General features: G+C 70.2%; 51 protein-coding genes and 1 tRNA gene (2 of these 52 cut by a window edge). 37 read left to right on the top strand and 15 right to left on the bottom strand.

Annotated features, from left to right (window positions below):
* On the top strand, positions 1-1,303 hold the 3' portion of the coding sequence (locus CLV43_RS40395) for a hypothetical protein (RefSeq protein WP_245887360.1). Its footprint begins 704 nt before the window's first position; 1,303 of the gene's 2,007 nt are visible here — the last part of the coding sequence; the start codon falls outside the window, past its left edge; it ends in the stop codon at positions 1,301-1,303.
* A gap of 218 nt (positions 1,304-1,521) precedes the next feature.
* Here the strand turns inward: CLV43_RS40395 and CLV43_RS40400 are convergent.
* Positions 1,522-1,596, bottom strand: a tRNA-Arg gene (locus tag CLV43_RS40400).
* A 66-nt stretch (positions 1,597-1,662) separates the two neighbouring features.
* Here CLV43_RS40400 and CLV43_RS40405 point away from each other — a divergent pair.
* Positions 1,663-3,273, top strand: a complete 1,611-nt coding sequence (locus CLV43_RS40405; protein WP_106195048.1) for an SDR family oxidoreductase — start codon at positions 1,663-1,665, stop codon at positions 3,271-3,273.
* Positions 3,274-3,317: 44 nt separating this feature from the next.
* Positions 3,318-4,241, top strand: a complete 924-nt coding sequence (locus CLV43_RS40410; RefSeq protein ID WP_106195051.1) for a cation diffusion facilitator family transporter — start codon at positions 3,318-3,320, stop codon at positions 4,239-4,241.
* 52 nt (positions 4,242-4,293) lie between these two features.
* Here the strand turns inward: CLV43_RS40410 and CLV43_RS40415 are convergent, their stop codons facing one another.
* A complete protein-coding gene (locus tag CLV43_RS40415) occupies positions 4,294-8,577 on the bottom strand; it encodes a GH92 family glycosyl hydrolase (protein ID WP_106195055.1) in 4,284 nt (1,427 codons plus the stop codon).
* Positions 8,578-8,821: 244 nt separating this feature from the next.
* On the opposite strand from CLV43_RS40415, the gene CLV43_RS40420 reads away from it, so the two are divergent.
* A complete protein-coding gene (locus CLV43_RS40420) occupies positions 8,822-9,967 on the top strand; it encodes an ROK family transcriptional regulator (protein ID WP_106195058.1) in 1,146 nt (381 codons plus the stop codon).
* Between the two features lie 213 nt (positions 9,968-10,180).
* On the opposite strand, the gene CLV43_RS40425 is transcribed toward CLV43_RS40420, so the two are convergent.
* The 3 genes from CLV43_RS40425 to CLV43_RS40435 form a co-directional block, all read right to left on the bottom strand.
* Positions 10,181-12,094 carry an acyl-CoA dehydrogenase family protein gene (locus tag CLV43_RS40425; protein ID WP_106195061.1) on the bottom strand — a complete coding sequence of 638 codons (1,914 nt, stop codon included), beginning with the start codon at positions 12,092-12,094 and terminating at the stop codon, positions 10,181-10,183.
* 490 nt (positions 12,095-12,584) lie between these two features.
* The gene (locus CLV43_RS40430; protein WP_342749851.1) at positions 12,585-13,307 is read right to left on the bottom strand and encodes a DUF305 domain-containing protein; all 723 of its coding nucleotides are present in this window, start codon (positions 13,305-13,307) and stop codon (positions 12,585-12,587) included.
* A gap of 4 nt (positions 13,308-13,311) precedes the next feature.
* Positions 13,312-14,145 (bottom strand): thioredoxin-like domain-containing protein, encoded by an 834-nt coding sequence (locus CLV43_RS40435; protein ID WP_106195064.1) that lies wholly within the window; start codon positions 14,143-14,145, stop codon positions 13,312-13,314.
* A gap of 210 nt (positions 14,146-14,355) precedes the next feature.
* Here CLV43_RS40435 and argS point away from each other — a divergent pair, with 210 nt between their 5' ends.
* The 6 genes from argS to rho all read left to right on the top strand — a co-directional run bounded on the left by argS (position 14,356) and on the right by rho (position 23,148).
* The gene (argS, locus tag CLV43_RS40440; protein ID WP_106195068.1) at positions 14,356-16,005 is read left to right on the top strand and encodes an arginine--tRNA ligase; all 1,650 of its coding nucleotides are present in this window, start codon (positions 14,356-14,358) and stop codon (positions 16,003-16,005) included.
* Positions 16,005-17,444: a diaminopimelate decarboxylase gene (lysA, locus tag CLV43_RS40445; RefSeq protein WP_106195335.1), complete on the top strand. Its 1,440-nt coding sequence runs from the start codon at positions 16,005-16,007 to the stop codon at positions 17,442-17,444. The genes argS and lysA overlap by 1 nt, the downstream gene beginning before the upstream one ends.
* The gene (locus tag CLV43_RS40450) at positions 17,431-18,759 is read left to right on the top strand and encodes a homoserine dehydrogenase (RefSeq protein WP_170156234.1); all 1,329 of its coding nucleotides are present in this window, start codon (positions 17,431-17,433) and stop codon (positions 18,757-18,759) included. The genes lysA and CLV43_RS40450 overlap by 14 nt, the downstream gene beginning before the upstream one ends.
* The gene (gene thrC / locus CLV43_RS40455; RefSeq protein WP_106195074.1) at positions 18,756-19,832 is read left to right on the top strand and encodes a threonine synthase; all 1,077 of its coding nucleotides are present in this window, start codon (positions 18,756-18,758) and stop codon (positions 19,830-19,832) included. Before CLV43_RS40450 ends, thrC begins: the two co-directional genes overlap by 4 nt.
* Positions 19,829-20,707 carry a homoserine kinase gene (thrB, locus tag CLV43_RS40460; protein ID WP_106195077.1) on the top strand — a complete coding sequence of 293 codons (879 nt, stop codon included), beginning with the start codon at positions 19,829-19,831 and terminating at the stop codon, positions 20,705-20,707. The genes thrC and thrB overlap by 4 nt, the downstream gene beginning before the upstream one ends.
* Before the next feature lie 344 nt (positions 20,708-21,051).
* Positions 21,052-23,148 (top strand): transcription termination factor Rho, encoded by a 2,097-nt coding sequence (rho, locus tag CLV43_RS40465; RefSeq protein ID WP_106195080.1) that lies wholly within the window; start codon positions 21,052-21,054, stop codon positions 23,146-23,148.
* Positions 23,149-23,202: 54 nt separating this feature from the next.
* Here rho and CLV43_RS40470 read toward each other — a convergent pair whose 3' ends face one another.
* Positions 23,203-23,826, bottom strand: a complete 624-nt coding sequence (locus CLV43_RS40470) for a hypothetical protein (RefSeq protein WP_106195083.1) — start codon at positions 23,824-23,826, stop codon at positions 23,203-23,205.
* A gap of 288 nt (positions 23,827-24,114) precedes the next feature.
* A complete protein-coding gene (locus tag CLV43_RS40475; RefSeq protein WP_106195085.1) occupies positions 24,115-24,525 on the bottom strand; it encodes a hypothetical protein in 411 nt (136 codons plus the stop codon).
* 261 nt (positions 24,526-24,786) lie between these two features.
* Between CLV43_RS40475 and rpmE the strand changes: the two genes are divergently transcribed.
* The 18 genes from rpmE (at position 24,787) to atpD (ending at position 42,137) form a co-directional block, all read left to right on the top strand.
* Positions 24,787-24,999 (top strand): 50S ribosomal protein L31, encoded by a 213-nt coding sequence (gene rpmE / locus CLV43_RS40480; protein WP_106195088.1) that lies wholly within the window; start codon positions 24,787-24,789, stop codon positions 24,997-24,999.
* An 84-nt stretch (positions 25,000-25,083) separates the two neighbouring features.
* Positions 25,084-26,142: a peptide chain release factor 1 gene (prfA, locus tag CLV43_RS40485; protein WP_106195091.1), complete on the top strand. Its 1,059-nt coding sequence runs from the start codon at positions 25,084-25,086 to the stop codon at positions 26,140-26,142.
* 18 nt (positions 26,143-26,160) lie between these two features.
* Complete coding sequence (locus CLV43_RS40490) at positions 26,161-27,366, top strand: acyl-CoA thioesterase/bile acid-CoA:amino acid N-acyltransferase family protein (RefSeq protein WP_106195094.1); 1,206 nt, start codon at positions 26,161-26,163, stop codon at positions 27,364-27,366.
* Positions 27,367-27,376: 10 nt separating this feature from the next.
* A complete protein-coding gene (gene lpdA, locus CLV43_RS40495) occupies positions 27,377-28,762 on the top strand; it encodes a dihydrolipoyl dehydrogenase (protein ID WP_106195097.1) in 1,386 nt (461 codons plus the stop codon).
* A gap of 57 nt (positions 28,763-28,819) precedes the next feature.
* A complete protein-coding gene (gene prmC, locus CLV43_RS40500) occupies positions 28,820-29,683 on the top strand; it encodes a peptide chain release factor N(5)-glutamine methyltransferase (RefSeq protein WP_106195338.1) in 864 nt (287 codons plus the stop codon).
* Between the two features lie 195 nt (positions 29,684-29,878).
* Positions 29,879-30,415: a hypothetical protein gene (locus CLV43_RS40505; RefSeq protein ID WP_106195100.1), complete on the top strand. Its 537-nt coding sequence runs from the start codon at positions 29,879-29,881 to the stop codon at positions 30,413-30,415.
* A 186-nt stretch (positions 30,416-30,601) separates the two neighbouring features.
* Positions 30,602-32,257 (top strand): DUF6461 domain-containing protein, encoded by a 1,656-nt coding sequence (locus CLV43_RS40510; RefSeq protein WP_146175108.1) that lies wholly within the window; start codon positions 30,602-30,604, stop codon positions 32,255-32,257.
* Positions 32,258-32,294: 37 nt separating this feature from the next.
* Complete coding sequence (locus CLV43_RS40515) at positions 32,295-32,945, top strand: L-threonylcarbamoyladenylate synthase (RefSeq protein ID WP_106195105.1); 651 nt, start codon at positions 32,295-32,297, stop codon at positions 32,943-32,945.
* Positions 32,946-33,027: 82 nt separating this feature from the next.
* A complete protein-coding gene (locus tag CLV43_RS40520; protein ID WP_425445797.1) occupies positions 33,028-34,194 on the top strand; it encodes a glycosyltransferase family 4 protein in 1,167 nt (388 codons plus the stop codon).
* A 22-nt stretch (positions 34,195-34,216) separates the two neighbouring features.
* Positions 34,217-34,795 (top strand): Uma2 family endonuclease, encoded by a 579-nt coding sequence (locus tag CLV43_RS40525; protein WP_106195108.1) that lies wholly within the window; start codon positions 34,217-34,219, stop codon positions 34,793-34,795.
* Positions 34,796-34,912: 117 nt separating this feature from the next.
* Positions 34,913-35,365, top strand: a complete 453-nt coding sequence (locus CLV43_RS40530; RefSeq protein WP_106195111.1) for a Cg1360 family ATP-synthase-associated protein — start codon at positions 34,913-34,915, stop codon at positions 35,363-35,365.
* Between the two features lie 190 nt (positions 35,366-35,555).
* Positions 35,556-36,338, top strand: coding sequence for a F0F1 ATP synthase subunit A (gene atpB / locus CLV43_RS40535; RefSeq protein WP_170156235.1), 783 nt, complete (start codon positions 35,556-35,558; stop codon positions 36,336-36,338).
* A 67-nt stretch (positions 36,339-36,405) separates the two neighbouring features.
* A complete protein-coding gene (locus tag CLV43_RS40540; protein WP_106195114.1) occupies positions 36,406-36,660 on the top strand; it encodes an ATP synthase subunit c family protein in 255 nt (84 codons plus the stop codon).
* Between the two features lie 32 nt (positions 36,661-36,692).
* On the top strand, positions 36,693-37,235 hold the full coding sequence (locus CLV43_RS40545) for a F0F1 ATP synthase subunit B (RefSeq protein ID WP_425445798.1): 543 nt from the start codon (positions 36,693-36,695) through the stop codon (positions 37,233-37,235).
* Between the two features lie 10 nt (positions 37,236-37,245).
* Positions 37,246-38,073: a F0F1 ATP synthase subunit delta gene (locus CLV43_RS40550; protein WP_106195117.1), complete on the top strand. Its 828-nt coding sequence runs from the start codon at positions 37,246-37,248 to the stop codon at positions 38,071-38,073.
* A gap of 65 nt (positions 38,074-38,138) precedes the next feature.
* Positions 38,139-39,785 (top strand): F0F1 ATP synthase subunit alpha, encoded by a 1,647-nt coding sequence (atpA, locus tag CLV43_RS40555; protein WP_106195119.1) that lies wholly within the window; start codon positions 38,139-38,141, stop codon positions 39,783-39,785.
* Between the two features lie 8 nt (positions 39,786-39,793).
* Positions 39,794-40,705 (top strand): F0F1 ATP synthase subunit gamma, encoded by a 912-nt coding sequence (locus tag CLV43_RS40560; protein WP_106195122.1) that lies wholly within the window; start codon positions 39,794-39,796, stop codon positions 40,703-40,705.
* A complete protein-coding gene (gene atpD, locus CLV43_RS40565) occupies positions 40,698-42,137 on the top strand; it encodes a F0F1 ATP synthase subunit beta (RefSeq protein WP_211304796.1) in 1,440 nt (479 codons plus the stop codon). Before CLV43_RS40560 ends, atpD begins: the two co-directional genes overlap by 8 nt.
* Positions 42,138-42,193: 56 nt before the next feature.
* On the opposite strand, the gene CLV43_RS40570 is transcribed toward atpD, so the two are convergent.
* A complete protein-coding gene (locus CLV43_RS40570) occupies positions 42,194-43,027 on the bottom strand; it encodes an alpha/beta fold hydrolase (RefSeq protein WP_106195128.1) in 834 nt (277 codons plus the stop codon).
* 162 nt (positions 43,028-43,189) lie between these two features.
* Between CLV43_RS40570 and CLV43_RS40575 the strand changes: the two genes are divergently transcribed.
* Complete coding sequence (locus CLV43_RS40575) at positions 43,190-44,836, top strand: choice-of-anchor P family protein (RefSeq protein WP_106195131.1); 1,647 nt, start codon at positions 43,190-43,192, stop codon at positions 44,834-44,836.
* Between the two features lie 18 nt (positions 44,837-44,854).
* Here CLV43_RS40575 and CLV43_RS40580 read toward each other — a convergent pair whose 3' ends face one another.
* Positions 44,855-45,631: an IclR family transcriptional regulator gene (locus CLV43_RS40580; RefSeq protein WP_106195135.1), complete on the bottom strand. Its 777-nt coding sequence runs from the start codon at positions 45,629-45,631 to the stop codon at positions 44,855-44,857.
* A 72-nt stretch (positions 45,632-45,703) separates the two neighbouring features.
* Here CLV43_RS40580 and CLV43_RS40585 point away from each other — a divergent pair, with 72 nt between their 5' ends.
* The gene (locus CLV43_RS40585; protein WP_245887364.1) at positions 45,704-46,861 is read left to right on the top strand and encodes a 4-hydroxybenzoate 3-monooxygenase; all 1,158 of its coding nucleotides are present in this window, start codon (positions 45,704-45,706) and stop codon (positions 46,859-46,861) included.
* Positions 46,862-46,878: 17 nt separating this feature from the next.
* The gene (locus CLV43_RS40590; RefSeq protein WP_106195141.1) at positions 46,879-48,054 is read left to right on the top strand and encodes an MFS transporter; all 1,176 of its coding nucleotides are present in this window, start codon (positions 46,879-46,881) and stop codon (positions 48,052-48,054) included.
* Between the two features lie 37 nt (positions 48,055-48,091).
* On the opposite strand, the gene CLV43_RS40595 is transcribed toward CLV43_RS40590, so the two are convergent.
* From CLV43_RS40595 to CLV43_RS40605, 3 genes are all read right to left on the bottom strand, one after another.
* Positions 48,092-49,417 (bottom strand): hypothetical protein, encoded by a 1,326-nt coding sequence (locus CLV43_RS40595; RefSeq protein ID WP_106195144.1) that lies wholly within the window; start codon positions 49,415-49,417, stop codon positions 48,092-48,094.
* Positions 49,414-49,911: a SigE family RNA polymerase sigma factor gene (locus tag CLV43_RS40600; RefSeq protein ID WP_106195148.1), complete on the bottom strand. Its 498-nt coding sequence runs from the start codon at positions 49,909-49,911 to the stop codon at positions 49,414-49,416. The genes CLV43_RS40595 and CLV43_RS40600 overlap by 4 nt, the downstream gene beginning before the upstream one ends.
* A gap of 119 nt (positions 49,912-50,030) precedes the next feature.
* Positions 50,031-51,629, bottom strand: coding sequence for a serine/threonine-protein kinase (locus tag CLV43_RS40605; protein ID WP_106195151.1), 1,599 nt, complete (start codon positions 51,627-51,629; stop codon positions 50,031-50,033).
* A 206-nt stretch (positions 51,630-51,835) separates the two neighbouring features.
* Between CLV43_RS40605 and CLV43_RS40610 the strand changes: the two genes are divergently transcribed.
* Positions 51,836-52,201, top strand: a complete 366-nt coding sequence (locus CLV43_RS40610) for a F0F1 ATP synthase subunit epsilon (RefSeq protein ID WP_211304797.1) — start codon at positions 51,836-51,838, stop codon at positions 52,199-52,201.
* Positions 52,202-52,229: 28 nt separating this feature from the next.
* Positions 52,230-52,664 carry a DUF2550 domain-containing protein gene (locus CLV43_RS40615; protein ID WP_106195155.1) on the top strand — a complete coding sequence of 145 codons (435 nt, stop codon included), beginning with the start codon at positions 52,230-52,232 and terminating at the stop codon, positions 52,662-52,664.
* On the opposite strand, the gene CLV43_RS40620 is transcribed toward CLV43_RS40615, so the two are convergent.
* Positions 52,661-53,233 (bottom strand): cob(I)yrinic acid a,c-diamide adenosyltransferase, encoded by a 573-nt coding sequence (locus tag CLV43_RS40620; protein ID WP_106195353.1) that lies wholly within the window; start codon positions 53,231-53,233, stop codon positions 52,661-52,663. The two genes, CLV43_RS40615 and CLV43_RS40620, sit on opposite strands and share 4 nt — an antisense overlap.
* 130 nt (positions 53,234-53,363) lie before the next feature.
* On the opposite strand from CLV43_RS40620, the gene murA reads away from it, so the two are divergent.
* Positions 53,364-54,632: a UDP-N-acetylglucosamine 1-carboxyvinyltransferase gene (gene murA, locus CLV43_RS40625; RefSeq protein ID WP_106195158.1), complete on the top strand. Its 1,269-nt coding sequence runs from the start codon at positions 53,364-53,366 to the stop codon at positions 54,630-54,632.
* On the opposite strand, the gene CLV43_RS40630 is transcribed toward murA, so the two are convergent.
* Positions 54,629-54,937: a hypothetical protein gene (locus CLV43_RS40630; protein ID WP_106195160.1), complete on the bottom strand. Its 309-nt coding sequence runs from the start codon at positions 54,935-54,937 to the stop codon at positions 54,629-54,631. The genes murA and CLV43_RS40630 overlap by 4 nt on opposite strands.
* 227 nt (positions 54,938-55,164) lie before the next feature.
* Here CLV43_RS40630 and CLV43_RS40635 point away from each other — a divergent pair, with 227 nt between their 5' ends.
* Both CLV43_RS40635 and CLV43_RS40640 read left to right on the top strand, forming a co-directional pair.
* Positions 55,165-55,536, top strand: coding sequence for a hypothetical protein (locus CLV43_RS40635; RefSeq protein WP_106195163.1), 372 nt, complete (start codon positions 55,165-55,167; stop codon positions 55,534-55,536).
* The gene (locus CLV43_RS40640) at positions 55,533-56,843 is read left to right on the top strand and encodes a B12-binding domain-containing radical SAM protein (RefSeq protein WP_106195166.1); all 1,311 of its coding nucleotides are present in this window, start codon (positions 55,533-55,535) and stop codon (positions 56,841-56,843) included. The genes CLV43_RS40635 and CLV43_RS40640 overlap by 4 nt, the downstream gene beginning before the upstream one ends.
* A 119-nt stretch (positions 56,844-56,962) precedes the next feature.
* Here the strand turns inward: CLV43_RS40640 and CLV43_RS48220 are convergent, their stop codons facing one another.
* Positions 56,963-57,148, bottom strand: coding sequence for a hypothetical protein (locus CLV43_RS48220; RefSeq protein ID WP_170156236.1), 186 nt, complete (start codon positions 57,146-57,148; stop codon positions 56,963-56,965).
* On the opposite strand from CLV43_RS48220, the gene CLV43_RS40645 reads away from it, so the two are divergent.
* Positions 57,063-57,671: the 5' portion of a DNA glycosylase AlkZ-like family protein gene (locus CLV43_RS40645; protein WP_342749853.1), read on the top strand. 399 nt of this gene lie beyond the right edge of the window; only the first 609 of its 1,008 coding nucleotides appear in the window; it begins with the start codon at positions 57,063-57,065; its stop codon lies beyond the right edge, outside the window. The genes CLV43_RS48220 and CLV43_RS40645 overlap by 86 nt on opposite strands.

Genomic DNA, 57,671 nt, shown 5'->3' on the forward strand with positions numbered 1-57,671 from the left:
GGTCGGCGTGGTGATGACTTTGGCCTACCCGACGTTGCTCGGGGTCCTGCTCGGCCTGCCGCTGCTCGCCGGTGCCGGCTATTTGCTGCACCGCCACGGCGGCGTGCGGGAAGCCGTGAAGTTGCGCAACACCGTCAAGCGGCGTGAGGTCATGCCGCCCCTGCACCCCGTGGTGGCGCGCTCGCCGGGGCATTGGGTCACGACCGAGTTCGTCCAAGAGGTGCATGGGCTGGTCGACGGCTACTTCACGGAAGCCCGCCCGCACATCGCAGGCGACTGGCCCGGCTACACCGCGGGCATCAGCGCGCACCTGAAGCAGCGCTTCGTAGACCTGTACGGGAACTCGCGCATATCAGCAGGCTCGATCGGTTGGCTGATCCGCTGGCACGCTCGCCAGGTCGCCGACGGATGGGTGGACAACGGGTTGTCCCACAACCAGATGGCCATTCCGCCTCGTGAGACGCGCCTCTTCCGAACCGGTCTCGCGGTCGGAGTCCTGGGGATGTTGGTCCTGCTGCTCTCCAACGGGTTCCCGCCCGTGCTGTTCCTCGGCGTGGGCGGCTTCTTCGCCGGCAGGAGCGCGATGCGCGCGAGGGCGGTCCGGGACGTCGTCAAGTTCCTCCGCGACGACGCCGAGCACGTTCACAAGGCCGAGGTGGACGCTTATCAGCGTTGGCTGGAAGTCCTGGCCGACCGCCCGAGCGACAGCGAAATGGCCCGCTGGCTGGCCATGGACAGGGCATACCTGAGGGACAACGCGATCAGCCGCGCCAACCTGCCCGCGCACGACCTCGTCACGCACGTCGTGATGACGGAAGGCGCCAGAGGTGCCCTACGAGCGCGAGTCGTGCACGGCCCGCCGCGCTTCTCCCGGTACGTCGTACAGCTCTTCCTGCTCACCCACAGTGGCGTGCGCGAGGCGCGAGTCGAGCTGGACTTCCTCTCCGGTGACGCGTGGAACGAACAACGCCACCTCTTCCGCTACGACGCGTTGGCGTCGGCCAGCGTTACGGAGAAAGGGCTTCGAGCCACCCGGAGGGGAAAGGAGGTCGAACAGCTGCGCAGCCGCTCGTTCCAGTTGACCTTGGTCAACGGCAGGGACATCACCGTGGTGGCGGAGAACTTCCGCAACCAGTACGAAGACGACATCGAGGACGAGTCCGAGCTGTTCCTCGCAGCACTCCACACCTCCGGTATCGACACCGCTCTTCCGATCCTGGAGGCGGTCGCCTGCGAGGGCGCTGACTGGATCGCCCGTGACCGTGAGCGCAGCCAGAGGTGGTCGCAAGGTTGGTACGAGTGAATTGATGGCGTGAGGGGTGCAGTTCATCTGATGCGGTGAATTGCATTGCCCGACTTGGTTGTGGAAACTGCTTCGGCGATTCCAATTCGCTCTTTGCGGACGTGGAATGCGTCGAGATGAGCGAACACAAGGACGGCACGACCAGTAGGCTTAATGTCCTATAACGCAAGTCAGGTCGGAAAGCATTGCTTCCCGACCTGACTTGCACTTGACCTGCGTGGTGCCCCCGGCAGGATTCGAACCTGCGCCACCGCCTCCGGAGGGCGGTGCTCTATCCCCTGAGCTACGGGGGCCGTAGCTGTCGGGATGATCCTAGCGCACCTGTCGGAGGGGTGTTTCACCCCCTACCCTCCGGTTGTATGGAGGCTGGGGTTGAGCGGGTGGTTGTGGTGGGTGACCTGCGGGTTCGGGTGGTGGTGGAGGGTGCTGCCAGTGGGCCGGTGGTGGTGTTGGTGCATGGGTATCCGGATACGGCGGGGGTGTGGGACGGGGTTGCTCGGAGGCTTGGTGGGGGGTTTCGGGTGGTGAGGTTCGACCTGCCTGGGGCTGGGGGGTCGGAGAAGCCTGTTGGGAGGGGTGGGTATCGGGTTGAGCGGCTGGTTGGGGTGTTGGTGGGGGTGGTTGAGGAGGTTGTGCCTGGGGAGGTTGTGCATCTGGTTGGGCATGACTGGGGGTCGGTGGTGGGGTGGAGGGCGGTGGAGGAGCGTCCAGACCTGTTCGGGTCGTTCGTGAGTTTGTCGGGGCCGTCGCTTGATCACGTGGGGGACTGGGTGCGGCGGAATCGGAGGCATCCGGTGAGGGTGGTGAACCTGCTCCGGACGTCCTGGTACATCGCGGGGTTCATGGTGCCGGTGGTGCCGGAGCTGGTGTGGCGGTCGCGGAAGGTGCGGGGGCGGTTGGGGGCGCAGCACCGGGAGCTGGTGAACGGGTTGGGGTTCTACCGGGCGAACGTGGGGCGGGGGCGGTCGCCGGGGGTTGTGGGGGTGCGGGTGCTGCAGATCGCGTTGCGGCGGGACCCGTTCGTGAAGGAGGCGCACCTGGACGCGGCGAAGCCGTTCGTGGCGGACCTGACGCGGCGGTCGTTGCAGGCGTCGCACTGGGCGCCGCGGACGCACCCGGAGGCGGTGGCGCGGATGATCGCGGAGTTCGTGGACGGGACGCCGCCGCGGCGGGAGCTGGTGGTGATCACCGGGGCCGGGAGCGGGATCGGGAGGGCGACGGCGCTGGCGTTCGCGGTGGACGGGGCCGAGGTGGTGGCGGTCGACGTGGACGGGGCGGCGGCGCGGCGGACGGCGCGGGAGGTGCGGGGGCACGGGTACGAGCTGGACGTGGCCGACGGGGCCGCGACGCGGGCGCTGGCGGAGCGGATCAAGGCCGAGCACGGGGTGCCGGACGTGGTGATGGCGAACGCCGGGGTGGTGGTCGCGGGGCCGTTCATGGCCACGTCGGACGACGACTGGCGGCGGGTGGTGGACGTGAACCTGTGGGGCGTCGTGCACACGTTGCGGGCGTTCGCGGCGCAGCAGGTGGAACGGGGCGAGGGCGGGCACCTCGTGGTCACGGCCTCGATGGCCAGCTACTTCCCGTCCAAGGCGCTGCCCGCGTACTCGACGACGAAGGCCGCGGTGCTGATGCTGGCCGAGTGCCTGGCCGAGGAGCTGTCACCCGAAGGGATCGGCGTCACGGCGATCTGCCCCGGTGTGGTGCACACCGACATCACCCGCAGCGCCACGTTCGCGGGCGTCGACGGTGCCGCTGAGCAGGAGAAACGCGACGCGGTGACGAAGACCTACCAGCGCCGCGGCTACGGACCCGAACGTGTTGCCACGGCGGTTCTGCGCGCGGTCCGCCAGAATCGGGTGGTGGTCCCGGTGACGCCGGAGTCGCGGATCGCGCGGTTCGTCGGGCGCGTCTCGCCGAAGGCCGTCCGCGTGCTGGGACGGTTGGGGTCGCCTACCTGGCGTCAGTAGTCGGTCACATTGCACACATGCGCATGTCGCTATATGTTGCTCCCATGGGTCACGGGCATGGACACGGCGTGTCGCCTGCGGAGGCGGCGAGCGCGTCGGGCAGGCACATCGGGAAGCTGTGGATCGCGTTCGGGATCGGCGCGGTCTTCATGGTCGTGGAGTTCGCGGTCGGCTGGGCGACGTCGTCGCTGGCGCTGATCTCGGACGCCGCGCACATGCTCACCGACGTGCTCGGGGTCGGCATGGCCCTGGCCGCGATCATCCTCGCCCGCCGCGCCACGACCGGGCTCAACCGCACGTTCGGGCTGTACCGGGCCGAGGTGCTCGCGGCCCTGGCCAACGCGGTGCTGCTGTTCGGCGTCGCCGGGTACGTGCTGTACGAGGCGGTCGGCCGGTTCGGCGACCCGCCCGCGGTGCCCGGTGTGCCGGTGGTCCTGGCCGCGTCGCTGGGCCTGGTCGCGAACATCGCGTCGTTCCTGATGCTGCGCGGCGGGGCCAAGGAGAGCATCAACGTCCGGGGCGCGTACCTGGAGGTGCTCGCGGACCTCGTCGGCTCGGTCGGGGTGCTGCTGAGCGGGTTCGCCACGCTGGTCTTCGGCTGGCGCTACGCCGACCCGATCACGGGTGTCCTCATCGGGCTGTGGGTCCTGCCGCGGACGTGGAAGCTCGCCAAGAACGCGCTGCACATCCTGTTCCAGCACGCTCCCCAGGGCCTCGACGTGGCCGCCGTGCAGGCCGACCTGGCGAAGCTGCCCGGTGTCACCGAGGCGCACGACCTGCACGTGTGGACGCTGACCTCCGGCATGGAGGTGGCGTCGGCGCACCTGACGATCGGGCACGACGCCGACCCCGCCGAGGTGCTGCGGATCGCGCAGGCGCTGCTGGCCGAGCGGTACCACATCGAGCACGCCACGCTCCAGGTCGAGCCCGGCGACTCCGCCCGGCGGTGCCGCGAGATGTCCTGGTAGCAACGAGAAAGGGGAGCCTCCGAGGAGGCTCCCCTTTCTCATGCCGTGCCGCTTACAAACTGGCCAGCTGCCCCGCCTTCGGGCCCTGAACGGTGTTCGCCAGGCCGTTGTTCACGGGAGCGGGCACGTTGCCGCTCCCGGTCGCGGGCCCGCCGACCGCGTTGCCGGCGAAGACCACCGGCGCCTTGTTGTTCACGATGCTGACCGGACCGCCGACCTTGGTGTTCTCGACGTTCACCGAGCCCGTCGCCCCGACCACGCTCACCGGTCCGCCGACCTCGGTGTCGACCAGCACCACGGAGCCCGCGCCGGTGGCCGAGATCGGCCCGTTCACCTTGCCGCCGAACACGTACAGCGACGCGCCCGCGTTGACGGTGACCGGACCGCTGACCGTCGCGCCGTCGACCACCGTGACGCCGTTGCCGACCGTGAGCGGCCCGTTGACCTGCTCGGTGATCGTCCTGGTGGCCGTCACCGGGGGCTTGGCCAGCAGTTCGAACTCGGCCAGCGTGGCGCCGCCCGCGATCTCCAGCCGGTAGTACCGGTAGAAGCCCGGCTTGGCGATCTTGAACGCGCGGGTCTGCTTGCGCCAGGTGAACTTCTGGTCCTTGCGCTCGTCGGCCGTGGTCCACGTCTTGCCGTCGAGCGAACCCTTGAGCACCCAGTTCTTCGCGTCGGCCGTCGTGGACGACGACGTCAGCGTGTAGAACTCGGCCCTCTCCTTGGTGTTGGGCAGGTCGACCTGCACCGAGTCGACCGCCGCCTGGGTGGCGGTGGTGTCGTCGACCAGCGCGGCCGGACCGGTGAACTTGCCCGCGGTGCTGATGTCGCGCAACGGCTTCGGGACCTCGTTGCCCTTGGTGATCGACGGCGGAACGGAGTCCGCGCCGGTCGCCCACTTGGACGGGTTCGGGCCCATGTCGAAGTCGAGCGTGGCGCCCGCCGCGAGCACGTTGTGGTCCAGGTAGCTCTTGTCGTGGACCTTGCCGTTGACCTTCAGGTTCTGCACGTAGATGTTCTTCGCGCTGTTCTTCGGCGCGTTGACCACCAGCTTCTTGCCGTTCTCCAGCTTCAGCGTCGCCTTGGTGAACAGCGGCGACCCGACCGCGTAGGTCGCGTTGCCCATCTGCAGCGGGTAGAAGCCCAGCGCGCTGAACAGGAACCACGCCGACTGCTCGCCGTTGTCCTCGTCACCCGCGTAGCCTTGGCCGATCTCGCTGCCGAGGTAGAGCCGCGAGGTGATCTCGCGGACCTTCTCCTGCGTCTTCCACGGCTGGCCCGCGTAGTCGTACATGTAGGTGATGTGGTGCGACACCTGGTTGCTGTGGCCGAGCTGCCCCATCCGGACGTCCCGCGCCTCGGTCATCTCGTGGATGACACCGCCGTAGGAACCGGGGAACTTGGCCGTCTCCGGCGTGGCGAAGAACTCGTCGAGCTTCTTGCCGAGGCCCTCGCGGCCGCCGTAGAGGTTCGCCAGGCCCTGGCCGTCGTGCGGGACCGAGAACGTCTGGTTCCACGCGTCGGTCTCGGTGTAGTCGTAGCCCCACACCCGCGGGTCGAACTCCGCGGCGGGCAGCCTGCGCGTGCCGTCGGGGTTGCGGCCCTGGAAGAAGCCCGCCTCCGGGTCGAACATGTTGACGTAGTTCAGCGCGCGGTTGGTGAAGTACTCGTAGTTCTCGAGGTACTCCTGCTTGCGCGGGTCGTTCGCGGCGGCCTTGTCGTAGAGCGCCTTCGACATGTTCGCGATGCCGTAGTCGTTGACGTAGCCCTCGATCGCCCAGGACATGCCCTCGTTGGTCGCCGTGGACGTGTAGCCCTTGAAGATCGCCGTGTCCTGGCCGTGGCGGCCGACGTTCTCGTCCGGCGGCGTCACGGTGGCGTTCCTGACCGCGGCGTCGTAGTTCCCCTGGACGTCGAGGTTGGTGATGCCCTTGACGTAGGCGTCGGTGAACGCGACGTCGGAGCTGGTGCCCGTCATCAGGTTCGCGTAGCCGGGGGAGGACCAGCGCGACACCCAGCCGCCGTCGCGGTACTGCTGGATGAACCCGTCCGCCATCTCACCGGCCTGCGAGGGCGTGAAGAGGGTGTAGGCGGGCCACGTCGTGCGGTAGGTGTCCCAGAAGCCGTTGTTGACGTAGATCTTGCCGTCCACGACCTTCGCGCCGGTCTGGGTCGGCGTGCTCGGGCCCGTGCTGGGGCTCACCGGGCTCGCGTACTTGTACGCGGGCGCGGCGGAGGACCCGGTGTTCTCGAAGCCCGAGTTCGGGTAGAGGTAGAGCCGGTACAGGCTGGAGTACAGCGTGGTCAGCTGGTCCTCGCTGGCGCCCTCGACCTCGATGATGCCCAGCTGCTTGTCCCAGGTCTGCTGGGCCCGCTGCTTGACGGAGTCGAACGTGTCCTGCGCCGAGATCTCCTGCTCCAGGTTCTTCTTCGCCTGGTCGACGCTCAGCAGCGAGGTCGCGATCCTCAGGTTCACGGTCTTCTGCGCGCTGGTGTCGAACTGGAAGTAGCCCGCCACGTTGTCGCGGCCCTGGCCGGTCAGCTTGCCGCTGGACTTCACCGGCTGGTCGACCTTGCCGTAGACGAACATCCGGGTCGCGCCGAAGGAGAGGCCGACGTCGGAGAAGCCCGACACCACACCGGTCGCGGCGTCCAGCGTGAGCCCGCCGTCGTTGGTGACGTTGTCGAACACCAGGTTCGAGGTGTTCTCGGTGAAGCCGAACCTGAACACCGCGGCGTGGTCGGTCGGCGCGATCTCGGTGCGCATGCCGTTCTCGAACTTCACGCTGTAGTAGTGCGCCTGCGCGGTCTCGTTCTCGTGCTTGAACGGCAGGGCGCGCACGGCCCGGTCCGCGGTGGGCGTCCCGGTCGACGGCATCACCTGGAACGTCTGCCGGTCGCGCATCCACGGGCTGGGCTCGTGGCTCGCCGAGAACGCCTGCAACGTGGGCAGGTTGTCGCGGTTGTTGAACTTGGCGTAGTCGTAGAACCAGCTCGTGGAGCCCGCGTTCGTCATCGGGGTCCAGAAGTTGAAGCCGTGCGGCACGGCCGTGGCCGGGAAGTTGTTGCCGCGCGAGAAGGAACCGCTGGAGTTCGTACCGCGGGTGGTGCGCACGTAGTCCGTCGGCCGCTGGTAGTCCGGAGTGGACGGTGCCGACCTGATGGCGATGTCGTCGATCCAGCCGTCGAAGTTGGCCGGCCCCTTGGGGTTGTCGTACGCCACCAGGATCCGCTTGATCGTCTTGCCCGCGGCGACCGAGCCGATGACCGACGCGAGCCGGTTCCACTGGTTGGTGTACAGCGTCTTCGACGCGCCCTGGCCCTTCGGCGACAGCTCGAACCCGTGCTGGTCGCGCGCGCCGAGGTCGCTGAGGTACGTGCCGTCGGAGAACGCGAGGTCCACCGCGGCGAACGTGCTCGGGTAGCTCAGGTCGTCGACCATGAAGTTCGGGAAGATCAGGTAGGACAGCTCGGTCGTCTTCGTGACGGGCACGTTGACGTCGAACACCTTGTTGTAGGAGTAGCCGTGGCCCTCGGCGACGTGCGTGCCCTGGTAGCGCAGCGCGCGCAGGCCGGTGAAGCCGATGTTGGACTTGGCGTTGTAGCCGCCGGTCGCGCCCTTGCCGATCACCGTGCGCATGTTCTCCGGCGCGGGGGTGGTCGAGCCGTCGGAGAACTGGACCTCGGCGATCTGGACGAGGTTCACGCCGCCCGCGTTGGCCGTGATGTCGAGCTTGTACTGCGCGTAGGCGGTGGTGTTCGCGATGTCGTAGACCTTGGTCTGCAACCGCTCCGGGAAGACCTCGTTCGTGCGGGTGTCGAGCGTCGTCCAGGTCTGGCCGTCGGCGGAGCCCTGAAGGGTCCAGTTCTTCGGGTCGCGCTCGTCGGCGTCGTTGGCGGACGAGATCGCGTACCGCTTCACCGCGGTGGGCTCGGAAAAGCGGAATTGCGCCCACCCCGTGCTGGTGAACGTCAACCACTTCGAGTTGACGTTCGCGTCGACGAGGTTTTCCTTGACCTCACCCCCCGAGGTGTTCTCGGAGTTCGCCTGCACGTCGACGATCTTGTCGGTCACGTTGCCGGGAATGCTCACCGAGTCCGTGCCGTTGACGCCCGACGCCTTCGGTTTCCCCTGTGCGTCGGTCTCGACCGTGCTGGCCCAGGTAGGCTGGGGTTGTCCGTCCTCGAAGGACGAACTGAAGAGGTCTGCGCTCACTACTGGATCTTCCGGTGCGGCTGATGCTGATGACCAGCTTCCCACGCTACTCATCACCAATGCGGTGACGGTGACGCCGACCAGCGCCAAACGGGTTCTGTTCGCCCGCATGTGCCCCATTGCGCACGCCTTCCGGTTGGACTCGGGTGCTACTCGCGCGACAGCACAACCGCTTCTTGACATCGTTGTCAAGATCGGTGGGGCAAATTGTCCGGCTACCTGTCTCCCCGCTGCTCCAAGTGCCCGAACGGATGGGTGTGGCGTCCGCGTTCGGGCGAGGTCGCGGACCTAGAATCACCCCATTGTGCTGACGGAGGACGAGTTGAACGTGCGGAAAGCCCCCCAGGTGGGCACACCGGCGGGTATGAGGGCGCTCAACCAGCGCGCGGTGCTCGACCGCCTCCGCGACCACGGCCCGTCGACCAGGCCGCAGATCGCCAAGGAGACCGGCCTCTCCAAGCCGACGGTCGGCCAGGCCCTGCTCGACCTCGAGCGGCACGGCCTGGTGAGACCCGTGGGCCGCACCACGGCGGGCCCAGGCCGGTCCGCCGTGGTCTACGAGCCCAACCCCGCGGCCGCGTACGTGCTGGGCATCGACATCGGCAGGCTGCGCATCCGGGCCGCCGTGTCCGACCTCGCCGGGTCGGTCATCGCGCGGGTCGACGAGCGCAACCGGTGCCGGTCGGCGGACGCGCTCGTGCGCAAGGTGCAGGAGCTCGCCGTCCGCACGGTCACCGACGCCGGGCTGAGCCTCGACGACGTGATCACCAAGGTGGTCGGCAGCCCCGGTGTGCCTGATCCTGGCGGCCGCGGGATGCACCTCGCGCCCAACCTGCCGGGGTGGGAGCGCAAGGGCCTCCTCGACGAGCTGGAGGCCGTTCTCGGGCCCGGCCTGGTCGTGGAGAACGACGCGAACCTCGCCGCGATCGGCGAGCTGGAGTACGGCGTGGCCCGCGGGGTCGACGTGTTCGTCGCCGTCACGATCGGCACCGGGATCGGGATGGGCATCGTCATCGACGGCAGGCTGTTCCGCGGCGCGCACGGCGCCGCGGGCGAGGTCGGCTACCTGCCGTACCCGGACTCGACGGAGGACACGCAGGTCCGGGGGCAGTTCGAGGGTGCCGCGGCCGCGCACTCGGTGGTGGGCATGGCGCACGCGCGGGGCCTGAACCAGGTGCGCAGCGCCCGTGAGGTGTTCGGGCTGGCGAAGTCCGGCGACGAGCGCGCGCTGGAGGTCGTGCGCGACGAGGCCGGGCGGCTGGCGTACCTGGTGGCCGCGGTGAGCGCGGTGCTCGACCCGGAGCTGGTCGTGCTCAGCGGTGGCGTGGGCACGAACATCGAGCTGCTCAGCGAGCCGCTGGAGACGGCGCTGCGGCGCAGCACGCCGCTGGTGCCGCGGATCGTCGCGGGGGAGCTCGGGGACGGGGCGGTGCTCAGCGGGGCCATCGCGCTGGGGTTGAAGTCGGCTCGCGACCTCGTGTTCGACCGCCGGAAGACGATCACTCTCTGAGAGTAGTCGAGCGGTGCTCGCCTCGTATTTCACCCGATCGAAGTAGGCGCATCGGGCTGAAAGTGGCTTAGCGTTACCGGCACCTCCTCCTGGAGGGTTGAAGTTCCTTCCGTTGCACCGGGTTAGCCGTGGGGGATGCGGGGGACGTAGCCGCTCACGGCCGCACGGGGCAGGCGCCCGCGCCAGCACAGCGCCTGCCCCGTGTAACGGTGCTCAGTCCGGAGTCGTCCGGTGCACGTTCTCCGCGGTCGACGCCCGGTGTGCAGAGTCGGCGATCCAGGATCCGGGCACGGACGCGTCGAGCACGCCGTCCTCGAGCCAGGCGTACTCGCCCGCCAGCACCTTCCGCGTCAGCACGAGGTCGGAGTCGTCGGTGTTCGTCCACAGCCGGGCGAACAGCTCGTCGACCCGCACCCGCGCCTGCCTGCTGAACGCGTCCGCGAGCTCGACGGCGTTCGTGCCGTCGGCCTTGGCGCGCACGCAGCTCGCGCTGATCGCGAACAGCTCCGCGCCGATGTCGACGACCCGGCCCAGGAACCGCTGCTTGCGCTCCATCTTCCCCTGCCAGCGCGACATCGCGTAGAACGTGTGCCGCGCGAGCTTGCGGCTCGACCGCTCGACGAAGCGCAGGTGCGTCGCCAGGGGACCGAAGTCGGCGAACGAGCCGGGCACCTGGCCCTTGCCGACGACGAGCGTGGGCAGCCACTTGGCGTAGAACCCGCCCGCCTTCGCCGCGGCCTTGGCCTTGCGCGACCGGTCGGCCTCGGGGTCGATGATGTCGCCCGCCACGGACAGGTGGGCGTCGACGGCCTCGCGCGCGATGATCAGGTGCATGATCTCCGTGGAGCCCTCGAAGATCCGGTTGATCCTCAGGTCCCGCAACACCTGCTCGGCCGGGACGCCGCGTTCGCCGCGCGCGGCCATCGAGTCGGCCGTCTCGTAGCCGCGGCCGCCGCGGATCTGCACGAGCTCGTCGGCCACCAGCCACGCCATCTCCGAGCCGTACAGCTTCGCCAGCGCGGCCTCGATGCGGATGTCGTTGCTGCCCGCGTCGGCGAGCTCGCTGCTGAGGTCCAGCACCGCCTCCAACGCGTACGCGGTCGCCGCGATGAACGCGATCTTGCCGCCGATGGCCTCGTGCTTGCCGATCGGAAGTCCCCATTGGACTCTTTGCGCGGACCACTCGCGCGCGATCTTGAGCGACCACTTCGCCGCGCCCGCGCACAAGGCGGGCAACGAAAGGCGGCCGGTGTTGAGGGTCGTCAACGCGATCTTGAGGCCCGCGCCCTCCTTGCCGATCCGGTTCGCCGCCGGAACCCGCACCTGGTGGAAGCGCGTGACCCCGTTCTCCAAGCCGCGCAAGCCCATGAACCGGTTGCGGTTCTCGACGGTGATCCCCGGCGAGTCGGCCTCGACGACGAACGCGCTGATGCCCTTGTCCGGCACCGCGGCCATCACCACGAGCAGCTCAGCGACGACACCGTTGGTGGTCCACAACTTCACGCCGTCGAGGAGGTACGCCTCGCCGTCCTCGGTCGGGGTCGCGGTGGTGCCGAGCCGGGCCGGGTCGCTGCCGACATCGGGCTCCGTCAACAGGAACGCGCTGATCGCGCCCTTGGCGCAGCGGGGCAGGAACTCCTTCTTCTGCTCATCGGTGCCGAAGAGGGCGAGCGGTTGCGGGACACCGATGGACTGGTGCGCGGACAGGAGAGCGCCGATGGCGGGACTGGCGGAACCGGCGAGCATCAGGGCGCGGTTGTAGTAGACCTGCGAGAGGCCGAGACCGCCGTACTCCTGCTTGATCTTCATGCCGAACGCGCCGATGCGCTTCAAACCCGCGTAGACCTCGTCGGGGATGCGGGACTCGCGTTCGATGAGGCCGCCGTCGACCTCGGTCTCGCAGAAGTGGCGGAGGTGGTTGAGGAAGGTTTCGCCGTTTTCGATGTCTTGCGGGGAGCCGGTGGGGTGGGGGTGGATGAGGTCGAGGCGGAAGTGGCCGAGGAAGAGTTCTTTGCCGAAGCTGGGGCGTTTCCAGGTGGATTCGCGGGCTTGTTCGGCTACTTGGCGGGCTTGGTGTTCGTCGACTTGGGTGGTGGGGGTGGGGGTTTTGGGGTCCGCTGTGGTCATTGCTGACCTCCCAGGAGCCGAGGGTGGGGTGTTGACGGTACTACTGGTGGGTAGGGGTGGCTGGTTGCTCCGGTGGGGCACCCCGGCTCGCCTAGTGTTCTATACCCGTCGAACCTTGTCAAGACGATAGGGCTGTCTTGACAAGGTTCGACGGGTATAGAGATGGCTTCTCGTCGGGGTGCGTGGGGGAGTGTGGGTGGGAGGGCATCCGACGCTCCGCGACGGACAGGGCATCCTTGGCTTCGCCGTCGGACAGGGCATCCTTGCTGCGCGGCGGACAAGGCCCCAGGCGCTCCGCGCCGGATGGGCGTTGGCGGGCTGCGCCCAGTGGGGTGTTGTGCTCGGCTGCGCCATCGGAAGGGAAGGCGTCCGCGCTGCGCGTTGGGCAAGGAAGGCGTTCTTGCTGCGCGTTGGACAGGAAGGCGTCCGCGCTGCGCGTTGGACGAAGTTGGTGGGCCGCCTGGGTTTGTGTGGGTGTGTGCCCTGGTGCCTAGTTCTGTGGCAGGGGGGAGGCGCCGCGTTGGGTGAGTAGTTGTTGCATGTACTCGACTTCGCTGCTTTGCGACTTGAGCATGTTGTCGGCCAGTAGGCGCACCACGGGTTGGCTTGCGTGGGTGGCGGCGTATTCGGCCATGGGGGCGCCGCCGATGTGGTGGCGCAGCATGAGTTGCAGGAAGTAGGTGTCGAGTTCCTGGCCCGTGAGGGAGCGGAGTTTGGTGAGTTCCTCGGCGGAGGCCATGCCGGGCATTTCGGGGGTGGCCTGGGTGGTGGGGGAGTCGCCGTGGGAGTGGGCGGTGTTGTCCATCCACTTCATGTGGGTGCCGTCGACCGACTGTTCCGGGAAGCTCCAGAGGAGGAGCCAGCCCTTCATGCGGCCGATCTGCTCCAGCTGGGTGCTTTCGATGTCGAAAGCGAGCTGGCGGACCTCCAGGGTGGTGCTCCGGTCGCGGGCGATGTTCGCGAGCTGGACGCCCTGGAGGTGGTGGGCCGCCATGTCCTGGGCGAAGCCGACGTCCACGGAGTCGCGGTCCGGGTAGGCGTTGTCGGTGGAGCCGGGCAGCTTGATGAGCAGGCCGACGGCGGCACCGAGCAGGAGCACGGCGAGCACGGCAGCGGTGATTACCACTGTCCTCGCCAGGGTGGGACCGCCGGTCGGACGGTCGTCCTGGACGTGCTCGGTCGCGCCCGCGTCCTGCTCGGTGTCGGCCATCATCGGATCAGCTGCTCGGCGGGGTGCTCGGCGCCGGGGTGGAGGCGGACGGGTTCATGGTGGCGGGGGGCTGGTTGGCCTCGGAGGTGACGGTCTCGCCGCCGGTCATCGGGATGGCGTCGGCGCCGGGGGCCTCCGCGACGAACGGGGGCGGGCTGTCGACGGGGAAGCCCTGGGACTCGCAGGAGGCGCCGACCTCGGGGTAGGTGTTCGGGTTGCGGCGCAGGGACTCGATGAACTGGTCGATGCGCTCGTCGTCGGCGCTGTCCAGCTTGAGCTGGTGGCCCCACGACTGCAGCGAGATCGGCTTGTCGAGACCGGGGTAGGGCGACATCTGGGAGTACGGCTGGCCCGAGACGCGGGACTTCAGCTTCTCCAGGGCGTCACCGGTGACCTTGTCGGGGTTGTAGGTGATCCAGATGGCGCCGTGCTCGAGGCCGTGGACCATGTTCTCGGTGCGGACGGCGGTCGGGTAGACGGTGCCCATGCAGTCGGCCCAGGTGCCGTCGTGCGGTCCGCCGAAGGGCGGGCTCTGGTCGTAGGCGACCCGCTGGGTGGCCGTGACGTGCTTGCTGGCCTCGTAGTCCTTCTTGACGATGCCCGCGATCTTGTCCGACGGGTCCTTGTTCGTGTCTGAAGGGGTCCACTGCGCGAGCGCGGCCTCCTTCTGGTTCTGCGCGTCGATCTTGGAGTACGCGTAGCCGAACACGCCCACCGCCAGCGCGACCACGGCGACGACCGCCGCGATGGTGCCCCAGGGCTTGGGCTTGCTCGCCACCACGGAGGAGCGTGCCGCCTGCACGCTTCCGCGGTTGGCCTTAGTCTTCTTGCCGCTGACCATGTCCGCCTCAGATCTCGTGTCATCCGTGCACGACGCCGGACGACTGCCGCCGGCCAGTGTAGGGACACGGTGTCTGATCACCGTCAACACTCGGTCGCGCTGGGCGTTCGTCAACAGTTGCCACCTGACCGTGTGAGCGGCGCCATCCCACCTTCCGGGACTGGTCAACCCGGTCGAGACCAGCGCGAACGCTTCCCTAGACTTCTGCGGGTGACTCCCGCAGCGCTCGCTGAACTGGTCCGTGCGACGGCCGTGGAGGTGCTGTCCGGCCGCGGCCTGGACACCGCCGCACTGCCCACCGCGGTGACCGTCGAGCGACCCCGCAACCCCGACCACGGCGACTACGCGACGAACCTGGCCCTGCAGATCGGCAAGAAGATCGGCGTCCCCCCGCGCGACCTCGCCGGCTGGCTGGCCGATGCGCTGACCGGCACCGACGCGATCGCGTCGGTCGACGTCGCGGGCCCCGGCTTCCTGAACCTGCGGCTGGCCGCGGACGCGCAGGGCGCGATCCTGCGCGAGGTGCTGGCCGCGGGCGACGCCTACGGGACCGGCGAGGAGCTGGCCGGGCGCCGGATCAACCTGGAGTTCGTCTCGGCGAACCCGACCGGCCCGATCCACCTCGGCGGGGCCCGCTGGGCGGCGGTCGGGGACGCGCTGGGCCGGGTGCTGACCGCCAGGGGCGGCGACGTGACCCGCGAGTACTACTTCAACGACGCCGGCGCCCAGATCGACCGCTTCGTCGCCTCGCTGATCGCCGCGGCCAAGGGCGAGGGCGCCCCGGAGGACGGCTACGCGGGCGCCTACATCACCGACATCGCCGCCGAGGTGATCAAGCAGGAGCCCAGCGCGCTGTCCGCCGAGGACAGCGCCGAGGTGTTCCGCCGGATCGGCGTCAACCTGATGTTCGAGGAGATCAAGCAGGCCCTGCACGACTTCGGCACGGACTTCGACGTCTTCTTCCACGAGGACTCGCTGCACCGCTCGGGCGCGGTGGAGAAGGCCGTCGAGGCGCTGAAGAAGTCCGGGGCCCTGTACTTCGAGAACGGCGCCTGGTGGCTGCGCTCCAGCGAGTTCGGCGACGACAAGGACCGGGTGGTCATCAAGAGCGACGGCGACCCCGCCTACATCGCCGGCGACATCGCCTACCTCCAGGACAAGCGCTCGCGCGGGTTCGACCTGTGCATCTACATGCTCGGCGCCGACCACCACGGCTACATCGGCCGCCTCAAGGCCGCCGCGGCGGCGCTGGGCGACGACCCGGCGGTGGTCGAGGTGCTGATCGGGCAGATGGTGAACCTCGTCAGCGAGGGCAAGCCGGTGCGGATGAGCAAGCGCGCGGGCACCGTCATCACGATGGAGGACCTGGTCGAGGCGGTCGGCGTGGACGCCGCCCGGTACGCGATGGTCCGGTCGTCGGTCGACTCCGTGCTCGACATCGACCTCGACCTGCTGCGCAAGAACAGCAACGACAACCCGGTGCACTACGTGCGGTACGCCTACGCGCGCATCGCGTCGGTGCGCCGCAACGCCGCGGACCTCGGCCTGGAGCCGGACGACCGCTTCGAGCTCCTCGTGCACGACCGCGAGGGCGACCTGATCCGCACGCTCGGCGAGTTCCCGCGGGTCGTCGCCGCGGCCGCCGAGCTCCGCGAACCACACCGCGTGGCGCGCTACCTGGAGGAGTTGGCGGGCGTGACCCACCGGTTCTACGACACGTCCGAGCTGCGGGTGCTGCCCCGCGGCGACGAGGAGACCACCCCCGTGCACCGGGCGCGGCTCCAGCTCGTGCTGGCCGCCCGCCAGGTCTTCACCAACGGCCTCGGCCTGCTCGGCGTCACGGCACTGGAGCGCATGTGATGCGCGCGCACCCCGCCGGCCCCCGGCACGCCGACGTCATGACCTCCGGCAGCACCGCCGGAACCCGCCCGTCCACTCCGGACGGCATCGCCGAGCTGCACCCCGCGGTGTGGCCCCGCAACGCCGAACGCGGCGCGGACGGCGTCGTCACCCTGGCCGGTGTCGACGTCCGCGACCTCGCCCGCGACTACGGCACTCCGCTGTTCGTCATGGACGAGGACGACTTCCGGTCCCGCTGCGCCGAGCACGCCACGGCGTTCGGCGACCCGTCGCTGGTGCACTACGCGTCCAAGGCGTTCCTCAGCGTCGCGGTGGCCCGCTGGGTCGCCGAGGAGGGCCTGAGCATCGACGTGTGCAGCGGCGGCGAGCTGGCCATCGCGCTGCGCGCGGACTTCCCGGCCGAGCGGATCGCGTTGCACGGCAACAACAAGTCCGTCGCCGAGCTGACCGCCGCCGTCGAGGCGGGGGTCGGCGCGGTCGTGGTCGACTCGTTCTTCGAGATCGCCAGGCTCGACCAGATCGCCCGCGAGCGCGGGGTCGTGCAGCCGGTGATGATCCGGGTGACGGTCGGCGTCGAGGCGCACACGCACGAGTTCATCGCCACCGCGCACGAGGACCAGAAGTTCGGCTTCTCCCTGTCCTCCGGGGACGCCTCCGAGGCCGCGCGCCGCGTGCTCAAGGCCGGCGGGCTGCGGCTGACCGGCCTGCACAGCCACATCGGCTCGCAGATCTTCGACGCCAGCGGCTTCGAGATCGCCGCCCGCCGGGTGATCGGCCTGCTGGCCGACCTGCACGTCGAGCACGGCTCCGCGAAGCTCGAGAGCCTGACCACGGTGGACCTCGGCGGCGGCCTGGGCATCGCCTACACCTCGGAGGACGACCCGCCGCCGCCCGCCGAGCTGGCCCGCCAGCTGCACAACATCGTGCGCAAGGAGTGCGAGCACGCCGGGCTCCCGATGCCGCTGATCGCGGTCGAGCCCGGCCGCGCGATCGTCGGACCCGGCACGGTCACCGTGTACGAGGTCGGCACGATCAAGGACGTCGAGCTGGACGGCGGCCACACCCGCCGCTACGTCAGCGTCGACGGCGGGATGAGCGACAACATCCGCACCGCCCTGTATGACGCCGTCTACGACTGCAGGCTGGTGTCGCGCCCGGTCGACCCGGACACCGGGGCCGTGCTGTGCCGGGTCGTCGGCAAGCACTGCGAGGCGGGCGACGTCGTCGTGCGCGACTGCTGGCTGCCCGAGGACCTCGCGCCCGGCGACCTGCTCGCGGTCGCGGCGACCGGCGCCTACTGCTACTCCATGGCCAGCGGCTACAACCGGCTGCCGCGACCCGCGCTCGCCGCGGTGACCGACGGGCAGGCCCGCCTGCTGCTGCGCCGGGAGACCGAGGACGACCTGTTCCGCTTGGAGGTTGAAGGTGCCGGAAGGTAAACCGAACAGCGCCGGACCCATTCGGGTGGCCCTGCTGGGCTGCGGCACCGTCGGCACCGAGGTCGTCCGGCTGCTGACCGACCAGGCGGCCGACCTGACCGCGCGGATCGGCGCGCCGGTCGTGCTGACCGGCATCGCGGTGCGCAAGCCCAACAAGCACCGCGAGGTGCCGGCGGAGCTGCTGACGACCGACGCGGCCGCGCTGGTGGCCTCGGACGTCGACCTGGTGGTCGAGGTCATCGGCGGCATCGAGCCCGCGCGCACCCTCCTGCTGGAGGCGCTGCGCTCGGGCAAGTCCGTCGTCACGGCGAACAAGGCGCTGCTGGCCGAGCACTCCGCGGAGCTGTTCGAGGCCGCCGACGCCTCCGGGGCCGACCTCTACTTCGAGGCCGCCGTCGCCGGCGCCATCCCGCTGCTGCGGCCGCTGCGCGAGTCCCTCGCGGGCGACCGGATCACCCGCGTGATGGGCATCGTGAACGGCACGACGAACTTCATCCTCTCGGGGATGGACGCGACCGGCGCGAGCTACTCCGAGACGCTGGAGGAGGCGTCGCGGCTCGGCTACGCCGAGGCGGACCCGACCGCGGACGTGGACGGCTTCGACGCCGCGTCCAAGGCCGCGATCCTGGCCTCGCTCGCGTTCCACACCAGGGTCACCGCCTCCGACGTGCACCGCGAGGGCATCTCGGCGGTCAGCGCGTCCGACATCGCCGCGGCCAAGGGCCTCGGTCGCACGGTCAAGCTGCTGGCCATCTGCGAGCGGGTCACCGAGACCGCCGAGGACGGCACGACCAAGGAGTCCGTCGCGGCCCGCGTGCACCCGGCGATGATCCCGCGCAGCCACCCGCTGGCCGGGGTGAACGGCGCGTTCAACGCGGTGTTCGTCGAGGCCGACGCGGCGGGCGAGATGATGTTCTACGGCCAGGGCGCCGGCGGCGCGCCGACCGCGAGCGCGGTGCTCGGCGACCTCGTCGCGGTGGCCCGCAACCGGGTCCACGGCGGTCGCGGGCCGCGCGAGTCCGCCTACGCCGGGCTGCCGGTGCGGTCGATCGGGCAGACCCCGACCCGCTACCACATCAGCCTCGACGTGGCCGACCGCGCGGGCGTGCTCGCCCAGGTCGCGGCGGTGTTCGCCGAACACGACGTGAGCATCGCCGCGGTCCGGCAGGAGGGGCGCGTCGACGACGCCAGCCTGGTGATCGTCACGCACGCCGCGTCCGACGCGGCACTGCGGTCCACAGTGGACAAGGTCGGCGGCCTGCCGGTCGTCCGGGACGTGGTCAGCGTTATGCGGGTGGAAGGCGAAGAGCAATGACGATCCAAGCAGGCGTGCGCCCCGGCTGGCCCGGTGTCATCAACGCCTACCGCGACCGCATCGAGCTGCCGGACGGCGCACGGGTCGTCACCCTGCACGAGGGCGGTACCCCGCTGGTCGAGGCCGAGCACCTGTCCGAGCTGACCGGCTGCCGCGTGCTCGTCAAGGTCGAGGGCGCGAACCCGACCGGGTCGTTCAAGGACCGCGGCATGACCATGGCCATGACGTACGCGCTGGCCAGCGGCCTCAAGGCGGTCATCTGCGCGTCCACCGGCAACACGTCGGCCTCGGCCGCCGCGTACGCCGCGAAGGCCGGGCTGACCTCGGCCGTGCTCGTGCCGAGCGGCAAGATCGCGCTGGGCAAGATGGCCCAGGCCGTCATGCACGGGGCCAAGATCCTGCAGATCGACGGCAACTTCGACGACTGCCTGGAGCTGGCGAGCAAGACCGCGGCCGAGTACCCGGTGACGTTGGTCAACTCGGTCAACCCGGTGCGGCTGGTCGGCCAGAAGACCGCCGCGTGGGAGATCTGCGACGTGCTCGGCCGGGCGCCGGACGTGCACTGCCTGCCGGTCGGCAACGCGGGCAACATCACCGCGTACTGGCGCGGCTACCAGGACTACGCCGAGGACGGCGTCACGGCGGCCACCCCCAGGATGTTCGGCTTCCAGGCGGCGGGCGCGGCACCCCTCGTGCTCGGCGAGCCGGTTCGGAATCCCGAAACCATCGCGACGGCCATCCGGATCGGCAGCCCGGCGTCGTGGGCGGGCGCGGTCGCCGCCCGCGACGAGTCCGGCGGCCTCATCGCCGCCGTCACCGACGAGCAGATCCTCGAGGCCTACCGGCTGCTCGCCCGGCACGAGGGGATCTTCGTCGAGCCCGCGTCCGCGGCGAGCATCGCGGGCCTGCTGGCCACGGCCGCCGACGGCCGCCTGCCGAAGGGCTCCGTGGTGGTCTGCACGGTCACCGGCCACGGCCTGAAGGACCCCGACACGGCGATGCTGGGCATGGTCGCGGTCGAGCCCGTCCCGGTCGACCCCGGTGCCGTGGCGACGGCGCTGGAGCTGGCGTGACGACCGGCGTCCGGGTCGCGGTGCCCGGATCCAGCGCGAACCTGGGCTCCGGCTTCGACGCGCTCGGCATGGCGCTGGACATCCGGGACGAAGTGGACGTCCGCGTCGTGGACCGCGGTCTGGTCGTGCGGGTGAGCGGCGAGGGTGGCGAGAACGTGCCCACCGACGAGACCCACCTCGTGGTGCGGGCGTTCCGCGCGGCGTGCGCGGTCGTCGGGTTCGCACCGTCCGGTGTGGAGTTCGACTGCCGCAACGCGATCCCCCATTCGCGCGGTCTCGGCTCGTCGGCCGCCGCGATCGTGGCGGGTGTCGCGGCCGCGTACGGGCTGGCTGGTCGCGAGTTGGACACAGCGGCGTTGCAACTCGCGTCGGAGTTCGAGGGCCACGCCGACAACGCGGCGGCCAGCATGTTCGGCGGGGTCGTGATCGCGTGGTCGGAGGGCGGGGACTACCGGGCCGTCCGGCTCGACCCGCACGACGACCTCCGGCCGGTCGTGCTGGTGCCGTCGGAGGAGTCGTCGACCAAGACGACCAGGGGCCTGCTCCCGGCCGTGGTGCCGCACGCCGACGCGGCCTTCGCGGCGGGTCGGTCCGCGCTCGCCGTACACGCCCTGACCCGCGATCCCTCCCTGCTGCTGACCGCTTTGGACGATCGGCTGCACCAGTCGTACCGGGAGCCCGCGTGGCCCGCGACGATGAGGGTGGTCCACGACCTGCGCGCGGCGGGGGTGGCCGCGGCGGTGTCCGGGGCGGGTCCCACCGTGCTGGCGCTGCCGAAGGACGGCGAACTGCCCGTCGGGGTCGACGTGACGGGTTTCGACGTGCGCCGATCGGCCGTGGACCTGGGAGGGGTGCGCGTTCGGCCACTTGGCTGACGGCGCCACGCGGGGGTACCCCGGTTGTTGCACCCGCACCGGCCTGCGTCTACCCTCGGAGGCGATCAGTCACCGCGCGCACGGGCGCCGGTGCCGTGCCCGGACATTCGTTCCGGGTCGCATTCCAGCCAGCCAGGTGACCCTGTGCCGCAAGGGCGGGGTCGAGGCTGAATGGGCACCCGATCGCCGTGTGACCGAGAAGTCCCGTGCCGACGGACCTCGTCGTAAGTGCGAAATCGCCGCGTCGAATCCGTCTTCATCGGACGAACTGCTGTTCCGCATTCCGTCGGACGGCAGGTCCGCTGGGCCGCGTAGGAGGCGGGGTCCGGTCAGGAAGGACTTGTGTGAGCAACACCGATTTGTTGAGCAGCGACGCTGCTCCCGAAGCCGCTGCCAGTTCTGGAGCCGAGGAGAACGCCCTGTCCACCCCTTCCAACGGCAGCGCCCCGCGCAAGCGGGCTGGTCTGTCCGGCATGGTGCTCGCGGAGCTTCGTGAGCTCGCGGGCCAACTCGGCATCAACGGCACCGCGGGTCTGCGCAAGGGCGACCTCATCGCGGCGATCAAGGAAAAGCAGGGTGGTACCTCCGGTCGGGGCAGTGCCGCGACCCCGCCCGCCAAGACCGAGAAGCCCGCGGCCGTGAAGGTCGCCGAGGCGCCCGCGGTCGAGGCTCCTCGAGTCGTCGAGAAGGCCGCCCCGGTGGAGAAGCCGGTCCAGCAGCAGCTCGAGGTCTCCGACCAGCCCGCGACGGGCGGTGAGGAGGAGGGCGGCCGTCGCAACAACCGGCGCCGCCGGTCCTCCGGCCGCGCGGCGGGCAGCCCGGAGGCCCTGGTGGCCGCCCCGGCCGAGGCGCCCGCCGTCGAGCGTTCCCCGGAGCGCTCCACGCAGGAGCGTCCCGCCCAGGAGCGCCCTCAGCAGGAGCGTCCGCAGCAGGACCGCAACCAGGGTGAGCGCAACGAGCGCCCCGACCGCGGTGAGCAGCAGCAGCAGCAGCGCCCCGAGCGCGGCGAGCGCCAGGAGCGGGGTGACCGCGGCGACCGTTCCGAGCGCGGCAACCGCCAGGACCGGGGCGACCGGCAGGAGCGCGGCGACCGCCCCGAGCGCGGGCAGGGCCGCAACCGCCAGAACGACCGGCAGAACGAGCGGTCCAACGACCGGCAGAACGACCGCCAGAACAACGCGGTGGAGGACGACGACGAGGAGGGCGGTCGTCGCGGCCGTCGCTTCCGCGACCGCCGCCGCCGTGGCGGTCGGGTCGAGGGCGGCGCCCCCGGCGCGCCCGACACCGAGGTGCGCGACGACGACGTCCTGCTGCCCGTCGCGGGCATCCTGGACGTGCTGGAGAACTACGCCTTCGTGCGCACCTCCGGCTACCTCGCGGGCCCGAACGACGTCTACGTCTCGCTGTCGCTGGTCCGCAAGTACGGCCTGCGCCGCGGCGACGCGCTGATCGGTGCCGTCCGCCAGCCGCGCGACGGCGAGCAGCAGCGGCAGAAGTTCAACCCGCTGGTGCGCGTCGACAAGATCAACGGCTTGGACCCGGACCAGCTCAGGAACCGGGACGACTTCACCAAGCTCACGCCGCTGTACCCGAACGAGCGACTGCGCCTCGAGACCGAGCCGCACATCCTCACCACGCGCGTCATCGACCTGGTGATGCCGATCGGCAAGGGCCAGCGCGCGCTGATCGTGTCGCCGCCGAAGGCGGGCAAGACCTCGGTGCTCCAGTCGATCGCGAACGCGATCACGACGAACAACCCCGAGTGCCACCTGATGGTCGTCCTCGTGGACGAGCGTCCGGAAGAGGTCACCGACATGCAGCGCTCGGTGAAGGGCGAGGTCATCGCCTCGACCTTCGACCGGCCGCCGTCAGACCACACCACCATCTCCGAGCTGGCCATCGAGCGCGCGAAGCGCCTCGTGGAGATGGGCCACGACGTGGTCGTGCTGCTCGACTCGATCACCCGCCTGGGCCGCGCGTACAACCTGGCCGCCCCGGCGTCCGGGCGCATCCTGTCCGGTGGTGTCGACTCGACGGCGCTCTACCCGCCGAAGCGCTTCCTCGGCGCGGCGCGCAACATCGAGGGCGGCGGCTCGCTCACCGTCATCGCGACCGCGCTGGTCGAGACAGGCTCCGCCGGTGACAGCGTGATCTTCGAGGAGTTCAAGGGCACCGGCAACGCCGAGCTCAAGCTCGACCGCAAGATCGCCGACAAGCGGATCTTCCCCGCGGTGGACGTCGACCCGTCCGGTACCCGCAAGGAAGACCTGCTGCTGTCACCGGACGAGCTCGCGGTCATGCACAAGCTCCGCCGCGTGCTGCACGCGCTCGACAGCCAGCAGGCCATCGAGCTGCTGCTCGACCGGCTGCGCAAGAGCCGGACGAACATCGAGTTCCTCATGCAGGTCGCCAAGACCACCCCCGGCAACGAGGGCGTCTGACCTACCCGCTCCGACCACCAGGGCCATTCCTCCGGGAATGGCCCTGGTGCCGTTTCAGGGCCAGTACGGCCGGGAGCGCTCGGCTGCCCCGGTGACCAGGGCGCCGTCCAGTTCGACGATCGTCAGGTCGATGCCGCCGAACGGCCACTCCACCGCGAACTCCAGCGGCGCCGCGGGCGGCAGCGGCCACAGCCACAGGCCGTTGGAGGCGTGGCTGAGGTGCATCCCGCCGCCGAAGCGCGAGCCGCCGCCGAAGGGCGTCCAGGACAGCACGGTGCCGTCCGGCGGGGTGTCGCGGTCGCCGCGGGGGACACCGCGGACGGTGGTGGCCTTGGTGCCGTCGGGGAAGCGGACGCCGAACCTGAGCACCTTGTCGGGCAGGCCGCCGGCCTCGGAGGTGCCGTTGATCATCGTGGTGTGGCCGGAGCTGCGCAGCTCCCACCAGTCGTTCAGCGACAGGTCACCGCGACGGGTCACGACCTCGGTGAGCAGGAGGCAGCCGGTGGAGTACACCTTCACCGAGTCGAGGAGGACCACGACGTTGTCGCTGCGCGCCACGACGAGCTGAAGGGGAACGGTCACGCCGATCTCCTCGGCCGGTGGGGACAGCCACGGCGGGATCGGTGGGGGCTCCGGGGGTTCGGTGTGCTGGGCGTCGGGATCGGGTTCGAAGAACATGGCTCCGACGGTATTGAGGACGGCGGTCGCGCGGGGGCGGTACGGGGGAACCCAGGGGGTGTATTTGAGGGAAGCTCACGTTCGGTGTTCCGAAGGCACGGCGTCTCGATTGCCCGGTGGGTGCGGCGGCGTGGCGCGGCAGGCCGGGCGTCCCCTGTTCGTGAGGACCCCCCGACGCACACGCTACGGCGGGGGTACGACATTTTCGGGTGCGTCGGGTGCGTCGGGTGCGTCGGGTGAAGGCGTAAAGGCGAGTGGGCGGCGTTCGGGGCCTGGGGCGCGGACCGGTCAGCAGCCCGCTGAGGTGTACCGGCCGCTGGCGGCGAGGGCGGTGGTGCGGCGGCGTTCGACGACGTACCAGCGGATGAGCAGGGCGACGACGGGGATGCCGAGGCCGGTCATGACGAGGACGGGGAGGCGGAGGCCGTCGGTGGCGACGCCGAGGACGAGAACGGACCACGGGTACGTCCAGCGGAGCCAGCGGCGTTGCCAGGTGGAGCGCCAGCGGACCGCGCTCCCGGTCGCGATGGCGACCGCGGTGGCGGCGCCGAACACGGGGGCGGACAGGCCGATCGACCAGTCGAAAGAGCCGAGGAGGAGGCTGGCGAGGCCGGTCAGGCCGATCACGGCGGTGGCGAAGAGGTACGGGACTGCCAGCCAGGTGGGCAGACCGAGTGGGCGTCCAGCGGCGCAGAGCACCCGGCAATTGTGTGGGCCAGTGGTCCGACACGCTGCCCTGAGTAGCCGAACGGCGGCCCGTTGCGCCGAACGGACGCCGCGCATCGGCGAACGGCGGAGGTGACCAGTGGCGCGAGTCACCATTGACGAACGGGAACAACGCGAGGTCAACCGGCGTTTTCGTCCTCGTCAGAGCATCTGGCAGACTCACGAGTCGAGTCCGGCTCCGGTTCACCCCAATCCAGGGGACCCGGCGGCCACACCGCTGAAAGGGACGAGACGTTGAAGACTGGCATCCACCCGCAGTACATCTCCACCGATGTGACGTGCAGCTGCGGGAACGCGTTCACCACGCACAGCACCAAGACCTCCGGGTCCATCCACGTCGAGGTCTGCTCGAACTGCCACCCGTTCTACACCGGCAAGCAGAAGATCCTCGACACCGGTGGTCGGGTCGCGCGCTTCGAGGCCCGCTACGGCAAGCGCGCCAAGTAGCTTCGTCCACGGCGTCCGCCCGAGCCACGTCGGCTCGGGTCGGGCGCCGTTGTCGTTTGCCCGGAACGAAGCACAGGAGTAGTCGTGAACCAGCCCCTTGACGCCCTGCTCGCCGAGCACGCCGACCTGGAGAAGCAGCTCGCCGACCCGGCGGTGCACGCCGACCAGGCGGGCGCGCGCAAGCTCGGGAAGCGCTACGCCGAGCTGGGCCCGATCGTGAGGGCTGTCCGCGACCTCGACCAGGCCCGCGAGGACCTGGAGGCGGCGACCGAGCTGGCCGAGGACGAGGCGTTCGCGGCCGAGGCCGAGGAGCTGAAGGTCCGGATCCCGCAGCTGGAGGCGCGGCTCACCGAGCTGCTCCTGCCGCGCGACCCGCACGACTCGTCCGACGTGCTCCTGGAGATCAAGTCCGGTGAGGGCGGCGAGGAGTCCGCCCTGTTCGCGGGCGACCTGCTCCGCATGTACCTGCGCTACGCCGAGCGCCACGGCTGGAAGGCCGAGGTCCTCGACGGCACCGACTCCGACCTCGGCGGCTTCAAGGACGTCACGGTCGCCATCAAGAGCAAGGTCCCCACCGCGGACGGCGTCTGGTCGCGGCTGAAGTTCGAGGGCGGTGTGCACCGCGTGCAGCGCGTGCCCGTCACCGAGTCGCAGGGCCGCATCCACACCTCCGCCGCCGGTGTCCTGGTGTTCCCGGAGACCGAGGACGTCGAGGTCGAGATCGACGAGAAGGACCTGCGCGTCGACGTGTTCCGCTCGTCGGGCAAGGGCGGCCAGTCGGTCAACACGACCGACTCGGCGGTCCGCATCACGCACCTGCCGACCGGCATCGTCGTGTCCTGCCAGAACGAGCGCAGCCAGCTGCAGAACAAGGCGCGCGCCATGGTCGTGCTCCAGTCGCGGTTGGTCGCGCTGGCCGAGGAGCAGGCGCAGCAGGACGCGTCGAACGCCCGCAAGACCCAGATCCGCACGGTCGACAGGTCCGAACGGGTGAGGACGTACAACTTCCCGGAATCCCGCATCTCCGATCACCGCGTTGGGTACAAAGCACATAACCTGGACCAGGTGCTCGACGGCGACCTCGACGCGGTGCTGGACGCGCTCGCGACGGCCGATCGGGCGGAGCGACTCGCTGGCGGGTGACTGACGAGGAGGCGCGCGATGGCCGAGCTGGTGGTCGACCCCCAAGGCGCTCCTCTCGACACCGGACTCGACATCCGGGTCACCGGGCTCGACCCCGACTCGTCCGCCACCATCTCCCTGACCACCGGCGACCGCGCGTCGCGGGCGGTCTTCGTCGCCGACGAACGCGGTGTGGTCGACCTCACCCGGCACGCGCCCGTCGAGGGCGACTACTCCGGCGTCGACCCCATGGGCCTGTTCTGGTCGCTCGCCCCCACCGGCCGCGCGGCCGGTGCGACGCTGCTGGAGGTCGAGGGCGTCGGCAAGGTCGAGATCGACCGCCGCGCGGTTCCCGAGGGCGTGGTGCGCACCGAGGTCGACGAGGACGGGCTGGTCGGCGTGCTGTTCACGCCGGACGACGACGACGTGCACCCCGGCGTGATCGTGCTCGGCGGCTCGGAGGGCGGCCTGCACGAGCTGGACGCCGCGATGCTGGCCGGGCACGGGTTCGCCGCGCTGGCACTGGCCTACTTCGGGGCGCCGGGCGTGCCGCGGGACCTCGTGGACATCCCGCTGGAGTACTTCGGCACCGCCATCTCCTACCTGTCCGCGCGGGCGGGCGAGATCGGCGTCATCGGCGGCTCCCGCGGCGGCGAGGCCGCGCTGCTGATCGGGGCCGCGTTCCCCGAGGTGCGGGCCGTGGTCAGCGTCGTCGGCAGCGGCGTGGTCACCCAGGGCATCGGCGCCCGCACCGGCCTCCTGCCGATCCTCCAGGACGAGGCCGCCCCGTGGACGTGGCGCGGCGACCCGCTGCCGTACCTGCCCTACTCCGTGCCCGACGCCCTGCGCGCGGCCGTCGTCGACGACGAGCCGGTGCCGCTGCGGCAGGCGTTCGACCTCGGCGACGGCGTTCCCGAGGAGGCGGTCATCCCGGTCGAGCGGATCCGCGGCGGGGTGCTGCTGCTGTCGGCGGGCGACGACCTGAGCTGGCCGTCGGACGAGCTGAGCGCGATCGCCGAACGCAGGCTCGCCGAGCACGACCACCCCTACCCCCACGAGCACGTCAGCTACCCGCGGGCGGGCCACCTGATCGCGGGCCCGCCGCACCGGCCCGCCACCGACGTGCAGGTGCCGGGCCCCGGTGTGACCTTCCTGATGGGTGGCACGCCGTCGGAGACCGCCGCCGCCCGCGACGACGCGTGGCGTCGGTCGCTCAAGTTCTTCTCGGAGCTCCTGGACACCTAGTCTGGGGAGCATGAGCGCACACTTTGACGTCGTGGTCCTCGGTGCGGGCCCTGGAGGGTACGTCGCCGCGATCCGGTCGGCCCAACTCGGCCTGAAGACTGCGATCATCGAGGAGAAGTACTGGGGCGGGGTGTGCCTCAACGTCGGCTGCATCCCCTCGAAGGCGTTGCTGCGCAACGCCGAGCTGGCCCACATCTTCACCCACGAGGCCAAGACGTTCGGCATCAAGGTCGACGGCACGGTCAGCTTCGACTACGGCGTGGCGTTCCAGCGCAGCCGCAAGGTCGCGGACGGGCGCGTCAAGGGCGTGCACTTCCTGATGAAGAAGAACGGCATCACCGAGTACCAGGGCCGCGGCGAGTTCACCGACGACCACACGATCGTCGTGAACGGCGAGACGGTGACGTTCGACCACGCGATCATCGCGGCGGGCGCGACGACCCGGATGCTGCCCGGCACGGCCAAGAGCGACCGCGTCGTGACCTACGAGGAGCAGATCCTCAGCGAGGAGCTCCCGGAGAGCATCATCATCGCGGGCGCGGGCGCCATCGGCGTCGAGTTCGCCTACGTGATGCACAACTACGGCGTGAAGGTCACCATCGTCGAGTTCCTCGACCGCATGGTGCCGCTGGAGGACGTCGAGGTCTCCACCGAGCTGGCCAAGCGGTACAAGAAGCTCGGCGTCGAGGTCCGCACCGGCACCCGCGTCGAGTCGATCGACGAGTCCGGCCCCAAGGTGCGCGTCACCGTCACCAAGGACGGCAAGGAAGAGGTGCTGGAGGCCGACAAGGTCATGCAGGCCATCGGTTTCCAGCCGCGGGTCGAGGGCTACGGCCTGGACAAGACCGGCGTGCGGCTGACCGAGCGCGGCGCCATCGACATCGACGGCCGCTGCCGCACGTCCGTGCCGCACATCTTCGCGATCGGCGACGTCACCGCGAAGCTGATGCTCGCGCACGCCGCCGAGGCCATGGGCATCGTCGCCGCCGAGACCATCGGCGACTCCGAGACCATGGAGCTCGACTACGTGATGATCCCGCGCGCCACGTTCTGCCAGCCGCAGATCGCGAGCTTCGGGTACACCGAGGCGCAGGCCCGTGAGAAGGGCTTCGACGTCCAGGTGGCGAAGTTCCCGTTCACCGCCAACGGCAAGGCGCACGGCCTCAACGAGCCGGGCGGGTTCGTGAAGCTGATCAGCGACGGCACCCACGGCGAGCTGCTCGGCGCGCACATCATCGGTCCGGAGGCGACCGAGCTGCTGCCGGAGCTGACCCTGGCCCAGCAGTGGGACCTGACGGTGACCGAGGTCGCGCGCAACGTCCACGCGCACCCGACGCTCGGCGAGGCCGTCAAGGAGGCCGTGCACGGCCTCGCGGGTCACATGATCAATTTCTGATCCCCCGGTGGTGTGGTGCCGGGCGCCCGTGCCCGGCACCGCGACTACCATCCGTGCATGAACCGACAGCCCATCCGCCTGGCCCTCGTCGAGGCCGAGCGCATGCTGGCGGCGGCCGGTGTGGACAGTCCCCGCGTCGACGCCGAGTACCTCGCCGCCCACGTGCTTGGGGTGGAGCGGTCCCGGCTCCCGCTCATCCCGATGGTCGACCAGCAGGTGCTGGAGACGCTGCACAAGCTGGTGCGCAAGCGGGCGGAACGGGTGCCGCTGCAGCACATCCTCGGCTGGTCGCCGATGGGGGCGATCAGGGTCGACGTCGGGCCGGGCGTGTTCATCCCGCGGCCGGAGACCGAGTTCCTGCTGGAGTGGGCGCTCACCCGGATCAAGGACGTCGAACGGCCGGTCGTCGTGGACCTGTGCACCGGCTCCGGGGTGCTGGCGCTGGCCGCCGCGAACGCCCGCCCGGACGCCGAGGTGCACGCCGTGGAGCGCGACGTGGACGCGCTGGCGTGGGCCCGGCACAACTCCGACGCCCGCGTCCTGGCGGGGGACACGCCGATCCGGCTGCACTCCGGAGACGTCACCGAACCGGGTGTGCTCGTCGATCTGGAAGGGACGGTCGACCTCGTGCTGTGCAATCCGCCCTATGTGCCGGAAGGCACACCCGTGCAACCCGAAGTCGCCGACCACGATCCGCACGCGGCGGTGTTCGGCGGTGCCGACGGATTGGACGTCATCCGCTCCGTGGTGGGACTTTCGGCGCGGTTGTTGCGGCACGGCGGGTACGTCGCCATCGAGCACGACGACAGCCATGGCGAGTCCGTGCCGAGTTTGCTGAGCGCCCGCCGCGTGCTCACCGACGTGGCCGATCACCGGGATCTCGCAGGTAGGCCGCGTTTCGCGACCGCGAGGAGGGGCTAGGGGGCGTGTTCTCCACGGCGGTGGAATTGTCGGTCGACCAGTGCATTAACGTGATCCCGAAGGGGCATTTCGTGCGAATTGCCCTCTGATCTGGCACAATTGCCTGCCGGCTATTCAGAGGGGAGTAACGTGACTGTCAATAAGCCGGATGAGTGGTCCGAATTCCGCTTATGGCTCGATGTTCAGCTCGAATGGTTGCACAGCGTCGAACCCCAGACCGATTTCCGGCTGGTGGAACAGGCGCGCGGGCTCTTCCCGACGATCTACGAGCCCGGCGCCCCGGCCCGCGCCGTCACCGAGCTGGAACGGCTCGCCAAGTCCGCGTGGTCCGCCGAGGGCACCGCGCTGCTGCGCCACTACCTCGGCTACGCGCTCGCCGTCCGGTCGATGGAGGTGCGCGGCCTCATCGGCGACAGCGGCGTCGTCATCGTCGAACGCCTCGCCGACCGCATCCTGGCGCTCGAGACGTGCGACCCGGAGCTGGACGAGTTCGCCGAGGAGCTGCTCGGCCGCCGCGAGGAACCGAAGGCCCGCAACACCCACCGCGCCGTCATCGCCTTCACCGCCCTCCTGCTTGTCTTCGGCGTCGCCCCCGTCGTCACCGGCGGCCTCATGGGCAGCCCGACCCTCATGGGCTCCGGTGCCCTGCTCGCCGCCGTCCTGGTCGCCGCCTTCGCCTGGCAGTACCGCGCGATGACCCTGCGCACCCCGGTCGGCCGAACGGGGCGCTGACCCCTCGGCGAGGCTGGTCGACACCGCCCGTCCGGCTTCGTGGAGGCGACCTGGTGCCGTGTCCCGGTGGCTTCCGACACGGTCCCTCGCCCGGTGCGGAGTCCTCCTCCGCCGACCTGGTCCACGGGTTCGGCGGCTGACCGCGTTCCGCCCCCGCGCGGCCCGTCCCACTGCCAGGATGCTCCGGTGGACGACGACCTGGCCTCCGCCGTAGCCCGTGCGATTCCCCTTGTGCTCAAGCACATCCCGGTCGGCGCCGCCGTCGAGCTGGGCAGGCTCGCCGTCGGGCCGGGCAGGACCCGGCACCGGGAGCGCGGGTCGGTGGTGGCGGAGGCCGCGCGCGGACTGCGGTCGGGTGAGCGGTTGTTCGGGGCCCTGGAGCTCCTGGTCGACGAGCTGCGGGTGCCGGTGCCCGCGGAGCTGGTCGGGCACCTGGTGGTGCGCGAGGGGACGTTCGGCTTCATGGTGGCGGACACCGAGGGCGAGGCCGTGAAAGCGGTGCGGTTGCTGGAGGTCTGCCATCCGGGCGCGGTCGAGGTGGTCCGGGACGTGGTCGACGGGCTCGTGCGCGACGACGTCGTGGCGCCGTTGCTGCGCGTCGACGCGGGTGGCGAGGAGGCCCTGGCCGGGCGGCACGGCGCGGCGCACCTGGCGCTGTGCGTCGCGGTGGCGGCGGGTGTGCTGCGGGCCGTGGGGGAGGACTGGACGGTGACGTCGGCGGCCGTGGTGGGGACCGCGCTCGGGACGGCGGCGCTGCTGCTGCCGCGGCTGCCGATGCCGGACCGCTACGCGGCCGCCGTGCTGGAGAAGCGGCGGGCGGAGTACCTGTACCCGCAGTGGTCGTCGGTGTCGCCCGCGGTGCGCGACCACCGGTTCGCGCTGGCCGAGGGGGACGTGCCGGAGGAGGTGGACTTCTCCGCGAACGGGCTGGTGGCGGTGGTGCCCGGCGGCGTGGTGGTGCGGACCGGGCTGGCCGAGGGGGTGGTCTCGGCGTCGTTGGAGGTGCTGGAGGGACCGCCGGAGGAGGTCGACCCGGCGGGGTGGGACGAGGTCGTCGAGACCAGCTGGACGGCGCGGGTCGGGTCGGCGCGGGTGGCCGGGCCGCCGTCGTGGCAGGGGCACCGGGCGGAGACGCCGCCGTGGCCGGGGGACTACCGGCTGCTGGTGCGCGCCACCGGGCGCGACGACGGCGCCGAGGAGCGGTACGCGCTGACCACGTGGCGCGCGCCCGCCGCGCCGGACGTGGTGCACCTGCGCACCGACCGGCTCGGCCACCGGCTGCGCGGCGAGCCGGAACCGGCGGTGGCCGCCGCGCCGGAGGCCGGGCACCGGTGGGTCTCGGGCAGCTCGCTCGACCAGGCGGCGACGGTCACCGTCGTGGTCGGCTCCGCGGTGGACGACGTGGTCAGGGCGTTCGGCGGCGACCCCGCGGACCCGCGACCGGCCGACCGGCTGCGCCAGGACTCCGGCACGCCGTGGGTCGCGGTCGCGGTGGTGGACGACGCGGTCGTGGTGTTCGAGGAGAACGGGTACCAGGGCACCCGCGACGGCGTCCTGGCCGCGGTGTCGCGCCGCGGGCGGGCGGCGAGCGCGTTCTGGAACGCCAACGCGCTGACCGCGCTGTCCTTCGCGCGCGGCGGCGAGGTGCTGGCGTCGTTCGAGCCGGGACCGTGCCCGAGCGACGACCCGGAGGTCCGGGCCGCGTTCGACGCCGTCGACCTGGACGACCCGCGCCACCTGGAGGCGAAGCTCGTGACGGTGGCCGCGCTCTTCGCCGGGCACGGCGCCACGGCGGACGACCTGGCCACCGCCGTCGGCTACGAGGTCGCGGAACAGGCCTGACGGCGGCCCCGCCCGCCCGATCACTACGCTGTCCGGGGTGAGCACGGTCTACGACACCAGTGAGCTGAACAACCGCGCGGCGGGGCTCGCCGCCGCGGCGGGCGCGGTGCGCTCCGGCAGACTGGTCGTCTTCCCCACCGACACCCTGTACGGGTTGGGCTGCGACGCGTTCGACGCGGCCGCCGTGCGCTCCCTGCTGGAGGCGAAGGGCCGTGGACCGGACATGCCGGTGCCGGTGCTGGTCGGTTCCTGGACCACGATCGACGGTCTGGTGCTGAGCGTCCCCCGGCAGGCCCGCGCGCTGATCGAGGCGTTCTGGCCGGGCGGGCTGTCGCTCGTCCTGCCGCACGCCCCGTCGCTGTCGTGGGACCTCGGGCGGACCAGGGGCACGGTCATGCTGCGCATGCCGCTGCACCCGGTCGCGCTGGAGCTGCTGCGCGAGGTCGGTCCGATGGCCGTGTCCAGTGCGAACAAGAGCGGGTTCGCGCCCGCGACGACCGCGTGGGACGCCCGTGAGCAGCTGGGCGACGCGGTCCCGGTCTACCTGGACGGCGGACCGTCGGGCGAGAGCACCGCCTCGACGATCGTCGACCTGACCGGCCCCGACGCGGTCGTGCTGCGCGAAGGCGCGGTGCCCGTCGCCGAGGTGTCCGAGGTGCTGGGCCTCGAAGTCGAGGTCGCCCGCTAGTCGATCTTGGTCCACCGAGTACGGTGGAGCCGGATAACTCACCGCCGCTCACCCGGCCTACCGAGGGGTCAGCCTTCCAGCCGTGGGCCCGTTGCCAGCCTCAGCGTCAACCGTCCTCCCCGTCCGGGAGTACCTCCTCGTCTGCCTGACAGCCGCGGTGGTCACCTTCCTGCTCGTCGGGCTGGTCCGCCTGTTCGCCTTCAAGATCGGCGCGGTGGCCTACCCCCGGCAACGCGACGTGCACGTCAAGCCCATGCCCCGGATGGGCGGTCTCGCCATCTACGGCGGCGTCCTCGGCGGCATGATGCTGGCGCACCAGCTCCCGGTGCTGCGCTCCGCGTTCGACTTCTCCAACGACCCGTACGCCGTGATCGTCGGCGGTGGCGTGATCGTGCTCGTCGGCGTGCTCGACGACCGGTTCGAGCTCGACTCGCTGACGAAGCTCGCGGGCCAGGTCACCGCCGCCGGCCTGCTCGTGCTGTTCGGCCTGCAGTGGCTGGTGTTCTGGGTGCCGTGGGGCGACAACGGCGCGGGCACCGGCTCGCTGCTCTCGCTCGACCAGAACCAGGGCGCGCTGCTCAGCGTGCTGCTCGCCGTGACGATGGTGAACGCGATGAACTTCGTCGACGGCCTGGACGGCCTCGCCGCGGGCATCGGCCTCATCGCCGCCGTCGCGACCTGCGCGTTCTCGATCGGACTGCTGGCCAAGAACCAGGGCGACGTCGGCGCCTACCCGCCCGCCCTGATCGCGGCCACCCTCGCGGGCGCCTGCCTCGGCTTCCTGCCGCACAACTTCAACCCGGCCCGCATCTTCATGGGCGACTCCGGGTCGATGCTGATCGGCCTCATGCTCGCCGCCGCCACCACGTCGGCCTCCGGCAAGCTGAACTACGCCAGCCTCGGCGCCCCCGACCTGCTGGCCCTGCTCTCCCCGCTGCTGGTCGTCGCGGCCGTCCTCTTCGTCCCGCTGCTCGACCTGCTGATGGCCGTCGTCCGGCGCACCCGCCGCGGCGAGAGCCCGTTCTCGGCCGACAAGATGCACCTGCACCACCGGCTGCTGGAGATCGGGCACTCGCAGCGCCGCGCCGTGCTGCTCATCTACCTGTGGGCGGGCGTGCTGGCGTTCGGCGCCGTGGCGCTCACCCTGTTCGACGTGCGCGTGGTCGCGTGGTGCTTCGGGTTCGGCCTGCTCATCGCCCTGTTCGTGAGCGCGATCCCGCGGCTGCGCGAGGTCCGCCGCGGGCAGTGAGGGTTCTGGAACACTGGAACGCATGTCAGTGCTCCCGGATCCGATGCACCACCTGCTGACCGTGGCGGAGTACGCGGCGCTCGGCGAGGTCGAGTCGGGGTACACCGAGCTGGTGGAGGGCAGGCTGCTGCTGTCGCCGGGCCCGACGCCGGACCACAACCTGGCGTCGGGGGAGCTGTACCACCAGCTGCGGCCGCAGCTGCCGGACGACCTGGCGGTCGTGCAGTCCGTCGACGTGGACCTGGAGCTCGCGCCGCCCGGCCAGCCGGGGTTCTCGCGCCGTCCCGACCTGGTGGTCGTGCACCGCGCGGCGACGCGGCGGGTGCGGGCGGAGGGCGGGCCGTTCCGCGCGTCCGAGGTGGTCGTGGTGGTGGAGATCGTGCTGCCGGACTCGCGGCGCACTGACAGCGTCGCCAAGCGCGGCGAGTACGCGGACGCGGGCATCCCGCACTACTGGATGGTCGACATCGCCGACCCGGTGACGCTGGTCGCCTGCCACCTCGCCGACGAGCGCGGCTACCGGGAGCTGCCCGCCGCGACGGGCGTCTTCGCCCTCACGGCGCCGTTCGCGCTGCGGCTGGGACTGGACCGGCTGGTCTGATCGACTTCCGCGACGCGCGGCGGAACGTTCACCGCGAGTTCATCGCCGCGCCGCTCCGGAACGTCGGAATCCGCACCTGCGCGAAGCGTGGAAATCCAACCTCTTACACTCGGTGGTATGAGCGAGACCAGCGAAGATCTGACTCATGCCGGCATGGTGCGCGGACTGGCGGGAGCGATGTTCCGCGGCGCGCTCATCCCGACCGTGGTCACGGTGGTCTTGGGTGTCGTGGTGTTCGGCGTGCTGTACGGCGTGCCGGGTGCTCTCGGCGCGCTGGTCGGGGGGCTGGTGATCATCGCGTCTTCTTTGGCGACGCTCTGGCTGATGCACCGGACCGCGGCGCTGGAAGTGCACTTCGTGATGGCCGCGGCACTCGGCGGATTCATGCTGAAGATGCTGGTGTTGCTCGGGGTAATGATTCTGCTGCGCGATGTCGAGTTCCTGCACACCAACTCGGTGGCAATCACGATGATCGCGACGATTCTCGTTGCGGCGGCTGCCGAGGGGCGTGCCTCCAAACGGAGCAAGACGCTCAACGTGATCCCGTCGACCGCCGCGGAGCCCTCTTAAGCCGTACGCCCGTCCGGGACGTCTCTACCGGCTGATATGGTTCGCCCGCAGACCTGGACGCCCCCTCCTCCGGCTTGGCCGAGGGGGGTGCCGCTGGCAGGTGTCTGCGGTCCGTAAGGTACGTTAAGTCCTGATCGTGACGATTCCCCCGGCGGAGTGAACGCCGGCCGGGAGAACCGGAAGGAGCCCAGTGGGCGAGCTGGTGCTGGCCGAGGGTGGAGAGTTTGCTCCCCCCGGTGCGAAGGATTTCTTCTTGCCACCGATCTTCGGTGGTGTCACCAAGCCGATGGTGCTGGTCGTTCTGTCGGTCATCATCATCGCGGTGTTCTTCCTGCTCGCGACGCGCAGCTTCAAGCTGGTGCCGAGCAAGTTCCAGTTCATCGCCGAGTCGGTTTACGACATGGGCCGCAACACGATCGCGCGTGAGCAGATCGGTGGCAAGGACTTCAAGCCCTTCGTGCCGCTGATCGTCACGTTGTTCACCTTCGTACTCGTGAACAACCTGTTCGGGATCATTCCGCTGATCCAGTTCCCGACGATGTCGCACATCGGTTTCCCGTTGGCAGTCTCGGTGCTCGTGGTGTACCCCGTTTACCACTTCGTCGGGTTCAAGCGCCACGGATTTGTCGGCTACCTGCGCAACCAGTTGTTCCCGCCGGGTGTGCCGAAGCCGGTCTACGTGCTGCTCGCGCCGATCGAGTTCTTCTCGAAGTTCATCATGAACCCGATCACGCTCGCGATCCGAGTGTTCGCAGCGATGTTCGCCGGGCACCTCATCCTCTTGGTGTTCACCTTGGCCGGTGAGTACCTGCTCCTCGAAGCGGGCGGAGCCCTCAAGCCCGTCTCGCTGCTGTCTTTCGCCTTCGCCATCGCTATGACGTTCCTCGAGGCGCTGATCCAGGTCATCCAGGCCTACATCTTCGCCCTCCTGTCCGCCAGCTACATCGGTATGGCGCTGGCCTCAGACCACTGAGCACTGAGGGACACACCAAGCCCCCGCTCCGCACTGACCGCGGAGCGAGTTCGAAAGGGATACGCACGTGAGCAGCATGCTTCTCGCACAGGCCGCCGCCGAGGTCAACATCAACCCGGGTCTCGCCCTCATCGGCTACGGCCTCGGCGCGATCGGCCCCGGCATCGGCGTGGGTCTCATCTGGGCCGCGGTCATCAACGGCACCGCTCGTCAGCCGGAGGCCCGTGGCCCGCTGATGAACATCGCCTGGACGACCTTCGTGCTCGTCGAGGTCCTCGCCCTGATCGGCCTCGTGCTCTTCTTCATCGCTTCGGCCGCTTAATTACCGGCCTCATCGCGTAGGGAGACGTCGTGGTGAACACCTTGATCCTGGCGGAGGACGCCCCGAGCCCGGTGCTGCCGCACCCCTCGGAACTGATCCTCGGTCTGATCGCCTTCCTGCTCCTGCTCTGGGTCATGCAGAAGTTCGTGGCCCCCCGCTTCGAAGCGCTCTACTCGGAGCGTGCCGCGAAGATCGAGGGTGGCATCGAGCGCGCCGAGCAGGCGCAGGCAGAGGCGCAGAAGGCGCTCGACGAGTACAAGGCGCAGCTGGCCGAGGCTCGTGCCGAGGCGGCCCGCATCCGCGACGACGCGCGCGCCGAGGGCACGCAGATCGTCGAGGAGCTGCGCGAGCAGGCCCAGGCGGAGTCCGCGCGGATCGTCGCGCAGGGCCAGCACCAGTTGGACGCGCAGCGCGCCCAGATCGTCGCGGAGCTCCGCGCCGACCTCGGCCGCGTCGCCGTCGAGCTGGCGGGCAAGGTGGTGGGCGAGGCCCTCGAGGACGAAGCCCGTCGCCGCGGCACTGTCGACCGCTTCCTCAACGAGCTGGACGCCGTAGCGGCGCCGGCGACCAAGTAAGAGGACGCCGATGACGTTCCACGCAGCGAGTCGAGAGGCTCTGGCCGCCGCCGAACTGCGGCTGCTCGAGCTGGTCGACGCCACCACCAACGCCGACGACCTGACCACCTACGGGGAAGAGCTGTTCTCCGTGGTGAGCCTGTTGACGGCCCAGCCGCAGCTGCGGCGCGCGCTCGGCGACTCGTCGTCGGACCGCGCGGGCCGCGAGCAGCTCGTGAAGGGCCTGCTCTCGAGCCAGGTCTCCGCGGGGACCCTCCAGGTCCTGGTCGCGGTGGTCACCGCGAAGTGGTCCAGCCCGCGCGAACTGGTCGACGGCGTCGAGTCGCTGGCCCAGACGGTGCTGCTGGTGCGCGCCGAGCGGGACAACCGCCTCGACGCGGTGGAGGACGAGCTGTTCCGGCTCGGCCGCATCGTGGCCGGGTCGCAGGACCTGGAGCTGGTGCTCTCCGACCACTCCGTCACGCCCGACCGCAAGGTCGAGCTGGTGCGGGGCCTGCTCGCGGGCAAGGTCGAGGCCATCACCAAGCTGCTGGTCGACCAGCTGGTGCGCGAGCCCCGCGGCGCCCACGTCGTCGACGGGCTCATGCGGCTCGCGGACCTCGCGGCCAAGCGCCGTGAGCGCTCGGTGGCGCACGTGCGCACGGCCGTCGAGCTGAGCGCCGCTCAGCAGGACCGCCTCGCGGCTACGCTGACCACCATCTACTCACGACCGATCGCACTGCACGTCGAGGTTGACGCCTCGCTCGCCGGTGGCCTGCTGATCAAGATCGGCGACGAGGTCATCGACGGAAGCGTGGCTGGTCGGTTGGCGGCCCTTCGCCGCGACCTCGCCGGCTGACCAGAACCGGAACCGCGGCTTCACCAAAGCCCCTTTCCCATGAACGAAGTGAGAGCAGGAACGACATGGCGGAGCTGACGATCTCGTCGGACGAGATCCGCAGTGCGATCGAGAAGTACGTCTCGAGCTACTCCCCGGAGGTCAACCGGGAAGAGGTCGGTGTCGTTGCCGAGACCTACGACGGCATCGCCATCGTCGAAGGCCTGCCCGGCACGATGACGAACGAGATCCTCGAGTTCCCCGGCGGGGTGCTCGGAGTGGCGCTGAGCCTCGAGGTCCGCACCATCGGTGCGGTCATCCTCGGTGACTTCGACAAGATCGAGGAAGGCCAGGAGGTCAAGCGGACCGGCACGGTGCTCTCCGTGCCCGTCGGCGACGGCTTCCTCGGCCGGGTGGTCAACCCGCTCGGCGCGCCCATCGACGGTCTCGGCGACATCGTCGCCGACGACAACCGCGCCCTGGAGCTCCAGGCCGCGTCGGTGCTGCAGCGCCAGCCGGTGTCGGAGCCGATGCAGACGGGCATCAAGGCGATCGACGCCATGACCCCCATCGGCCGCGGCCAGCGCCAGCTGATCATCGGCGACCGCAAGACCGGCAAGACCGCGGTCTGCGTCGACACGATCATCAACCAGAAGAAGGGCTGGGACTCGGGCGACCCGAACCAGCAGGTCCGGTGCGTCTACGTCGCCGTCGGCCAGAAGGGCTCCACCATCGCGGGCGTCAAGGCCGCGCTGGAGGAAGCGGGCGCGCTGGAGTACACGACCATCGTCGCGGCCCCCGCGTCCGACTCCGCGGGCTTCAAGTGGCTGGCCCCGTACGTCGGCTCGGCCATCGGCCAGCACTGGATGTACCAGGGCAAGCACGTCCTGATCGTGTTCGACGACCTGACCAAGCAGGCCGAGGCGTACCGCGCCATCTCCCTGCTGCTGCGCCGCCCGCCGGGCCGCGAGGCCTACCCCGGCGACGTCTTCTACTTGCACTCGCGCCTCCTCGAGCGCTGCGCGAAGCTGTCGGACGAGATGGGCGGCGGCTCGATGACCGGCCTGCCGATCATCGAGACCAAGGCGAACGACGTGTCGGCGTACATCCCGACCAACGTCATCTCGATCACCGACGGCCAGTGCTTCCTGGAGTCGGACCTCTTCAACGCCGGTGTGCGCCCGGCCGTCAACGTGGGCATCTCGGTCTCCCGCGTCGGTGGCTCCGCGCAGATCAAGGCGATGAAGGACGTGTCCGGCTCGCTGCGCCTCGACCTGTCGCAGTTCCGCGAGCTGGAGGCGTTCTCCGCCTTCGCCTCGGACCTCGACCCTGCGTCGCGCGCCCAGCTGGACCGCGGTGGCCGACTGGTGGAGCTGCTCAAGCAGGGCCAGTACTCCCCGGTGCCCGTCGAGGAGCAGGTCGTCTCGATCTTCCTCGGCACCAAGGGCCACCTGGACTCGGTGCCGGTCGGCGACATCCGCCGCTTCGAGGCCGAGTACCTGGAGCACCTGCGCCGCAACCACGGCGACATCCTCTCGGGGATCCGCGAGACGAAGAAGCTGCCCGAGGACGCCCAGAAGGCGATCGTCGACGCCGTGAACTCGTTCAAGCAGCAGTTCACCGCCACCGACGGTTCCTCGGTCGTTCCCGAGTCGCACGCCAAGGCGATGGACGCCGACAAGGTCGGACACGAGTCGGTGAAGGTCAACCGACCCGCTCCGGTGGAGAAGTGACGTAGGCCATGGCCGCACAGATTCGCGAGCTGCGCCAACGGATCCGCACGGTCAACTCGACCAAGAAGATCACGAAGGCGTACGAGCTCATCGCCACGTCGCGTCTCGCCAAGGCGCAGGGAAGGGTCGCGGCCTCGCGCCCCTACGCGGACGAGATCACTAACGTGCTCTCCGCGTTGGCCGAGGCCTCAGCGAACCTGGACCACCCGCTTCTGGTGGAGCGCGAGAACCCCAAGCGCGCCGCAATCCTGGTCGTGACGAGCGACAAGGGCATGTGCGGTGGCTACAACTCCAACGTGCTGAAGGCCGCGGAGGAGCTGATCGCCCTCCTGCGTTCGCAGGGCAAGGAGCCGGTGCTCTACGCCCTCGGCCGCAAGGCCGTCGGCTACTACAAGTTCCGCCAGCGCGACGTGGCGGAGTCGTGGACCGGCTTCTCCCAGACGCCGCTCTACGTGAACGCCGCCGAAGCGGGGGACGAGGTCGTGAAGGCGTTCCTGGCCGGTGTGGAAGGTGACGGTGACGGGGTCGACGAGATCCACGTCGTCTACACCGAGTTCAAGTCCATGCTGAGCCAGAGCCCGATCGCCAAGCGGATCGCGCCGATGGACGTCGAGTACGACGCCCGTCCGTCCGGTCCGGTCGCGGTCTACGACTTCGAGCCGGACGCGAAGACGCTCCTCGGCGCTCTGCTGCCGAAGTACGTCAAGACGCGGCTGTTCTCCGCACTGCTGGAGGCGGCGGCCTCCGAGTCGGCCGCGCGGCGGACGGCGATGAAGGCCGCGACGGACAACGCGACCGAGCTCGTCAAGACGCTCAGCAGGCAGGCGAACGCGGCCCGTCAGGCCCAGATCACCCAGGAGATCAGCGAGATCGTCGGTGGCGCCTCCGCGCTTACCGGTGGCGCAGGAAGTGATGAGTGACATGAGTGCTACTGCCACCACCACCCGCACCGGCCGTGTGGTCCGGGTGATTGGCGCCGTGGTCGACGTGGAGTTCCCGCGCGGCGCGGTTCCCGAGTTGTTCAACGCCCTGAACGCGGAAGTCACGTTCGAGGCCGTCGCCAAGACGCTGACCCTGGAAGTCGCCCAGCACCTGGGCGACAACCTGGTCCGCACCATCTCGATGCAGCCGACCGACGGTCTGGTCCGCGGCGCTCCGGTGAGCGACACGGGCAAGGCCATCTCGGTGCCGGTGGGCGACGTGGTCAAGGGCCACGTGTTCAACGCCCTCGGCGACTGCCTCGACGAGCCCGGCCTCGGCCGGGACGGCGAGCAGTGGGGCATCCACCGCAAGGCCCCCGCCTTCGACCAGCTCGAGGGCAAGACCGAGATCCTCGAGACCGGCATCAAGGTCATCGACCTGCTGACCCCGTACGTCAAGGGCGGCAAGATCGGTCTGTTCGGCGGCGCGGGCGTGGGCAAGACGGTGCTCATCCAGGAGATGATCACCCGTATCGCCCGCGAGTTCTCTGGTACGTCCGTGTTCGCGGGCGTCGGCGAGCGCACCCGTGAGGGCACCGACCTCCTCCTGGAGATGGAGGAGATGGGCGTTCTCTCCGACACCGCGCTGGTGTTCGGCCAGATGGACGAGCCGCCGGGCACCCGCATGCGCGTCGCCCTGTCCGCCCTGACGATGGCGGAGTACTTCCGCGACGTCCAGGGCCAGGACGTGCTGCTGTTCATCGACAACATCTTCCGGTTCACCCAGGCCGGTTCCGAGGTGTCGACCCTGCTGGGCCGCATGCCTTCGGCCGTGGGCTACCAGCCGACGCTGGCCGACGAGATGGGTGAGCTGCAGGAGCGGATCACGTCGACCCGAGGCAAGTCGATCACCTCGCTGCAGGCGATCTACGTGCCCGCGGACGACTACACCGACCCCGCCCCGGCCACCACCTTCGCCCACCTGGACGCGACGACGGAGCTCTCCCGTCCGATCTCCCAGAAGGGCATCTACCCGGCGGTGGACCCGCTGTCCTCGTCCTCCCGGATCCTCGAGCCGTCGATCGTCGGCGAGGAGCACTACCGGGTGGCGCAGGAGGTCAAGCGGATCCTGCAGAAGTACAAGGAACTGCAGGACATCATCGCCATCCTGGGCATGGACGAGCTGTCCGAGGAGGACAAGGTCCTCGTCGGTCGCGCCCGTCGCCTGGAGCGCTTCCTCGGCCAGAACTTCATCGTGGCCGAGAAGTTCACCGGTCAGCCCGGCTCGTTCGTGTCCATCAAGGACACCATCGAGGCGTTCGACCGCGTCTGCAAGGGCGAGTTCGACCACTACCCCGAGCAGGCGTTCTTCAGCTGCGGCGGTCTCGACGACGTCGAGGCCAACGCGAAGAAGCTCGAGGGCAACAACTAGTCCTCAGCAAGTCCGGAAGGGCCGCTCCCGTCGACGGGGGCGGCCCTTCCGGCGTCTCAGGACAGGAACGCGGCGGTGGTCGTGGTGAACGACGCCGGGTCGTCCAGCCACGGGAAGTGGCCAGCTCCCGGCTGGGTGACGAACTGGGCCTTCGGGAACAGCCCGGCGTACTCGGCCACGACGGGCACCGGTGCGGCGAGGTCCAGCTCGCCCGCGAGCAGCAGGACCGGCGCGTCGAAGCCGGAGAGGGCACCGCGGGTGGCGTCCGGGTCGTAGGCGCCCTCGGAGCCGAACACCGCCGCGGCCTCCGGGTGCCGCCGCCCGGCCTCGTGGTGCGCCCTGGCCGCCGCGTCCCACCGGCCGTAGGTGAAGGGCACGATGGCGTCCCAGTCGTCCGCCAAGGCCTCGCCCGCCGCGATCCTGGCGAGGGCCGCGGACACCCGGTCGTACTCCGGCTCGCCCTTGCGGGCCTCCACGACCTCGCGCCGCTGCTCGGCGGTGGCCGTGAGGCCGACGGCGAACGTGCTCGGCGTGACCAGGACGAGCCTGCTGACGCGCTCGGGGTGGCGGGTCGCGTACAGCACGGCGATGTTCGCGCCCGCCGAGTGGCCGAGCAGGTCGATCCGGTCGAGGCCGAGGTGCTCGCGCAGCGCCTCGACGTCGTCGACCAGGCGGTCGCACCGGTAGGTCGCGGGATCGGCGGGCACCGCGGAGGCCCCGGTGCCGCGCAGGTCCGGGCGGATCAGCCGCAGCGACCGCGGCAGTCCGCCCAGGTCCCCGAGGTACGCGGAGTCCAGCATGGGGCCGCCCGCGAGGCAGACGAGCGGACCTCCCTCCCCGGTCTCCTGGTAGGCGAGTTCCGTTCCGTCGTGCGCTGTGAGGGTGGGCATCGGGTGATCATCGCAAAGCGGTGCTCCTTTCGAGGCATCCGCCGTTCGACCGGTCGGCAGTCGAGTGGTCACCTGCGGCCGACCGGGTGGGAAAGTCCCGAACCGGGCAACAAGCCGGTCGCGGCGCCGATCTCCTCCGTGTCCCCACCGAGAGGAATCCCCATGCGCGTCATCCGTGCGCTCACCGCGGCGCTGCTGGCCGCCACCGGCCTGACCGCGTTACCCGGCGCCGCCGCGTCGGCGGCACCCGGAGTGCCCAACGCCCCCGTTGTCGTGTTCACCGAGGACTTCGAGAACAACCAGGGCGCGACCCCGATCCTGTTGCCCGCGTACGTCAACACCGCGGGCCGGCACTACACCGCCGACCCGGCCTGGCTGGTCGCGTGCAACGGCCTGGTCGCGTCCTTGCAGCAACCCGCGAACGACCCCACCGGCGGGCAGTGCGGCGGTCGGTGGCCGGACGTGAAGCGCATGGCGGGCGACCTCGGCCAGTGGGCAGGCGGCGACCGCGCCACCAACCACGCGCTCAGCGCGTACACCGAGGCGAACCCCGGTGCGAACAAGGTCCAGTTCGAGACGACGCAACCGATCGCGCTGTCCGCGACCAACCGGTTCCTGACGTTCTCCGTCGACGCGGCCGAGCAGAACTGCTACGCGCTGCACGCGCTGCTGGCGTTCTACCTCCTGGACGGCCCCACCGCGATCCCGGCGTTCACCACCCCGATCGAGACGTGCGCGCACCCGGCCCAGGTCGTCAACGGCACGTCCGTCGGCACGTTCGCCAGCGACAAGCCGGTCCTGTTCAGCGGCAGCAGCCTCGGGATCCGGCTGGTGAACCTCCAGGGCAGCGGCACCGGCAACGACGCGGCGGTCGACAACATCCGCGTGCTGGACGTGACCCCGCGGCTGGACGTGTCGTTCAGCCCGGCGTCGGCCGAGGTCAACACCCCGGCGACGCTGACCTACACGGTCACCAACACCACCGAGCTCGCGGTCAAGGCGGGCTGGTCGTTCTTCGGCGTCCTCCCGAACGGGCTGAGGACGACGGCGCCCCCGACGACCGACTGCGCCGACGCCACCACGACCGCCGCTCCCGGCGCGACCGCCGTGTCCGTCGAAGCGACGCTGGCCACGGGCCAGACCTCCTGCCACGTCTCGGTCCCGGTCACGGCGACCCGCGCGGGCACCTACACGACCTGCGCCGCCGACATCACCCAGGCCGTCGGCCTCAACCCGCCCGGCTGCGCCTCGGTCACGTTCGTCCCGCCGGTGCTGAAGTTCGACGCGCACGCCCACGGCGGCAAGCTCACGTCCCCGCTGGTGTCCGTCGGCCCGCTCGCCCCGGCCGACCTCGACTGCACCGCCACCGCGGGTGCCGACGACGACCAGCTGGCCTCGGCGTCGCTGCCCGGCGTCGGTTCGCTGGGCGTGGTCACGACGAGCGCGAGCGGCGCGGTGGCGCCGGGTGGCCTGCGCACCACGACGGCGAGCGCGCGGACGGCGGGCCTGAACCTGTTGGGGGGCCTGGTGACCGCTGACGAGGTGCGGGCCACCGCGACCGCCACCGACGACGCCGCGGGGGTCGTGACCGCGACCGGGACGACGAACCTGACCAACCTGCGGGTGGCGGGCGTCCCGGTGCTCAACCCCGCGGTGAACCAGACGATCGTCATCCCGCTGGTGGCCTCGGTGGTCGTCGACGAACGGGTGCCCTCGCCCGGCGGCGTCCTCGTCAACGCGGTGCACGTCAAGCTGCTCACCGGTACGGACCTGGTCGTCAGCCAGGCCAGGGTGGAGCTGGGCTGCTGACCGGTGGCGCGGGGTCCCTCACGGGGCCCCGCGCCGCGGCGACCGCACGGCGCTGGGCGCCCCCAGGGCGCGGGAGATGCCCCTGGCGGCCGTGCGGACGGCGGGCACGAGCGTGCCCACGGCCACGCCGTCCTGGGGCACCACGATCGACACGGCGGCCACCACGGTGTCGTCGGCGCCGCGGATCGGGGCGGCCACCGACAACGTGATCAGTTCGATCTGGGCGTCGCTGACGACGTAGCCGTCGCGCCGCACCTGCGCCAGCTTCTCGCGCAGCGCGGCGGGGGTGGTGATCGTCTTCGAGGTGAACCGCCGCATCGGGCTGCGCAGGGCCAGTTCCTGGTCCTCGGCGGGCGCGTGGGCGAGCATCGCCAGCCCGACGCCGGAGGCGTGCACCGGCAGCCTGCTGCCGATCCTGGTCACCACGTTCACCGCGTTGTGCGCCGAGATCCGCTCCACGTACACGGCCTCCAGCCCGTCGCGGACGGCCAGCTGCACGTTCTGGTGCGTCACCTCGTAGAGGTCCTCCAGGAACGGCATGGCGCGCTCGCGCAGGCCGAGGCTGCCGGGGGAGAGCACGGCGAGCTCCCACAGCCGCAGGCCGACGTGGTAGCGGCCGTCCGCGTCGCGGTCCAGCGCACCCCACTCGACCAGCTCGGACACGAGCCGGTGGGTCGTGCTCAGCGCCAGCCCGGCGCACCTGCTGAGCTCGGACAGGTTGGCCGACGGGCGCTGTTCGGAGAACACGCCGAGCAGGGTGAAGAGCCTGCCCGCGACGGACTTCGGTGTCGTCACGTGCCCAGGATGGCCTTCCGATCAGTGGAAAGTCCACTCGCTCGTGGAAGAGACCCACGTCACTCTGGCGGTGTGCGCACTCAGGTCGGAATCATCGGAGCCGGGCCCGCGGGTCTGCTGTTGTCCCACCTCCTGCACCTGGAGGGCGTCGACTCGGTGGTCCTGGAGTCCCGCAGCCGCGAGTACGTCGAGCGGCGGGTGCGCGCGGGGGTGTGCGAGCAGCCGACCGTGGAGCTGCTGCGCGAGGTGGGGCTCGCCGACCGGCTCGACCGCGAAGGCCTGCCGCACCACGGGTTCTCGCTGCGCTTCGACCGGGAGGACCACCGGATCGCGCTGACCGACCTGACGGGCGGTTCGATCACGGTGTACGGCCAGCAGGAGATCGTGAAGGACCTCATCGCGGCGAGGCTCGCGGCGGGCGGCGACATCCGGTTCGGCGTGACCGGCGCGGCCGTGCACGACGTGGAGACCGACCGGCCGCGGATCGCCTTCGACGGCGGCGAGCTGGAGTGCGACGTCGTCGCGGGCTGCGACGGGTTCCACGGGACCAGCCGCGGCACCGTGCCCGCGGGCGTGCTGAAGACGTTCGACCACGTGTACCCGTTCGCCTGGCTCGGTCTGCTGGCCAAGGCGGAGCCCTCGCACGAGGAGCTGATCTACACCAACCACGAGCGCGGGTTCGCCCTGCACAGCATGAGGTCGCCCGAGGTGACCAGGCTCTACCTCCAGGTCGACCCTGGCGAGCGCATCGAGGACTGGTCGGACAACCGGATCTGGGACGAGCTGCACCACAGGCTCGCCACCGACGACGGCTTCGAGCTGCGCGAGGGACCGGTGATCGAGAAGAGCATCACGCCCATGCGCGGCTTCGTCGCCGAGCCGATGCGGCACGGCAGGCTGTTCCTCGCGGGCGACGCGGCGCACATCGTGCCGCCGACCGGCGCCAAGGGCATGAACCTCGCCGTCGCGGACGTGCTCGTGCTGTCCAGAGCCCTGTCGGCGTTGCTGCACAAGGGGCGCACCGACCTCGTCGAGTCCTATTCGGACACCTGCCTGCGCCGGGTGTGGCGGGCGGAGCACTTCTCCAACCACATGACCACGATGCTGCACCGGGCGTCCGATGTGGACGACTACCAGCACCGGCTCCAGCTGTCGCAGCTGCGGTACACCGCGACGTCGACGGCAGCGGCCACCAGCCTCGCGGAGAACTACGTCGGCCTGCCCTTCTAACCCTGCGGAGGTACGCCATGTCCACGAATCGATGGGTCTTACCACTCGGGTGGACGGCGGTGCTGCTGGACGGGTTCGACCTCGTGGTGCTCGGCACCGTGCTCCCCGTCCTGCTGCAGGACAAGGTCTGGGGCCTCACACCCGCGACCGCGTCGGCGGTGTCCACCATCGGGCTGGTGGGCATGACGGTCGGCGCGCTGTCGATCGGCACGGTCACCGACGTGATCGGCAGGCGCAAGGCCCTGATGCTGGCGGTGGCGAGCTTCTCGCTGTTCACCCTGCTGTGCGCGTTCGCGCCGTCGGTGTTCGTGTTCGGGCTGCTGCGCTTCCTCGCGGGCCTCGGCCTCGGCGGCTGCCTGCCGACGGCGATCACGCTGGTGAACGAGGCCGGGGGCCGCGAGCGCGGCGGCCGGTCGACGACGGTGATCATGACCGGCTACCACGTCGGCGCGGTGGCCACGGCGCTGCTGGGCATCGCGGTGATCCCGTCGCTGGGGTGGCGGGTGCTGTTCGTCATCGGCGCGCTGCCCGCGCTCGTGCTGGTGCCGCTGATGTGGCGGTTCCTGCCGGAGTCGACGGTGTTCGCGCCCGCGCCGGTGAAGGACGTCGTCGGCTCGCTGTTCAAGCCCGGCCTGGTGCGCGCGACGCTGGCGTTCTGGGTCGCGTCGTTCATGGGGCTGCTGCTGGTCTACGGGCTCAACACGTGGCTGCCGCAGATCATGCGGGTGGCCGGTTACCCGCTGGGCGCGGCGCTGGGGTTGCTGCTGACGTTGAACGTCGGCGCCATCATCGGCCTGCTGGTCGCCGGGAACGTGGCGGACCGGTTCGGGATGTGGCGCACCACCATCGGCTGGTTCGCCGCCGCGGCCGTGTTCCTCGCGCTGCTGAGCGTGAAGCTGCCGGGGATCGGCGTGTACGTGGCGGTGCTGGTCGCGGGCTGCTTCGTGTTCAGCGCGCAGGCGCTGGTCTACGCCTACGTCGGCCGCGTCTACTCCGACGCGAACCGCGCCACCGGCCTCGGCTGGGCCGCGGGCGTCGGCAGGCTCGGCGCCATCTGCGGCCCGCTGCTCGGCGGCGTGCTGCTGACCGCCGGACTCGCCTACCCGTGGGGGTTCTACGCCTTCGCCCTGGTCGCCGCGCTGGGCGCGGTGGCCGTCGTGGTGATCGGCTCGCGCACCCGCGTGGAGGTCTAGCACGGGTCCCCCGCACCTCCGGGGTGGAGGTGCGGCCCTAGCGCGGCAGGTCGACGACCACCTCGCCGGTCCCGGAGCCGACCCGCACCTGGACGGCGGCGTCCGGGAGCAGGGCGGCCTGCGAGCCCGTCTGCGCCTCCTGCCAGTCGCCGGGATCGGAGGTCCGGTAGGCGATGCCGAGGTACTGCGACGAGGCGACCACCCACCCCTGGCCGTCCGGCAGCCGGACCCGCACCGGGAGCGGTGACCCGAAGTCCACGGCGGGGCCGCGCTGCACCCGGTCCAGGGTGCCGTCCGCGCGGAACAGCAGCGCGAACAGCGTGCTCGGCTCGTCGCCGTCGGCGTACTCGCCGACCAGCAGGCCGCCGCCGGTCCCGCTGGTGCCGTAGACGCACCAGGTACCCGTGTTGCCGGGCGGGCCGATGTCGGTCATGTGCGCGTCCTCGAGGGCCTGGAACAGGTCGGAGTCGGGAGAGGGCGCGGGCCCGTCCGGACCGACCCGCAGCTGCTTCCTCGAGGTGTTGTTCCACATCCGGGTGTCGTAGGCGGGGGCGCCGTTGCGCTTGGCGTGGACCCCGCTGCGCAGGTAGGCGCTCGCCGGGCGGGTGGTCAGCAGCCGTTCGGCGGGGATGTCGGAGATCGGCGGGCCGATGCTCGTCACCAGCCGCACCGTCGACGGCGCGACCCCGTCGGGTGCGGTCCACACGCCCACCCCGTCGACGACGGGAACCTCGTGCCACGTCCGCCGCACGACGCCCGCCGGGTTCCGGGTCGCGTTCGGCGAGGCGTACACCGGGATCCCGGGGTCCACGACGAGGAACGTCCGGTCGCCGGGGCCGAACTGGAAGCTCTCGGTGCCCGCGGTCGGGTCCTCGGGGTTCGTGGTGCCGACGACCTTCGGGAAGCCGTCCGCCGGGTCGCGCGCGACCAGCCCGACCAGCGTCCGCCACTGCTCCCGGACCTTCCCCTCCTGCATGACCACGGCGGCGTCCCCCACCGGTGTCGTGCTCGCCCAGTACACGTGCGGCTCGCCCCGCAGCTCGGTCACGCCGCGGTCGCGGGTCCACGACGGGGTGAGCTCGGCGCGCCACGCGACCGTCGCCGTGAGCAGCACCTCCCGGTCGTCCGCCAGATCCCCTTTGGTCGCCGCGAGCAGCCGCTCGTCGGACACCGGCGGCACGTCCCGCATCGCCATGCCCGCGCCGAACCCGAGGACACCCACCACCGCGGCCAGCGCCAACGCGATCCCGTTGCGCCTGCGCACCTGCCTGCGCCTGCCGCCGCGCAGCACGTCGCCGGTGAAGCCCGCGCGCACGTCCACCCCCTCCGCGGCATCCCGCATCGCCGCCCCGATCCCGTTCACCGCGTCACCTCCACCACGAGCTCCCGCATCCGCGCCAACCCCCGCGAGGTCTGGCTCTTCACCGTGCCGACACCGCACCCGAGCGCCGCTGCCGTCTGCAGCTCGGTCAGGTCGTCGAAGTACCGCAGCACCAGGACCGCCCGCATCTTCGGCGGCAGCTCCGCCAAAGCCCGCAACACCGCGTCCTGGTCGACCACCTGCTCCTCGTGCCCGCACACCGACGGCGTCCCCGCCAGCTCCCAGTCCGCCTCCGGCTTGCGCGACCGCCGCCGCCACCGGTTCGCCGACGCGTTCGCCAACGCCGCCCGCGCGTACGGCTCCGGCGGCCCCTTGATCCGCCGCCACCGCACGAACATCCGCTCCAACACCTCTTGCAGCAGGTCCTCCGCAGCGCCCCGGTCCCCGCCGCACAGCAGGAACGCGGTGCGGAGGAGGGACTGCGACCGCAGCACGACGAACTCCTCGAAGTCCTCCTCCGCCGCGTGCACAGCCACCCCTCTGCCTCCTCCGCGTCCCCCCACGGAAGGTGGACACCGGCGGGGGCCGGGAGGTTGTCAGGACTCGCTCGGGTTTGTGGGGCGGGTTCTTGTATACCGCTGGGATGGGGGTGGGGTTACCGGTAGACGGTGGCGATCGTGGTGGTTTCCAGGATGGGGTTGTCGTTCGCCTGGAAGCGGGCGGTCCACGTGGGTTTGCCGTCATCCAGGTCGCCGTAGATGAAGCCGTTGGTGCAGTGGTAGTTCAGGCGCATGCCTTCCAGCGTCGTGGTCGCCCCACCTGCGGCGCTGCACTTCTGTCCGTTGGACAAGACCATCAGCCAGGCTTGCAGTCCTCCGGTTGTACTCCCCGTGCTGTAGGGCAAGGGGGCGGTCAGGTTGATGACCACGACGTCGTCGGGCGTGAGCACCGGGCAGGCGACGCTTGTCGACTGGAACGGGCTCGAGAAGCACGGATCGTGGATGGTGCTGCCTGCCGTGCAGCGGAACGCTTCCGGGCGCATCGACTTGCTCGCGCTGATCCAGCACGAGCCACTCGTCGTCGCGGTCGCCGTGATCCGCGGCGACAGGCCCTGGGGTGTCCACGGCTGGTAGGTGAGGACCTGGGTAGCGGGGTCGGCCGGTCGTGTGGTGGTGGGTGCGGAGGACGGCTGGCCCGACGCGATGTTCGCCGGGATGGGCGCGACGACTTCGTGCGTGGGACGGCCGGCGACGAGCTGGTCGGAGTGCGTGGACCCGTAGACCGCGCCTGCCGCCAGCAGGATGACGGAGCAGATCGCCGCGATGGGCAGGAGGCGACGCCTGCTCCGCTTGGCGGGCAGGGGTTTCGGGGGTTCCGGACCGACCTGCGTCTGGATCCAGGTGTGCGAAAGGAGATCGGCTACCACCTTGTCCGGGTGCTCGGCAGTGCCCTGCTCGCCCGTCAACGCGGCCACGAGCCGTGCGGCTGTCGGGCGTTCGGCGGGGACCTTCGACAGCGCCTCGCTCAGCAGCGGCAAGAGGTCGTCGGGAACGCCAGCGATGTCCGGCTCGGTGTGCAGGACCCGGTAGAAGATCGTCTCCGGTGCTCCGGCCCCGAAGGGCGCCCGGCCGGTGGCGGCGAACGCGACCGTCAACGCCCAGGCGAACACGTCGGCGGGTGCCCCGGCCTCACCGGTGAGCTGTTCCGGCGCCATGAACCCCGGTGAGCCGATGTGCGCGCCCGTCCGGGTCAGGTGGGTGGCATCCGAGATCCGGGCGATGCCGAAGTCGATGACCTTCGGCCCGGCGTCGGACAGCAGGACGTTCGCGGGTTTCAGGTCGCGGTGCACGACGTCGGCGCGGTGGACGGCCGACAGCGCCGCGGCGAGCCCGGCGGCGAACCCGCGCACGGAACCGGCGGGCAGTGGCCCCGATCGGGTGACGTGCTCGGTGAGCGTGGGGCCGGGGACGTAGTCGAGCACCAGGAACTGGGGTGTCTCGTCGGTGTGCACGGCAAGGACGGTGGCGGTGTAGGCACCGCGGACCCTGGTCAGCGTCACGGCTTCCTGGCGGAAGCGGGTCCGGAAGGCGGGGTCGTCGGCGAGTTCGTCGTGCAGGCGCTTCACCGCGACGAGGGAACCGTCCGCCGCGTGGGCGAGGTACACGACACCCATGCCACCAGCTCCGAGCCTGCCGACCAGCCGGTACCCGCCGATCCGGCGCGGGTCGGCGGGGTGGAGTGCGGTCAAGGCCATTCGTGTTCTCCCAGGACCGATCACCGAGCGGGTGGTTGTCAACGGTGCTGTCGGCGACAAGATGTCGGGTGTTCCGCGGTGCCCCCGGCCTGCGGTAGCAGGTGATCAAGGTGGTGTCGCGGGCCGGTGTGACCAGGCCGGGGCGGCGAGGTCGTCACCCGACCGTTTAGACTGCGGTTCGACTCCAGTCGACGAGGGAGATACGCGTGGCCGAGATGACCGTCCAGTTGGTCGCCGTTGAACGCCGTCTGTGGTCGGGCACGGCCACGTCGGTGGTCGCCCAGACGACCGAGGGCGAGATCGGCGTCCTGCCGGGCCACGAGCCGATGCTCGGCCAGCTGGTCGAGGGTGGCGTGGTCCGCATCCGCACTTCCGAGGGCGAGACCGTGACCGCCGCGGTGTACGGCGGGTTCCTGTCCGTGACGGGCAGCGGTGTGAGCGTGCTGGCCGAGGACGCCGAGCTGGCCGACGAGATCGACGTCGAGGCGGCCCGGTCCGCGGTGAAGGACTCGGACGACCTCCAGCGAGGACGGGCGATCGCCGCCTTGCGCGCCGCCGGGCATTCGGCCTGAGACCGGACGCGGACGAGCGGGTATCGCCGTGGGGATCGCCGAGATGGTCGGGGTGGTCCTGTTCATCGTGGTCGTCGCCCTCGCGTACTTCGCGTGGCGCAGGCTGAGGTTGCTCCGGGCGGGCGGCGTGCACGTGGCGCTGCGCCTGCGCCAGGACGACAGCGGCCGGGGCTGGCACCTCGGTGTCGGCCGCTACCAGGGTGACGAGTTCGTCTGGTTCCGCGTGCTGAGCCTCGGCGCGGGCCCGGACCAGATCATCACCCGCGACGGCTTGGAGATCGACGACCGGCGGGAGCCCGCCGCGTCCGAGGCCTACGCGATGCCCGCCGGGTCGACGGTGCTGCGCTGCCGGAGCACGTCCGGCGGCGAGGTCGAGATCGCGATGGGCCCGGACGCGCTGACGGGATTCCTCTCCTGGCTCGAGTCAGCGCCTCCGGGCCGTTCCATCCCCTGGGCGTCCTAGGCGTTCTGGCCGGGCTTCCACAGCACGTCGCCGTCCGGGTTCGCCACGCGCGCCAGGATGAACAGCAGGTCCGACAGCCGGTTCAGGTACTTCGCGGTCAGCACGTTCGTGCGCTCCGCGTCCACCTCCAGCAGCGCCCACGTGCTCCGCTCGGCCCGCCGCGAGATCGTCCGCGCCTGGTGCAGCAGCGCCGCGCCGGGCGTGCCGCCGTTGAGGATGAACGAGTCCAGCTTCCCGGTGCGCGCGTTGTACTCGTCGCACCACCCCTCAAGCCGGTCCACGTACGCCTGGGTCACCCGCAGTGGCGGGTACTCCGGCTCGGGCACGATCGGCGTGCACAGGTCGGCGCCGACGTCGAAGAGGTCGTTCTGCACCTTCTGCACGACGTCCCGCACGTCGTCGGCCAACGCGCCGAGCGCCAGCGCCACACCGAGCGCCGCGTTGGTCTCGTCCACGTCGGCGTACGCGGTGATGCGCGGATCCGTCTTGGGGACGCGCGAGAAGTCGCCGAGCCCGGTCGTGCCGTCGTCGCCGACCCGCGTGTAGATCTTGGTGAGGTGAACAGCCATGACCCGCACTCTAGGGCTCCCGTTCATCGGAACCGGGCACACCCGCATGCACTCCAAGGGACTCAGCACGGGCTCGATTCAGAATGTCCGTAGGATTGCCCGTCAGGGGCAAGCGTTGAGGAGTTCTTTGGTGAGTGAGCACTTCCGGGTCCACGGCGGAGCGCGGCTGGTCGGCGAGGTCGATGTCGTCGGGGCCAAGAACAGCGTGTTGAAGCTGATGGCGGCGGCACTGCTCGCCGAGGGCACTTCGACCATCACGAACTGCCCGGAGATCCTGGACGTCCCGCTCATGGCGGACGTCCTGCGCAGCCTCGGCTGCGTCGTGGTCATCGAGGGCGACGTGGTCACGATCACCACGCCCGCCGAGCTGAACCACCGCGCCGACTCCGAGGCCATGGGCAAGCTGCGCGCCTCGGTGTGCGTGCTCGGCCCGCTCGTCGGCCGCTGCAAGCGCGCCGTCGTGGCGCTGCCCGGTGGCGACGCGATCGGCTCGCGGCCGCTGGACATGCACCAGGCGGGTCTGCGGAAGCTCGGCGCCACCACGGAGATCGAGCACGGCTGCGTCGTCGCGAACGCCGAGGGCCTGCACGGCGCCCAGATCTGGCTCGACTTCCCGAGCGTGGGCGCGACCGAGAACATCCTGATGGCCGCGGTGCTGGCCAAGGGCACGACGGTGATCGACAACGCGGCCCGCGAGCCGGAGATCATCGACATCTGCCTGATGCTCCAGGACATGGGCGCCAAGATCGAGGGCGCGGGCACGTCCACGCTGACCGTGCACGGCGTCGACAGCCTGAACCCGACCGAGCACCGCGTGGTCGGCGACCGGATCGTCGGCGCGACGTGGGCGTTCGCCGCCGCGATGACCCGCGGCGACATCCGGGTCCGCGGCGTGAACCCGCACCACATCGACCTCGTGCTGGAGAAGCTCCGGATGGCGGGCGCCGAGGTCACCACCTACGAGGGCGGTCCCGACGAGGGCTTCCGCGTGGTGCAGGAGGGCAGGCCGAAGTCGGTCGACTTCGTCACGCTGCCCTACCCCGGCTTCGCCACCGACAACCAGCCGTTCGCCATCGCGCTGTCCACGGTGTCCGAGGGCACGTCGATGATCACCGAGAACCTCTTCGAGGCCCGGTTCCGTTTCATCGAGGAGATGATCCGCTTGGGCGCCGACGCCCGCACCGACGGCCACCACGCCGTCGTCCGCGGTGTCGAGCGCCTCTCCAGCGCCCCGGTGTGGGCCTCCGACATCCGCGCGGGCGCGGGCCTCGTGCTAGCCGGCCTGTGCGCGGACGGCGCGACCGAGGTGTACGAGATCTTCCACATCGAGCGCGGCTACCCCGGCTTCGTGGAGAACCTCCGCAAGCTCGGCGCGAGCGTCGAGCGCGTCACCGCCTAGACGTCCCTCAGCACGAGCTTCGCGTCCGGGACGTCTACCGGGAACACCATCACCCGGTAGGCGCCCGGTTCGCTGCCCCGCACGGACGTGGCCTTGATCCCGGCCGTGCGCAAGCGCTTGGCCAGCACCCGCGCCGCCTCTTCCGTCGGGACCAGAGCGACCTCGTTGAGCAGCCCGAAGTCGTCACCGGTGTAGTCCGGCACGGCCCGGCGGTCGTTGCCGAACGCCCACCGCAGCACCCCGGCGAACAAGCCGAAGACCGCGATCAGCACCAGGGTTTGGGTCCACGCGTTCACGTGGTCCATCGTCCGCCACCACGACCGTCTCGCGCCGCCCGCGAATGGCGGATTCATCGCCTCGGCTGAGACTCGATCGGTGGGCGATACCGCCTTCGGCATGCCTCGGCGCATCCCGACAACCCGCTGGTTCCGATACCTGCATTCACCCGATGGTGAAAACGCGAGTACACGTCCGGGTGTGTCCGGTTCCCCAAGTCCAGTCGTACCGTTCGGGTGCGGGAAGAGGTGCGCCCATGGTGGACGGCCACGGCTGTTTCGTGTCACTCGACGGGCCGAGTGGAGTCGGTAAGTCCACCGTCAGCGCGCTTCTCGTCGGCAAGCTCCGCAGTCACGACGGCATCACCGTGCCGGACGTCTCGGTCTTCCTGCTCGGGGATCCTGTTGTCTGCGTGGAACGAGCGGCGGCACGTGGCCAGTACAGCCGTTTCCACAACGCGGATGTCGGCGAGGCCATTGCCGAACTGCGAGCGTTCTCGGTGGCCGCTGATGCGCTCGCTGCTATCGGTTACCCCGTACACCGCCACGACATCTCGGACACCACCGCCGATCAGGTGGCGGACGCTCTGCTCCCGGTGGTCCTGGCAGCGAAGGAGGGCGGGTCATGAGGGTCGCTTTGCTGTACCCCGAGGTCTACGACATGGCGCGTTTCAAAGAGCGCCGACGTGAGTTCCCGCCGTTCGGTGTGTTGTACCTAGCCGCGGTCGTTGAACAAGCTGGCCACCAGGTGGACGTGATCAAGGTGACACCAGAGGCGACCGCACTCGACCTGACCGACTTCGAGGCCATCGGGTTCAGCCTCGCGTCCTCGGCCACCTACGGGGTCATGCTGGAAGCCCGGTGGCTCTCAGCTATTAGGCAGGATGCGCTCGTCATGGTTGGAGGGGTTCACTGCAACTTCTACCCGGAGTCCAGTCTCGCCGACTTCGACGCCCACGTGGCGAGCACCGGTGAGTCGGAGGAAACCATCCTGGAGATCCTTGGTAGAGCTGCTACGAAGCGCTTCGAGGGTGTGCCGGGCTTGTTGTGGCGAGATGGTGGTCTGCTCAGGTGCGAGCGCTCAAGGCCGCTGCTTCGCGACATCGATCAGCTACCGCTCCCGGCTCGTCACTTGTTGCCCGTGGACGACTTCGTCATCTCCGACAGGTTGGCAGGCACCGATTACCGCATGGCGCACGTCATGTTCAGCCGAGGATGTCCCTTCCCGTGCAGCTTCTGCGCTGCGGGACAGACCCGTATCCAATATCGCAGCGGCGCAAGTGCTAGGCGTGAGCTGTCCCACCTGATCGATGCCTACGGTATCGAAGGCTTCGCCATAGTGGACGACAACTTCATCGTCAACAAGACCAAGGTCGGTGATATCTGTGAGCAGATCCAAGACCTTGGGCTCAAGTGGTCGGCTCTGTCGCGCGTCGACACGATCGATGAGCCCTTGTTGGTCAAGATGGCCAGTTCGGGTTGCATCGAGGTGAAGTACGGCATGGAGTCCGGTAGTGAGCAGCTCCTCAGGGCGATGCGCAAGAACACCACGAAGCAGCAGATCAAGCGCGCTGTTCGCGCCACCGTGGATGCGGGTATCGCCGCGAAGGTGTTCGTCATCCACGGGTTTCCAGGGGAGAGCATGGCGACGACCGAGGAGACCATCGAGCTGCTCGGCGAACTCGGGGCGAGCATCTCGCGGGTGTCCCTCTTCCGCTTCGTGCCTTTACCTGGAACCCAGGTGTACAACAGGGCGGTCGACTTCGACGTGCGGGGTACCCATTTGCAGCCGGACTGGGACGGCGAGTGGTCGAAGTTCCACATCCATCACAACCAGCGGCATTGGTGGGGTGATGACGGCGACTGGGTGGAAACCGAGCGCTCCTACCTGCGTCTTCGCGAGTTCGTGGAAAGCAACTGGAACGCCCAGGGGTAATGAAGATCAACTATTGCTGTGTTAGCATCACGCATGGTTTCTGCTTTTCCTGAAGTTGTCGAATCCCATGGATTGAACGCGGAAGACGCCGAGAAGCTGTGGAATTGGGTGCTTCGTCGTCAGGGCTTGGCGGGGGACACTAAACTGCCATCAGTGGTGGAGGTGGCCGAAGTCGCATTGGGATTGCACGCGGCGAGATTGCCTTCGCCGTTCGCGACGGTGTTGGCACGCGCGTCGACACCCGACGTGGCGATGGATTTGTTCACCCCCGCTTCCCGCAGCACGGTCATGACCGTGCGATGCATGCGCAAGACGCTGCACACGTTGCCGTTGTCGTTGGCACAAGCCGCGCATGGCGCTACGGTGCACTTCCGGGAAAGGGATGCTCTTCGGATGGCGGTCAACGCCGGTCTCGACGCCAGAACCCTTTCCCGTGTCACGGAGTCCATTGCCGATCTGCTCGGCCGTGACGGTGCGTTGTTCCACCGGGACGTGGAGACCCGTCTAGTAGGCGGGTGCACCACCACCGCGGCCGTCCGGGTCGCGCTCAAGTTGGCTTGGGAACGTGGGCAGCTCGCTTACGTCAACGAAACGACGGGCTGGAACCGCGAGCACCGCAAATTCGCCCTCACCGGGATGCTGTACCCGGAACTCGACATGGCGATGGACCGGGCACAGGCCACCGCACAGCTTGTGGAGGTCTACTTCGACCGCTACGGGCCAGCCTCCTTGCGTGACGCGATGTGGTGGTCCGGCTTGTCGCGTTCGGCGATCACCGGGGCGATGTCCTCGTCGGACCAGACCTGGGCGGCCGTCCGCACACCTTGG

Source organism: Umezawaea tangerina (genome assembly GCF_003002815.1).
Lineage (GTDB): Bacteria > Actinomycetota > Actinomycetes > Mycobacteriales > Pseudonocardiaceae > Umezawaea > Umezawaea tangerina.

What these genes read in the sequence shown, in the direction of transcription:
- CLV43_RS40575 (WP_106195131.1), top strand. Translation starts at nt 43,190, where the DNA reads ATGCGCGTCATCCGTGCGCTCACCGCGGCGCTGCTGGCCGCCACCGGC.
- CLV43_RS40470 (WP_106195083.1), bottom strand. Translation starts at nt 23,826, where the DNA reads ATGTTCTTCGAACCCGATCCCGACGCCCAGCACACCGAACCCCCGGAG.
- CLV43_RS40550 (WP_106195117.1), top strand. Translation starts at nt 37,246, where the DNA reads ATGACGTTCCACGCAGCGAGTCGAGAGGCTCTGGCCGCCGCCGAACTG.
- CLV43_RS40415 (WP_106195055.1), bottom strand. Translation starts at nt 8,577, where the DNA reads ATGGGGCACATGCGGGCGAACAGAACCCGTTTGGCGCTGGTCGGCGTC.
- thrC (WP_106195074.1), top strand. Translation starts at nt 18,756, where the DNA reads ATGACGATCCAAGCAGGCGTGCGCCCCGGCTGGCCCGGTGTCATCAAC.
- CLV43_RS40425 (WP_106195061.1), bottom strand. Translation starts at nt 12,094, where the DNA reads ATGACCACAGCGGACCCCAAAACCCCCACCCCCACCACCCAAGTCGAC.
- CLV43_RS40630 (WP_106195160.1), bottom strand. Translation starts at nt 54,937, where the DNA reads ATGGACCACGTGAACGCGTGGACCCAAACCCTGGTGCTGATCGCGGTC.
- CLV43_RS40525 (WP_106195108.1), top strand. Translation starts at nt 34,217, where the DNA reads ATGTCAGTGCTCCCGGATCCGATGCACCACCTGCTGACCGTGGCGGAG.
- CLV43_RS40490 (WP_106195094.1), top strand. Translation starts at nt 26,161, where the DNA reads ATGGCCGAGCTGGTGGTCGACCCCCAAGGCGCTCCTCTCGACACCGGA.
- atpD (WP_211304796.1), top strand. Translation starts at nt 40,698, where the DNA reads ATGAGTGACATGAGTGCTACTGCCACCACCACCCGCACCGGCCGTGTG.
- CLV43_RS40405 (WP_106195048.1), top strand. Translation starts at nt 1,663, where the DNA reads ATGGAGGCTGGGGTTGAGCGGGTGGTTGTGGTGGGTGACCTGCGGGTT.
- CLV43_RS40560 (WP_106195122.1), top strand. Translation starts at nt 39,794, where the DNA reads ATGGCCGCACAGATTCGCGAGCTGCGCCAACGGATCCGCACGGTCAAC.
- CLV43_RS40620 (WP_106195353.1), bottom strand. Translation starts at nt 53,233, where the DNA reads ATGGCTGTTCACCTCACCAAGATCTACACGCGGGTCGGCGACGACGGC.
- lysA (WP_106195335.1), top strand. Translation starts at nt 16,005, where the DNA reads ATGCGCGCGCACCCCGCCGGCCCCCGGCACGCCGACGTCATGACCTCC.
- CLV43_RS48220 (WP_170156236.1), bottom strand. Translation starts at nt 57,148, where the DNA reads ATGCATCGCACGGTCATGACCGTGCTGCGGGAAGCGGGGGTGAACAAA.
- CLV43_RS40435 (WP_106195064.1), bottom strand. Translation starts at nt 14,145, where the DNA reads ATGGTCAGCGGCAAGAAGACTAAGGCCAACCGCGGAAGCGTGCAGGCG.
- CLV43_RS40420 (WP_106195058.1), top strand. Translation starts at nt 8,822, where the DNA reads ATGAGGGCGCTCAACCAGCGCGCGGTGCTCGACCGCCTCCGCGACCAC.
- CLV43_RS40640 (WP_106195166.1), top strand. Translation starts at nt 55,533, where the DNA reads ATGAGGGTCGCTTTGCTGTACCCCGAGGTCTACGACATGGCGCGTTTC.
- CLV43_RS40635 (WP_106195163.1), top strand. Translation starts at nt 55,165, where the DNA reads ATGGTGGACGGCCACGGCTGTTTCGTGTCACTCGACGGGCCGAGTGGA.
- lpdA (WP_106195097.1), top strand. Translation starts at nt 27,377, where the DNA reads ATGAGCGCACACTTTGACGTCGTGGTCCTCGGTGCGGGCCCTGGAGGG.
- CLV43_RS40570 (WP_106195128.1), bottom strand. Translation starts at nt 43,027, where the DNA reads ATGCCCACCCTCACAGCGCACGACGGAACGGAACTCGCCTACCAGGAG.
- CLV43_RS40605 (WP_106195151.1), bottom strand. Translation starts at nt 51,629, where the DNA reads ATGGCCTTGACCGCACTCCACCCCGCCGACCCGCGCCGGATCGGCGGG.
- CLV43_RS40590 (WP_106195141.1), top strand. Translation starts at nt 46,879, where the DNA reads ATGTCCACGAATCGATGGGTCTTACCACTCGGGTGGACGGCGGTGCTG.
- CLV43_RS40410 (WP_106195051.1), top strand. Translation starts at nt 3,318, where the DNA reads ATGGGTCACGGGCATGGACACGGCGTGTCGCCTGCGGAGGCGGCGAGC.
- CLV43_RS40430 (WP_342749851.1), bottom strand. Translation starts at nt 13,307, where the DNA reads ATGATGGCCGACACCGAGCAGGACGCGGGCGCGACCGAGCACGTCCAG.
- prmC (WP_106195338.1), top strand. Translation starts at nt 28,820, where the DNA reads ATGAACCGACAGCCCATCCGCCTGGCCCTCGTCGAGGCCGAGCGCATG.
- atpA (WP_106195119.1), top strand. Translation starts at nt 38,139, where the DNA reads ATGGCGGAGCTGACGATCTCGTCGGACGAGATCCGCAGTGCGATCGAG.
- CLV43_RS40530 (WP_106195111.1), top strand. Translation starts at nt 34,913, where the DNA reads ATGAGCGAGACCAGCGAAGATCTGACTCATGCCGGCATGGTGCGCGGA.